This is a genomic window from Haemophilus sp. HMSC61B11 (assembly GCF_001838615.1).
Lineage (GTDB): Bacteria > Pseudomonadota > Gammaproteobacteria > Enterobacterales > Pasteurellaceae > Haemophilus_D > Haemophilus_D parainfluenzae_AD.
Map to the genome: position 1 here is coordinate 1 of NZ_KV837949.1, position 56454 is coordinate 56454.

Sequence of the window (56454 nt, forward strand, 5' to 3'; positions counted from 1 at the left end):
GAACCCGGATGGTTCAGCTAAAGATCCAAATAAAACTGTATCAATCTCTAATACTGGCGTGAATGCAGGTGGTAACAAAGTTAGCAATGTTAAGGCTGGCGATGTAAGTGAAACATCAAAAGATGCAGTAAATGGTAGTCAACTTTATAAGGCTGTAGCGACCACTAATTTAACGCCTAATGCTACAGGAAAAATTGATGTTCCAGTAGAGGGAGCAAAATTAGTGAATGCAACAACTGTCGCGAATGCAATTAATAATTCTGGTTGGAATGTTACTGTGAATAAAGATGGCGGCGAAGCTGAGGGTGAACAAGTTCAAAAAGTAAGCCCAGGTAATACCGTGACTTATATCGCAGGACAAAATATCAAAATTAAGCAAGCTGGTATGAATTTTACCATTTCAACCACAAAAGATTTGAAAGCTGAAAATGTCACCGCGAAAACAGTTAATACCACCACTATCAACCTTGGTGAAGGTGATAATTCAACGCCAATTACAGTAGTAAGTGGTAAAGATGCAGCACCAAATGTAAATGGTGAAACGCCAAATCGCATGAAATTTGGTGGTGAAACTATCGCAACATTAAGCGATGGCTTAAAATTTGGCGCAAATGTAGGCGATGTTTACGGTGCGAAATTAAATAGCCAAATCAATGTGAAAGGCGCAGATAGCAACACAAACTGGAGTGAGTTTGATGGTGGCGATAATGTGATGACAAACATTGATAAGAGCGGTAATGTTCGTGTAGCTATCAAGAAAAACCTTAAAGTGGAGAGCGTAACAGCGAATAAATTCACTGCGGGTGATACGGTGATTGATAGCAATGGCGTCACCATTAAAAATGGTCCAAGTATGACTAAAAATGGTATTGATGCAGGTAATAAACAAATTACCAATGTTGCACCAGGACGTATTGCGGCAGACAGTACTGATGCTGTAAACGGTAGCCAATTACACGAAGTAAAAGCTGACGTGAATAACAAGATCAATCACTTAAATGGTCAAGTGAACAAGTTAGGTAAACGTGTAAATGCAGGTACAGCAAGCGCGTTAGCGGCGTCTCAATTACCACAAGCTTACATTCCAGGTAAGAGCATGGTATCTGTGGCAGCGGGTAATTACCAAGGTCAAAATGCTGTGGCATTAGGTATGTCACGTATTTCAGATAATGGTAAGATCATTATTCGTTTAGCAGGTACGAGCGATACTCAAGGTAAAGTGGGTGTAGCAGTTGGTGCTGGTTACCACTGGTAATTCATCGTAAATAAACAAAAGGCATGGGAAACTATGCCTTTTTTATTGCCAAAAGTGCGGTCGATTTTCGATCTATTTTTCGTATAATAGAAAGAACTTAATTCGGAGAAGAATATGATTATCGGACCTTATATCAATGCATTAGCAATTATTAGTGGGGCAGTCATTGGCTCGATGCTCGGTGGACGCATTCCAGAACGTTTGCGCACCAATCTCACTTTAATCTTTGGCTTGTGTTCTATGGGTATGGGCATTGTGATGGTAGCGAAAACCACTAATATGCCAGCAATGATTTTATCGGTGTTATTAGGGACGATAATTGGAGAATTACTTTTATTAGAGCATGGGATCAATAAGCTCGCCTCATCAGCTAAAGGTCTTCTGGAAAAGATGTTCCCTGATACACCAAGTAGCATGCATAGCCAAGAAGAGTTCTTATCTAAATTTGTTGCGATTGTGATTTTGTTTTCATTTAGTGGAACAGGTATTTTTGGGGCGATGAATGAAGGGATGACAGGTGATTTTGATATCCTTATTGTAAAATCCTTTCTCGATTTCTTCACCGCGATGATCTTTGCTACATCACTCGGTATTTCTGTAGCGAGTATTTTTGTGCCACAAACATTGGTTCAAGTGATTTTAGCTTATTCTGCGGTGTTTATTATTCCTTTCGTGACACCTGAAATGCGGGGTGATTTTGCGGCAGTAGGCGGTATGCTAATGATAGCGGCAGGTTTTCGCATTTGTAATATCCAAATGTTCCATGTGGCGAATATGTTGCCGGCTCTTTTTCTCGCCATGCCGATTTCTCATTTCTGGAGCTCCTTTTTCTAAAAAATAGGCGTGTATCACGCCTATTTCTTTTTCTGACAATGGGGACAATAAAAGCTATTGCGTTGCCCAATAATCATGCTTTCAATTTTAGTGCCACATTTTGGACAAGGTTTGTCTTTGTTTCCATAAACCAACAATTCCTGTGCAAAATAACCAGGACGACCATCGGGTTGTAAGAAATCTTTTAATGTTGTTCCACCTTGTGTAATGGCTTTTGCTAATACGTTTTTAATCGTTTCAACGAGCAAGGCACATTGGTTTCGCGTGAGGTTTTCGGCTAATTTCATGGGGTGTAAACCACATAAAAAGAGTGTTTCATTGGCATAAATATTTCCTACACCCACGACGACAGCATTATCCATTAAAAAGGTTTTAAGTGAGGTCGATTTTTTGCGTGATTTTTTAAAAAGGTATTCGGCATTAAATTCATCTGAAAGTGGTTCAGGACCAAGTTTTAGGAAAAGATGAAAGTCATCTAAGCTTTCAGTCCATAACCACGCACCGAAGCGTCTAGGGTCGTTATAACGCAGTAATTTGCCATTATTCATCACAATATCAAGGTGATCGTGTTTATCAATAGGACTATCGTGTGGCACAATTCGAACAGAGCCGGACATCCCTAAATGACCAATGATGTAACCTTTTTCTGTGTGAATAATTAAATATTTTGCACGACGAGAGGTATCCAAAATTTTGACGTTTTTGAGCGTGGTTAATTCAGGAGAGACAACCCAACGTAATTGTGGTTGGCGAACTACAATTTTTTCAATGGTAAAACCTTTTAAATAGGGGCTTACACCACGTAGGGCTGTTTCGACTTCAGGAAGTTCAGGCATAGATAATCTCGGTAATGAATTTGTGGTATAAAAAAACCCGAACAATGTCGGGCTTTTGTCAAATCAGCAAAATTATTTGATTTTTGCTTCTTTATAGATAACGTGTTTACGCACTACTGGATCAAATTTTTTGATTTCCATTTTTTCAGGCATATTACGTTTGTTTTTATCAGTTGTGTAGAAGTGACCAGTCTCTGCTGTAGAAACTAAACGGATTTTCTCACGAGCGCCTTTAGCTGCCATGTTTTAGCTCCTTAGATTTTTTCGCCACGAGCACGGATTTCAGCTAACACTGCATCAATGCCTTTTTTATCGATAATACGCATACCTTTCGCAGTTAAACGTAAGGTCACGAAACGGTTTTCACTTTCAACCCAGAAACGGTGAGTGTGAAGGTTTGGAAGAAAACGACGACGTGTCGCATTCAACGCGTGTGAGCGGTTGTTACCCACAGCTGGACGCTTGCCTGTTACTTGACAAACTCTAGACATAATAATCTCCAATAATTTAAATATAAGCTCGAGCTTATGGTTCGGATAATGAAGCTTAAAACTAAGCTTGCTTCCTCGTCAGGTCGCAGTATCCGACCCACTTACTATATTAAAGGTCGCAAATTATACTGACTTTATTTTAATTTCTCAAGTCCAAAAGCGATTTTTCCGTCTTTAAATGGAAATGAACGATAAAAAAATCATCAAATTCCCTAACACTATAGCAAATTATGTTCTGCAAAAGAATAACAAGTGCCTTTGCCGACAATAAAATGGTCCAAAATGCGGATATCCATTAACTCAGCAGCTTCAATAATTTTTTGTGTGATCATTTTGTCGGAATAGCTCGGTTCAGCCAGACCAGAAGGGTGGTTGTGAGCCAAAATTAAAGCGGCCGCATTACAGGAAAGGCTTTCTTTAATAATTTCTCGTGGATAAACATTAGTCACATTAATTGTGCCTAAAAATAACCGCTCTTTTTTAATCAAACGATGTTGATTATCTAAAAATAATACCATAAAAATTTCACGTTCTTCGTGGTGAAGTTCTGCTTGAAGATAAAGTTTTACCGTGGATGTGTCGCTAAATACGTGCTCTATCAGCAATTCTTGTTTCAGATAACGCTTTGTCATTTCTGTGGTGGCTTGCAGTTGAATAAACTGCGTAATGCCTAATCCTTTTACTTTACAAAAGGCTTCTTTATCTGCACTTAATAAGGCTCGAAGGGAGCCAAAATGTTGCAGCACGCTATGTGATAATTCCATGACAGGGCAGCCTTTAATCCCTGTACGTAAGAAAATAGCGAGTAATTCGTGATCTTCTAGGGCTTCAACGCCATATTTCAACAGTTTTTCACGAGGCATTAAAGGGGTGTTTGTTTGCATATTAATTAATGAAAAGAAAAAGTGCGGTCAATTTTCATGATGTTTTTAAGCATTGCGAATTGTCTGTTTTATTTTTGGAACGGCGATCACAAAAATAAAATTTTTTATTGGTGAAATTTGAAGTAAAATAGGTAACCTTAAGTTGTTAAGTACTAACACACAAAAAACATATCCATTCTATTAAGTCGTAGCGGAGTAGCAAATGAGCTTGAGCGGAAAGCGTATTGTTGTCGGGATTACAGGGGGCATTGCCGCCTATAAAACCATTGAGTTTATTCGTTTGTTACGCAAATCTAACGCAGAAGTTCGAGTGGCTTTAACGCCTTCCGCCGTTGAATTTGTCACGCCTTTAACGCTGCAAGCCATTTCTGGCAATGCGGTTTCTCAATCTTTACTTGATCCTCAAGCGGAATTAGCTATGGGGCATATTGAGCTCGCAAAATGGGCCGATGCGATAGTGATTGCACCAGCCAGTGCCGATTTTATTGCGCGTTTAACCGTTGGAATGGCAAATGATTTACTTAGCACGATTTGTCTTGCGACAAGTGCGCCTATTTTGCTCGCTCCAGCTATGAATCAACAGATGTACCGCCAGGCAATTACACAACAAAATTTGACCGCTCTTTCTGCGCGAGGCATTCATTTTGTTGGGCCAAATAGTGGCTTTCAGGCTTGCGGTGATGTGGGTGCAGGGAGAATGTCTGAACCCGCTGAAATTTTTGAATCGCTTCAATCACTTTTTGCTGTTCAGCAGGATTTAGCTGATTTAAGTGTCACTATTACTGCAGGTCCAACGCGTGAAGCTATCGATCCTGTTCGTTATATTTCTAACCACAGCTCAGGCAAAATGGGCTTTGCAATTGCCGAGGCCTTTGCTAAACGAGGTGCAAATGTCACCTTAATTGCGGGTCCTGTTAATTTGGCTACGCCGAAAAACGTTCATCGCATTGATGTGACAACCGCTCATGAAATGTGGCGAATCTCCCTTGAAAGTGCGGTCAAAAATCGTATTTTTATTGGCTGTGCCGCGGTGGCAGATTATCGGGTTGCGGAAGTTGCTGATCAAAAAATTAAGAAAACCAATGATAACGATGAGCTTTCTCTTAAATTGGTGAAAAATCCAGACATTATCGCAAGCGTGGCAAATTTAGAAAAAGATCGTCCATTTGTGGTGGGCTTTGCGGCTGAAACACAAAATGTCGCTGAGTATGCGAAGAGCAAACTTCAACGCAAAAATTTAGATATGATTTGTGCCAATGATGTATCGGGTGGACAAGTATTCGGACAAGATCAAAATGCCTTGCAGATTTTTTGGAAAACAGGCGAAAAAACCTTGCCATTAGCCGATAAAAATACATTGGCAGAAGTGTTGGTTGCTGAAATTGTTGAGCATTATCACAAATAAAATAGGTTCAAAATTCGTTGGGTTTTGTGACCGCACTTTTGTATGACTGATTTCTTTTAAAGGATAAATAAGCATGAAAAAAATTGATGTCAAAATTTTAGATAGCCGTATTGGCAACGAATTTCCTTTACCAACCTATGCAACCGAAGGTTCAGCAGGTTTGGATTTACGTGCATTGCTTGAAGAGGGCATTGAAATTCAACCAGGCGAAACTAAACTTATCCCGACTGGCCTTTCAATTTATATTGCCGATCCAAATCTTGCAGCGGTGATTCTGCCTCGCTCTGGTTTAGGTCATAAACACGGTATCGTATTAGGTAACTTAGTGGGCTTAATTGATTCAGATTACCAAGGTCCATTAATGGTATCGGTATGGAATCGTGGTCATGAACCATTCAAAATCGAAGTTGGTGATCGTATTGCACAATTAGTCTTTGTGCCAGTAGTACAAGCTGAATTCAATATTGTCAGCGAATTTACTGAAACTGAGCGTGGTGAAGGCGGTTTTGGTCATTCAGGTAAAAAATAGACTATGGTAGAACAATTATCTCTCGTAGAAGTTGATGAGATTGCGGCGGAAATCAAACCGCCAAAAATCGAAAAACGTACGGTAAAAGAACGCCGCCAACAAGTGTTGACGGTGCTTACCCATATGCTGCATTCTGAACGCGGAATGGAGCGTATGACAACGGCGCGTTTAGCAGAAGAAGTGGGTGTGTCAGAAGCTGCACTTTATCGTTACTTCCCAAGTAAAACCAAAATGTTTGAAGCGTTGATCGATAATATCGAAGCGAATTTATTTAGTCGTATTACCACATCGATTCGCAATGAAACCAATACGATGAATCGTGTACGTGACATTATGCAGATGATCCTCGACTTTGCGCGTAAAAACCCTGGTTTGACGCGTATTTTGACCGGACATGCATTGATGTTTGAAGAGCCGCTTTTACAGGCTCGTGTAGCCCAATTCTTCGATCGTCTTGAAATGCAATTTGTGAATATTTTACAAATGCGAAAATTACGTGAAGGACGCGGTTTTAATGTGGATGAACGTATCATTGCGGGGCACTTGGTAACCCTTTGTGAAGGGCAGTTTATGCGTTATGTCCGCACAAACTTCCGTTTAGGTGCAAATCAAAGTTTTGAACAGCAATGGCGTTTTCTTGAACCGCTTTTTGCTTAATTGACTTTAGTTGATAAATATATGATTATTCCGTGGCAGGAACTTCCAACAGAAACTTTAGAAAATATTGTGGAAAGTGTGGTACTTAGGGAAGGCACCGATTATGGTTCACACGAATTTTCCTTAGAACAAAAAAAACAACACCTACTAAACAAGATTCACAATGGAAGTGCAGTGATTGTTTGGTCAGAATTACATGAATCCATTGATATAAAAGATAAAATGGAATTTCTAAAATGAATCAATAGGAGCTTATATGTCAGAAGATGTAGAATTACTAGAAGAACAAAAGTCGCAAGACGATGATCAGCAGCGTGATCCAGCTCTGGATTGGTTCCTTACACACTGTCATTTACATAAATATCCAGCAAAATCGACCTTAATTCATGCTGGTGAAGATGCCAATATTCTGTATTTCTTAATTAAAGGGACCGTAATGGTTTCATCAAAAGATGATGAAGGCAAAGAGATGATTTTATCTTATTTAGGCGCGGGACAATTTTTTGGTGAAGCAGGTTTATTTGATGAAGGTTCGAAACGTTCTGCTTGGGTGAAAACCAAAACGCCTTGTGAAATTGCGGAAATTTCCTATAAAAAATATCGTCAGTTGATTCAAATTAACCCTGAGATTTTAATGTTCCTTACTGCTCAGTTATCAAAACGTTTGCAAAATACATCGCGACAAGTGACAAACTTGGCCTTTTTGGATGTGGCAGGGCGTATTGCTCAGGCGCTTATGCATTTAGCAAAACAACCTGAAGCGATGACGCATCCTGATGGTATGCAGATTAAGATTACGCGTCAGGAAATCGGTCAAATGGTAGGCTGTTCACGTGAAACCGTAGGGCGAATAATTAAGATGCTGGAAGATCAAAATCTCATTCATGCGCACGGTAAAACCATTGTGGTTTACGGCACTCGATAGCAAAAATAACCGTCTCTAATCAGACGGTTATTTTGTTTTTGTTACATTGATGTGATAGTTGAAATGTCTTTGTTAATTTTTATACGAAAAGCGAAAAAATACTTCTTTTAGTGCAATATCTTAATTGACAAAATTGCGGAAGACTTCTATCATAATACTGCCTTTCAACGTGGTTTGTTTGGAAGTCAGGATTGGTCTCCTGAATATATAAGTGGCTTTTAAAAGATTCTTAATCTTTTAATTTTATATCGCAGACTGGAACCCCAGAGATGCTTTAAATCTATGGTGGGCTAGGTAGAAATCCCGCAGGGATGCGATGCAGTAAGCCACTTGCTGTTAAGACCAATTCTGCTTAGTTCCACCACCCTTCAAAACAATCTTCAATTTTCAAACTTTCATTTAACTCACTTCGAACGAAAAATTCTCAGCTAAAGTGCGGTCATTTTTTGCTTTATTTTTGGCAAAAAAATACCGACCCATTTCGGAGTCGGTATTTCATTTGGTGTGTTATTTCACTTTTTGTTTCATGGCTTCTGCCACAAGTTCAGCTTCAGGGCCGAGAACCACTTGTAAGCCATCGTTACCGATTTTCACGATACCTTTTGCACCAAGAGACTTAAGCTGTTCTTCATTAATTTTGTGTTGATCGACTAAGCTTAAACGTAAGCGAGTGATACAAGCATCAATATTTTTGAAGTTATCAACACCACCTAAAGCATCAATAAATTTGACCGCTCTTTCTTCGCGAGATTGGCTCGCAGCTGGTTGTGCTGCAGTGGTTTCTTCCGTTTCTTCAGTGCGACCTAATGTTTTTAAGTTGAACGCTTTAATTGCGAAACGGAATACTGCATAGTAAATCACGAAGAATACTAAGCCTTGTACGATGAGCATATACCATTCAACGGCTAATGGGTTGCGTGATGAAAGTACCATATCCACGAGACCCGCACTGAAACCGAAGCCGGCGATCCAATGCATTGTTGCCGCGATAAAGACAGAAATACCGGTTAATACCGCGTGGATGAAGTAAAGCACTGGTGCAACAAACATGAAAGAGAATTCTAATGGTTCAGTGATACCAGTGAAGAATGAGGCAAACGCACCTGCAAGCATGATTGATGCCACTTTAGTTCTTTGGCTTGGTTTAGCGCTGAGATAAATCGCTAATGCAGCACCCGGTAAACCGAACATCATGACAGGGAAGAAACCTGCTTGATACATACCGGTTACACCAACCGTTGCAGTGCCTTCAGCAAGTGATTTTGCACCACCTAAGAAGTTTGGAATATCATTGATGCCTGCTACGTCAAACCAGAATACTGAGTTCAATGCATGGTGTAAGCCAACAGGAATGAGTAAACGGTTGAAGAAACCGTAAAGACCAGCACCAACAGCGCCTAAGTCTTTAATGCTTTCACCGAATGATACTAAACCGCCGAAAATATATGGCCAGATGTAAAGCAATACGAAGCTGATGAACATCATGACAAAAGAAACGACGATTGGCACAAGGCGTTTTCCGCTAAAGAAGGAGAGTGCTTTTGGCAATTCCACTTGATAGAAGCGATTATAAAGTTCAGCCGAAATCACCCCGATCAAAATCCCAATAAATTGGTTATTGATTTTTCCGAAGGCCGCTGGCACTTCACTTACATCGATATGTTGTAGCTGAGCAACACTGCCTGGTGAAAGTAGAGTGGTTACCACATAGTAACCCACTAAACCTGAAAGTGCAGCGGAACCATGTTTGTCCTTAGATAAACCGAAAGCAACGCCAACGGCAAAAAGTAGGCCCATGTTATCGATGATAGCACCGCCTGATTTAATTAAAAATGCAGCAAGTTGACTATTCGCCCCCCAGCCATCAGGGTCAAGCCAGTAACCGATACCCATCAGTACAGCAGCTGCTGGTAAGACAGCGACAGGTACCATCAAGGCCTGCCCAATTTTTTGCGCATAACCTAGTACATTCATTTTTTTCTCCTATTTATAAGTAATGAAGTATTACTTCATATTTTAAAGTAAAAAAAAATATTTTGTATAGATGTTGTCACTTTATCTTAAATTTGAGAAGCCGATCACAAATTTTGAAATTAAACTTCAAAAAATATTTTTTTATGGCGTGTGTTTTACTATAATGACGAAAGAGCCAAAAGGACACCAAGTGTTACTGTCTAATATAGGAGTTTATATGTCGAAATTATCACATAATGAAGTCTTAGATAAAATCAAATTTGGTCTGATTGCTTCTTGTCAGCCTGTTGATGACGGCCCGATGGATAAACCAGAAATTGTGGCGGCGATGGCACAGGCTTCTGTTATTGGTGGCGCAGCGGGATTGCGCATTGAGGGCGTAGAAAATCTCAAAGCAACACGCCCTACCGTGAATGTACCGATTATTGGTATTGTGAAACGAGATTTACCTGACAGCCCAGTGCGAATTACCCCATTTTTGCATGATATTGAAGATTTAGCGAAAGCCGGTGCAGATATTATTGCCGTGGATGGGACAAATCGTCCTAGACCGGTAGATATTGAAAGTGCGGTCAAAAAAATCCACGAATTAGGTTGTTTAGCCATGGCGGATTGTTCGAATTTAGAAGAAGGCTTGTACTGTCAAAAACTGGGTTTTGATATTGTGGGCAGTACTATGTCTGGCTACACCGGTGGCACTGTGCCGGAGGAGCCTGATTATCAATTAGTTAAAGATTTGAAAGCAGCAGGTTGTCGTGTCATGGCGGAAGGACGTTATAACACCCCTGAGTTGGCGAAAACTGCCATTGAAATTGGTGCTTATTGCGTGACGGTTGGTTCTGCATTAACGCGTTTAGAGCATATTGTAAGCTGGTTTGCTAAAGCCATTCATTCAGCAAAAAAATAAAGGAAGAAGACATGTCATTAACAGTGGATAGTGGTCAGACATTACAGCGTTGTTTGGCATTAGATATTGGTGGCACAAAAATCGCTTCTGCTATAGTAAAAAATGGTGAGATTCAACAGCGAAAACAGATTTCCACGCCACAAGATGATGCCGCACAAGTGATGCATCAAACCCTTGCTCAGTTGTTAAAAGAATATGAAGGACAGTTTGATTATGTCGCCGTTGCTTCAACAGGCATTATTAACCAAGGCATTCTGACTGCACTTAACCCTAAAAATTTGGGTGGATTAGCTCAATTCCCATTAAAAGACAGTATTGCACAGCATACCGATAAACCGATTGGTTTACTTAATGACGTGCAAGCTGCAGCCTATGCTGAGTATCAATTACAAAACCCTAATGATGTTCAAAACTTTACCTTTATTACAGTTTCAACAGGCGTAGGGGGCGGTTTAATTCTAAATCATCGTTTACTTACTGAGCCAAACGGTATTGCAGGGCATATTGGTCATACTTTGGCTGATCCTAATGGCCCTGTTTGTGGCTGTGGTCGCCGCGGCTGTGTTGAAGCCATTGCATCAGGTCGCGCCATTGAAGCTGCCTCTTCTCAATGGGATGATCCTTGTGATCCAAAAGAAGTCTTTGTGCGTTTCCGTCAAAATGATGAAAAAGCGACCGCACTTGTGACTCGTTCAGCACAAGCCATTGCGAACTTAATTGCAGATTTGAAGATTGGATTAGATATGCAGAAAGTCGTAGTTGGCGGTAGCGTAGGGTTGGCAGAAGGGTATTTACCGTTGGTTCAATCCTTATTAAGTGAGCTTCCTGCTGTTTATCATTGTGAATTAGAAAGTGCTAAATTCGGGCAAGATGCAGGCTTGATTGGTGCTGCATACTGGGTAAAAGATTGCTTATTACAAGCAAAAAATACGGGAGTGGTTTATGGCTAAAAATGGCAATATTTTAAATACCATCAGCTCGTTATATCGCAGTTTAACGAAAACTGAAAAGAAAATTGCGGATGCGATTTTATTGAATCCTGATCTTGCGGTGCAATGTCCTCTAGCTGAAATTGCGGCTCATTTAGAAGTCGGGGAAGCGACCTTTGTGCGTTTTTGCCGCACTCTCGGCTTTAAAGGATTTAGTGATTTTAAATTGGAATTATCCATCGAGCTTGCGACTAAAGATGGCAAAGATAACACCGTATTAGATTCAGATATTACCGATTCTGACAACTCATTGAATATTGCGCATAAGTTGAAATCTGCCATCAATAACGTGATGGATGAAACCATTAATTTATTAGATTTTAAGCAGTTGGAAGAGACTGTAAAAGCTATTCAGCAAGCAAATCGTGTCTTTTTATTTGGTGTGGGTACATCCGGTATTACTGCGGAAGATGCAAAAAATAAACTCATGCGTATCGGTGTGCAAGTGGATGCGACAGGTAACAACCATTTTATGTATATGCAGGCATCTTTATTGACGAAAAAAGATGTGGCAATTGGTTTGAGTCATTCTGGTTATTCTCAAGAAACCACTCATACCATGAAAATCGCCAAAGAAAATGGCGCCAAAACTATTGCAATTACACACAGTTTGCGTTCACCCATTACAGAATATGCCGATCTTGTTTTAGTGAATGGGAATAAACAAGGCAAGCTACAAGGCGACTCTATTGGCACGAAGATTGCCCAATTATTCGTATTAGATTTGATTTACGCTTTATTGGTACAGGCATCACAGGAAAGTGCGGTCAAAATAAAGCAAAAAACATTAAATGTCATTTTAGAACAACGTATCAAATAGGAGAGAAAAATGCGTAATTTAAAAGGTATTTTTAGTGCGTTATTAGTATCATTCAATGAAGATGGATCTATCAATGAAAAAGGCTTACGCGAGATTATTCGCTATAACATTGATAAGATGAAAATTGATGGTTTATATGTAGGCGGCTCAACAGGTGAAAACTTCATGCTTTCTACGGAAGAGAAAAAACAAATTTTCCGTATCGCGAAAGATGAAGCAAAAGACCAAGTCGCGTTAATCGCACAAGTGGGTAGCGTGAACTTACATGAAGCAGTGGAATTAGGTAAATATGCAACCGAATTAGGTTATGACAGCCTTTCTGCGGTAACCCCGTTCTACTATAAATTCAGCTTCCCTGAAATCAAACATTACTACGACACCATTATTGCAGAAACAGGCAATAACATGATCGTGTACTCAATTCCGTTCTTAACTGGCGTGAATATGGGCATTGAGCAATTCGGCGAACTTTATAAAAACCCGAAAGTGCTTGGTGTGAAATTTACCGCTGGGGATTTCTATCTATTAGAACGCTTGAAAAAAGCTTATCCAAATCATCTCATTTGGGCTGGTTTTGATGAAATGATGGTACCTGCAGTATCTTTAGGTGTGGATGGTGCAATTGGTAGTACATTCAACGTTAATGGTGTACGCGCAAGACAAATCTTTGAATTAACCAAACAAGGTAAGTTGGCTGATGCGCTTCAAGTTCAACATGTGACCAATGATCTTATCGAAGGCATTTTAGCGAATGGCTTATATCTCACTATCAAAGAGTTATTGAAACTAGATGGCGTGGATGCAGGTTATTGCCGTGAGCCAATGACAGCGAAAGCAACGCCAGAGCAATTAGCGAAAGCGAAAGAGTTAAAAGCAAAATATTTATAAATTAATGGAAAAGTGACCGCACTTACTTCTTTCCTCTCTCTATCGGAGAGGAAAGAATGTCGGTGTGGTACTGATAAGGAAGGTTATTATGCGTCTCATTCCTCTGAACAATGAACAACAAGTCAGCCGTTGGGCGGCGCGTCATATTGCTGATCGAATTAATCATTTTAAACCTACTGCAGAACGTCCTTTTGTATTAGGTTTACCAACAGGTGGTACGCCACTTAAGACCTATCAAGAATTGATTAAATTAAATCAAGCAGGAGAAGTGAGTTTTAAACATGTGGTGACCTTCAATATGGATGAATATGTGGGCTTGCCAAAAGAACATCCAGAAAGCTATCACAGTTTTATGCATAATAATTTCTTCAACCATATTGATATTCAACCGCAAAATATCAATATTTTAAATGGTAATACCAATGACCATGATGAAGAATGCCGCCGCTATGAAGAAAAAATTAAATCTTACGGTAAAATTCATTTGTTTATGGGTGGTGTAGGTGTTGATGGGCATATTGCCTTCAATGAGCCAGCGTCTTCTTTAAGTTCACGTACCCGTATTAAAACTTTAACGCCAGATACTATTATCGCGAATTCTCGTTTCTTTAATAATGACGTAAATCAAGTACCAAAATATGCCTTAACAATCGGTGTAGGGACATTACTTGATGCAGAAGAAGTGATGATTTTAGCAACGGGTCATAATAAGGCCTTAGCTGTACAAGCAGCCGTAGAGGGCAGTATTAATCACCTTTGGACAGTGAGTGCTTTACAGCTTCATCGTCATTTCGTTTTGGTATGTGATGAGCCAGCATTGCAAGAATTGAAAGTCAAAACAGTGAAATATTTTACTGAATTGGAAGGACGCGCGATTCATAGTGTATTATAAGTGCGGTTAATTTTAATGGGATTTTAGGAAGGTATGATGAAGTATGCATTAATTAACAGCGTAATCTACACGAAAAATGAAGTGTTAAGAGATTATGCAGTGGTTATTGAAGGGGAATATATTCAATCCGTTATTCCACAAAGCGAATTAGAAAGCGGGATTAAAACCATTGATTTAAAAGGTCATAATCTCACAGCCGGTTTTATTGATTTGCAATTAAATGGCTGTGGCGGCGTGATGTTTAACGATCAAACAAGCGTGGAAACATTAGAAATTATGCAAGCCACTAATTTGAAATCAGGCTGTACCAGTTTCTTGCCAACGTTTATTACTGCACCAGATGAAGATATCAAACGCGCAGTAAATATTATGCGCGAGTATTTGAATAAGCATAAAAATCAAGCGCTTGGCTTACACATCGAAGGCCCTTATTTAAGTCTTGAGAAAAAAGGCGTGCATCGCCCGGAATATATCCGTGAAGCGACGCCAGAGATGAAAGATTTCTTATGTGATAATGCGGATGTCATCACCAAGCTTACTATTGCCGCTGAAAACCCAACGGTACAATATATTCCTGATTTTGTGAAAGCAGGCATTATTGTGTCTATTGGTCATTCTAATGCGACTTATGAAGTGGCGAAAGCTGCCTTTCATAAAGGTGCAACCTTTGCGACTCACTTACACAATGCCATGTCGCCGATCAGCTCAGGACGTGCGATGGGCGTAGTTGGCGCAGTGTTAGATTCCGATGTTTACACGGGGATTATTGTAGATGGCGTGCATGTGAATTTTGGTAACGTTCGCTTAGATAAAAAAGCGAAAGGTGACAAACTTTGTATAGTGACAGATTCTCTTGCTGCTGCAGGTGCACCACCTGAATTGGAAACTTTCACTTTTGTAGGAAAACCGATTTATGTGAAAGAAGGTCGTTGCTACGATGCAAATGGCACGATTGCGGGTGCATCAATTACCATGATGGAGTCCATCAAAAATGCTGTGGAATATGTAGAAATTCCATTAGCAGAAGCGATTCGCATGAGTAATCTTTACCCAGCAAGAGCGATTGGCGTAGATGATCGTTTAGGCTCAGTTGAAGCCGGAAAAGTAGCAAACTTGGCGGTATTCACAAAAGATTATGATGTGATTGGTACCGTATTAAACGGCGAATGGAAACCAAACTAAAGTGCGGTCAAAAATAGTATTATTTTAAACGTAATCCGATCCTTAAACAGATCGGATTATTTTTTATGGCTGCAGCTCGGAGATCTTACCGGTATCTACTTGGAACAATTTTCCTTTTTCTACTTGCATTTCTTTGAGTTGCCCTTGAGTGATGGCAGTAACAAAGACCTGAGAACCACTTTGTTGCAAGCGTTCCGCAAGCAGGGCGCGTTTATGCTGATCCAACTCTGAGGCAAAGTCATCAATTAGAAAGATACAATGGCGTTGTTTTTGAATCATTAAATGTTCACCTTGCGCTAAGCGTAGCGCACACATCAATAATTTCAATTGGCCACGAGAGAGTACATCTTCAACCGGTAATCCATTTGCTTTAAAACGGAAATCGGCTTTTTGTGGACCTGAAACCGTATAGCCAATGGCTTTGTCTCGCTCAAAGTTTTGCGCCAGTAATTCGCCATATTCTGTCTCTTTCTCCCAGCCTTGATGAAAACTCACAGTAATCTCTAATTCAGGTAAAAATAACTGGCAGGTTTTTTCAATTTCTGGGCGTAAGGCCTCTGCGTATTCAGCTCGCCAATCACTCACTTGGTGGGCTAATTTAGCTAATTCAATGTCCCATATTTTTATTGCAGAATAAGGCTGATTTTGACTGAGTGCGGCATTTCGTTGTTTTAATAAACGGTTTAAGGCAACCCAAGAGGAATGGAAACTATTATGGTGGTGGAATAAGCCCCAATCTAAAAATGCACGTCGAAAACTAGGTCCGCCATTTAATAGGGTAAGTCCTTCAGGCGTAATTAATTGCATGGGTAAAAGGTGAGCGAGATCAGCAATTTTATTGCCGTCTTCACCGTTTATTTTCGCGATGGTATTACCTTGACGAAGTTTTTGTAAGCCAACAGCCCATTGATGCTGGCTTTCTTGAATTTGGCCAAAAAGCGTGAAATGAGGTTCGTCGTAAGAAATGATGCGATTTGAGACCGCACTTTTGAAAGAGCGACCATGCCCGAGATAAAAAATAGCTTCTAATAAGCTCGTTTTTCCGCTGCCGTTATTGCCGACTAAAAAGTTAAAGCCGTGATCAAATTCAAGATCCACGGCATTTAAATTTCTAAATTTTTCAACAATTAAGCGGGAAATGGCCATTATTTCTAGAGGCGCATTGGCATAATGACGTATTCTGCGCTTGCATCTTGGCTGTTTTCAATTAAGCAGCTTGATGACGCATCTGTGAGGCGGATACGTACTTGTTGGCATTTTAAAGCATTCAATACGTCTAAAATGTAAGTCACATTAAAACCCACTTCCATTTCTTCACCTTGGTAATTTACATCCACGATTTCTTCTGCCACTTCGTGTTCAGGGTTAGATGCGGTAATTTTAAGTTGGTTTTCACTTAAGTTTAAACGCACACTACGTACACGTTCATTTGAAAGAATCGAAGCACGTACAAAAGCTTGTTTTAAGGTTTCCCAGTTTCCTTCTACGATACGCGTTGCATTACGTGGTAAAACACGACGGTAATCAGGGAAGCGACCATCAATGAGTTTTGAGGTAAATACAATGTGGTTTAAGTGGATACGAAGATTATTTGTACCAATTTGCAAACGAGCAAGTTCATCACTGCTTTCTAATAGGCGATTCAGTTCTAATACCCCTTTACGTGGCAGAATAACCGAATGAGTTTGCAGATCTTGATCTAATTCAATCGTACAAACAGCAAGACGGTGACCGTCAGTTGCAACAGTACGTAGTAAATTACCTTCGGTTTCAAATTTCATGCCGTTTAAGAAATAGCGGGCATCCTGATTTGCCATTGAAAATTGGGTTGCTTCAATTAAGCGACGTAAGGTGCTTTGCGGTAAGGCAAAATCCACTTCAGATTGCCAATCCGTTAGATTTGGATATTCTTCAGCGGGCAGAGTAGTGAGATTAAACTTACTGCGACCAGATTCTACAATGGCGCGATCTTCTTCAAAGGTAACGGTAATTTCAAATTCATCTGATAATGTACGGCAAATATCCAAGAATTTTTTAGCCGGAATGGTGAATGCACCATCTGCCGTTGAAGACGAAAGTTGAGTATAGCTAGAAAGCTCAACTTCAAGGTCTGTACCTGTAATCGTTAAACAGTTATCTTCAATTTGTAATAACACGTTATTTAATACAGGAATATTCGGACGATTGCTTAATACGCCACAAACTTGCTGTAAGGGTTTTAGTAGATTTTCTCTTGAAATGCTAAATTGCATCATTGGCTCCTTATGCAGATAATGTGCGAATTAAATTCGCCCAATCTTCTTGAATACTGCTGTCTTTTTCACGGAATTTTGGCACTTCACGGCAGGCATTTAAGACTGTCGTATGGTCGCGTTCAAAGGCACGACCAATTTCCGGTAAGCTTTTATTGGTTAATTCTTTTGCTAACGCCATGGCAACTTGGCGTGGACGAGTGACGGATCTTGCTCTGCTTTTTGATTTTAAGTCAGCCACTTTAATTCGATAGTATTCTGCCACGACTTTCTGAATATTTTCAATGGTTACCAAACGTTCTTGTAAGGCGAGAATATCTTTTAATGTGTCACGCACAAAATCAATATCAATGTGACCCCCTTTGAAGTCTTGCATCGCTTTCACACGGTTTAGTGCACCTTCTAATTCACGAACGTTGGTGCGTAAGCGTTGTGCAATAAAGAATGCCACTTCTTCTGGCAGCTCCATATGATGTTCTTCTGCTTTTTTCAGCAAAATCGCAACACGGGTTTCTAAATCAGGTGGTTCAATCGCCGTGGTTAAACCCCAACCAAAACGAGATTTTAGGCGTTCTTCAATTTTCTCAATTTCTTTTGGATAGCGGTCAGAAGTCAAAATGATTTGACGACCAGTTTCAAATAAGTTATTGAAAATATGGAAAAATTCTTCTTGTGTTTTTTCTTTCTCCGCAAAGAATTGAATATCATCCACTAATAATGCATCAAGAGAACGATAGAATTTTTTGAATTGATCCATTTTATTATCACGCATCGCTTTTACCATGTGCTGCATAAAGTTATTAGCATGGATATAAAGCACGCGGGCATTCGGTTTATTCGCTAAAATGCCATTGCCGATTGCGTGTAATAAGTGGGTTTTACCTAAACCTGTTCCACCATATAAAAAGAATGGGTTTGCCGTTGGTTCACCTGGTGCGAGGGCGAGTTTTTGACCGACAGCACGAGCGAGTTGGTTTGATTTACCTTCAACAAAGTTTTCAAATAAATGCTTACGATTTAGATGTGATTCAAATTTAGTTGTCGCATCAGATTCTTGCTGAAAACTGACCGCACTTTCTTGATGATTAGATGTTTGAGTCTGGGACGGTTCAGCCACTTTTGGAGCGGGTTTTACCCCTTCTTTTACAATAATTTGTAAATTTGGATTTTTAGCAAGGGCTTGGCAAATTTGATGAATTTGGGCCAAGTAGTGATTTTCCACCCAGCTTTTCACAAACATATTTGACGCATATAACACCACTTGATCTTGCGAGATGACATCCGCTTGTAGTGGACGCAACCAAGTGCTGAGATCCATCGGAGAAACTTGATCTTGTAGTTGTGATAAGCAATCTTGCCATAGGGTAGAAAGGCTCACGATAAATTATCCTTATGTTATATGCGTATAAATAAAAGCCAAAAAAGTGCGGTTAAAAATCGAAGAGAATTTTACAATAATTTAGGCAAAAGATCTTCTATTGGTCATCAAAAAAAGACAAAAAGGTTGCTTGAGATTTTGCCCAAAATCCGTATAATCCCCACGATTTTAGAAGAAACGGAAGATTATTTCGGAATTTTCTCTTTTCTTATTTGACGAAAGCCCAATTTATGATTAAAATTGCGGTCTATTTTTTATAACCCTTGTTGTGTTTTGAATATCAAAACAGTAAACCATTTTGATTTAGGTAGATTACAATGAAACGTACATTTCAACCTTCTGTATTAAAACGTAGCCGCACTCACGGTTTCCGTGCTCGTATGGCAACTAAAAACGGCCGTCAAGTTTTAGCTCGTCGTCGTGCTAAAGGTCGTAAAAGTTTATCTGCATAATCACCTCTTTTAGTGATTAAGCTAAACTTCTCTCGGGAGTTACGATTGTTAACTCCCACTCAATTCAAAAATGTCTTCGAACAACCATTTCGAGCAAGCACCCCTGAAATTACCATTCTCGCACGCAAAAATAATCTTGAGCATCCACGCTTAGGTTTAACTGTGGCTAAAAAACATCTTAAACGAGCGCATGATCGTAATCGTATTAAACGTTTAGTTCGTGAAAGTTTTCGTTTATCCCAACATAATTTGCCTTCTTGTGACTTTGTCTTTGTGGCGAAACGTGGTATTGGTCAGCTTGATAATCAAACGTTTTTACAAACTTTGGATAAATTATGGGCACGTCACATTCGTTTGGCACAAAAATCCTCATCGCTTTAATTAAGTTTTATCAAGTAGCGATTAGCCCTTTAATCGGGCCGCGTTGTCGTTTTGTACCAACCTGTTCTTGTTATGGTATTGAGGCGTTAAAAACACATGGATTATTAAAAGGTAGTTGGCTTACGCTAAAACGTGTATTAAAATGTCACCCCTTAAGCGCCGGTGGATTCGATCCTGTTCCGCCGAAAAAGATTAATAATAACGATGAGAAAAAATAATGGACTCAAGACGTAGCCTATTAGTGCTTGCACTACTCTTTATTTCTTTCCTTGTTTATCAGCAATGGCAACTTGATAAAAATCCACCTGTTCAACAACAGACTACGGAACAAACAACAGCCGCCTCTTCTGATGTCCCGGCAAGTTCTTCTTCATCTGCTGAAGTAGTAGCAGATTCACAAACAAAAGGTCAAATTATCACATTAGAAAATGATGTATTCCGTTTGAAAGTGGATACATTAGGTGGTGATGTAATCAGTTCTGAATTATTAAAATATGATGTAGAATTAGGTTCAAAAGAACCTTTTGTCTTGTTAAAAGATACAAACGATCATGTTTACATTGCTCAAAGCGGCTTAATCGGTAAAAACGGGATCGATACAAAAGCAGGTCGCGCGCAATATCAAGTGACTGGTGATAATTTCAAATTAGCAGAAGGTCAAAATGAACTTTCTGTGCCATTAACATTTGAAAAAGATGGTGTCACTTATCGTAAAATCTTTGTGCTAAAACGCGATAGCTACGATGTAGGGGTTAACTTTGAAATTGTGAACCAAAGTGGTAGCGCAATTGAAGTTGAACCTTATGGCCAATTAAAACATACATTAGTTGAAAGCAGCGGTAACGTGGCAATGCCTACTTATACCGGTGGTGCGTATTCTTCTTCTGAAACAAATTACAAAAAATACAGCTTCAGCGATATGAAAGACAAAAATCTTTCTATCGATACCAAAGCAGGTTGGGTTGCTGTTTTACAACACTATTTCGTATCAGCTTGGATCCCAAATCAAGATGTAAATAACCAACTTTATAGTATTACAGACAGCAAAAATAACGTTGCGTCTATTGGTTATCGTGGTCCAGTGGTATCTATTCCCGCGGGTGCAACAGAAACAATTACCAGCTCATTATGGACGGGGCCAAAATTACAAAACAAAATGGCTGAAGTGGCTAACCACTTAGACTTAACCGTTGATTACGGTTGGGCATGGTTTATTGCGAAACCATTATTCTGGTTATTAACCTTTATTCAAAGTATTGTATCTAACTGGGGTGTGGCAATTATTTGTGTAACCTTAGTAGTGAAAGCGATTTTATATCCGCTCACAAAAGCACAATACACTTCTATGGCGAAAATGCGTATGTTGCAACCGAAAATGCAAGAAATGCGCGAACGTTTTGGTGATGATCGCCAACGTATGAGCCAAGAAATGATGAAACTTTACAAGGAAGAAAAAGTAAATCCACTTGGCGGTTGCTTACCATTAATCCTCCAAATGCCAATTTTCATTGCATTATATTGGACGTTTATGGAAGCCGTTGAACTTCGTCATGCGCCATTCTTTGGCTGGATTCAAGATTTATCGGCACAAGACCCTTACTACATTCTCCCAATCTTAATGGGCGGATCAATGTTCTTGTTGCAAAAAATGTCACCGACACCAGTTGCAGATCCAATGCAACAAAAAGTGATGAATTTCATGCCGTTGATCTTCATGTTCTTCTTCCTCTGGTTCCCGGCAGGTCTAGTACTTTACTGGTTAGTGTCTAACTTAATCACTATCGTACAACAACAAATGATCTACCGTGGTTTAGAGAAAAAAGGGTTACATACCCGTAAAAAATAACAGATAGAAGGCATCGAAAGATGCCTTTTTTCTATCATTGATTGATATATGATCACATGGGCGTATTAATGCGCCCTCTCATTTTTTAATCGCAGATAAAAGTGCGGTCAATTTTTAGTGAGTTTTTATGAAAGAAACAATCGTCGCACAAGCGACTGCGCCAGGACGTGGCGGTATTGGTATTTTGCGTGTATCAGGCCCGAAAGCCCTTGAAGTGGCACAAGCTGTACTAGGTAAATGCCCTAAACCAAGAATGGCAGACTATTTACCTTTTAAAGATGCCGATGGCACAGTATTAGATCAAGGCATTGCGCTTTATTTTAAATCACCAAATTCCTTTACTGGTGAAGATGTATTGGAATTACAAGGTCATGGCGGCCAAGTAGTATTAGATTTGTTGCTAAAACGAATCTTACAACTTGATGGTGTTCGTCTTGCGCGTCCAGGTGAATTTTCAGAACAGGCTTTTTTAAACGATAAATTAGATTTAGCTCAAGCAGAAGCTATTGCAGATTTGATTGATGCCACTTCGGAGCAAGCCGCTCGTTCGGCATTAAAATCATTACAAGGTGAATTTTCTAATAAAGTGAATCAGTTGGTGGATTCCGTCATTTATCTTCGTACTTATGTGGAAGCGTCGATTGATTTCCCCGATGAAGAAATTGACTTCTTGGCAGACGGTAAAATTGAAGCAAAATTACGAGAAATTATTAATCAACTTGATTTAGTCCGTAGCGAAGCGAAACAAGGCTCGATTTTACGTGAAGGGATGAAAGTGGTGATTGCGGGTCGTCCAAATGCGGGTAAATCCAGCTTACTGAATGCTTTAGCGGGCAGAGAAGCGGCTATTGTGACAGATATTGCGGGAACGACGCGCGATGTATTGCGTGAGCATATTCATATTGATGGCATGCCTTTACATATTATTGATACTGCAGGACTTCGTGAAGCGACAGACGAAGTTGAACGTATCGGCATCTCGCGTGCGTGGACTGAAATTGAGCAAGCCGATCGTATAATTTTGATGTTGGACAGCAGCGATCCTGATAGCCAACATATTGAAAAAGTGCGGTCAGAATTTTTATCAAAATTGCCAAATAATATGCCGGTGACCATTGTCCGCAATAAAGTAGATTTAAGCGGCGAGACAGTTGGACTAAAAGAAGAAAATGGAACAACGACCGTTTGTTTATCGGCTCAAACGCATCAAGGCGTAGATTTATTACGTGAGCATTTAAAACAGGCGATGGGTTTCCAAACAGGGATGGAAGGTGGCTTCTTAGCACGTCGTCGTCATCTTGATGCTTTAGAAAAAGCGGCCGAACATTTACAAATTGGATTAGTTCAATTAACCGAGTTTCATGCTGGTGAATTGTTAGCGGAAGAACTTCGTTTAGTACAAGCTAACCTCAGTGAAATTACGGGGCAATTTACCTCGGATGATTTACTCGGGAATATTTTCAGTTCTTTCTGTATTGGAAAATAGGTTTTAGGTTATGACTTTTCATATGTTGTGGGTCATTGCGCTTGGTCTTTCGATGGATGCGTTTGCAGTATCCATTTCCAAAGGTTTGGCAATGCGCGCTTTTCGGTGGAAACAAGCGCTTGCCATTGCATGCTGTTTTGGACTATTTCAAGGCATTATGCCGGCAATCGGCTATGTTGTCGGGCTACAATTTAGTCAGATGATTCAAAATTGGGACCATTGGATTGCCTTTGCTTTACTTGTGCTTATTGGTGTGAATATGATTCGTGAAGGGGTGAGTTCAGATGATGAACCTGCGCTCTCATTGATGCGTTAGCCGTTGGTGTCTCTTTTGCTTTTCTTTCCGTAGACATTGTGTTGGCTGTATTTATCATTGGTTTAATCACCTTTGTCATCTCTTTTATTGGTGTAAAGAGCGGTCATTTTTTAGGGAAAAAATTCAAAAGCAAAGCAGAGATTTTTGGCGGTTTAGTGTTATTAGTCATAGCTGTGAAAATCCTACACGAACATGGTGTTTTTTAAGTGCGAATTTTCGCCTTTTAGATTATAATCTTACGAACTTTGTCTTTTTTAAAAGGGTAATAATTGAATGTTAATTGAAAAAATGCATGGCGTCGCCCATAGCTTTATCGGGAAAGCGATCTTTGCTTTACTTCCAGTTTCATTTTTAATCGGTGGGATGTCAGGCTATTTGTATGGTGGCAACGAGAGTTTTGCTGCAAAAGTAAATGGCGAAACTATCTCTCAACAAGATTTTTTAAATCGTTACAACCAAGAGTTTGAAGCGCGAGCACAACAAGAAGGCGAAAATTTCTTAGCGAAAACTGACTCAGCGGAATTTGTGACCGCACTTCGTCAAAATTTAATTCAACGTTTAGTGGATCAAGAATTAATCCGTCAATATGCGAAAGAATTAAAATTAGGTGTAAGTGACGACATGATCAAACGTGCGATTGTAAGCGATCCTAACTTACAATCTAACGGTAAATTTGATAACGCACGCTATCAACAATTATTGACTCAAAATGGTTTAACATCAGATACTTATGCGGCTATTTTACGTAATGCATTAACACTTGAACAAATGCAAAACGGTTTGGCTGACAGTGAATTTGTTGTGCCAGCTCAAGTAAAAGATAACGCACAAGTCTTTTTCCAAAAACGTATCGCTCGTCTTGCGACACTTCCATTAGCCGATGAAATTGCAAAACAAAAAGTAACGGACGAAGAAATTAAAGCGTATTACGATGCGAATGCGAAGTCACTTGTTCAACCTGAACAAGCGAAAGTGCAATATATTAGTGTTTCAGCAAATGCATTAGGTAAATTACAACCAGTAACTGATACACAAATTGCGCAATATTATCAAGAAAATAAAGCGCAATTCATTAGCCAAAAATTAGCACATATTCAATTATCAACGGAGAAAGAAGCGGATGCTGTTTATCAAGAACTGCAAAAAGGCGCTGATTTTGCTGAGTTAGCAAAAACAAAATCTCTAGATAAACTTTCTGGTGCTCAAGGCGGTGAACTAGGTTGGGTAAAAGACAACGAATTACCGAAAAACTTTGAAGATGCAGCATTATTATTAAATGTAGGCCAATACAGCACACCGGTTAATGTGGATGGGGCTTACCATATTATTTTAGTGCAAGATCGTAAAGAACGTACTTTAGAAGATGTGAAAGAACAAATCGCGGATACTGTGCGTAAAAACTTAGCAGAAAGCCGCTTCCAAGCGGTAGAAAAAGCGGTTCGTGAAAAAGCAGCAGAAAGCAGCGATTCTTTAGCTGCGGTAGCTGAAGCGGTAAGTGTGAAAGTAGAAGAAACGGATTACTTTGGTAAAAATAATGTCCCTGCGGCATTAAATTTCCCAAATGTGACTTCTGCTATTTTTGAATCTGATATTGCAAACGGTGGTGCAAATTCTGAGCCATTAACTGTAGGTGAAAATGAATTTGTAGTGGTACGTGTCGTGGATCACAAAGATGAAGGTTTACAAAGCCTTGATAAAGCAAAATCAACGATTGAGCAATTCTTAAAACGTGAAAAAGCCGATAAAGTATTGACTGAAAAAGCAGAGCAAGCGGTTAAAGCACTATCTACTGATTCTACAAAATTACCAGCAGGCATTAGTTTTAGTGAACCACAAACCTTTACGCTAATGGATAATAAAGATCCAATGCTTTATGAAGGTGTGTTTGCTATTGCTAAACCACAAGATGGTAAAGCGGCGTATCAAGTTGCTTGGAACAGCAAAGGTGATGTGGTTGTGGTTGCCCTTGAACGTGTAGAAGAACCTACTTTAAGTGAGCAAGAATTAGCGAAATTTAGCACGCAACTTGTTCGTGCACGTCAAGGTGAATTGCAAGGACAGTTAATGCAAGCATTGCGTGAAAAAGCACAAATCGAGATTAATACCAGCTTTATTAATCAAGATGATTCAGAAGAAGGTGCGGCTCACTAAGCCGATTGAAATGTCATTCATCATCAATTTCTGATGGAAAATAAAAGCAAAGTGCGGTAAATTTTGACCGCACTTTTTTATATAAAACAAGGAGAAGACTATGGCTCAAGAAACCATTTTCAGCAAAATTATTCGCAAAGAAATCCCTGCCAATATTGTTTATCAAGATGAATTAGTGACCGCATTCCGAGATATTTCACCGCAAGCGAAAATCCATATTTTGATTATCCCAAATAAAGTCATTCCAACGGTTAATGATGTGACAGAACAAGATGAAGTCACCTTAGGTCGCTTATTTACGGTCGCGGCTAAAATCGCTAAAGAAGAAGGTATTGCCGAAGACGGTTATCGTTTAATCGTGAACTGTAATAAACACGGTGGACAAGAAGTATTCCATATCCATATGCATCTTGTTGGTGGTGAACCTTTAGGTAGAATGTTGGCGAAATAATGAAAAAGATCCTCATTACAGCAACGGTATTATTTTTAACTGCTTGTTCATCTACACCAAATATTGTGGGAACCAATAAGCCAATTTTAAATATGGCGGCAAATTTAGCACCGGCTTTAGATGTCGATTTGTCGGATAATACCGCGGCTTTAAAAAATAAAACTACGCAACAGCTCAATGTGCTTTACCATCTTTATTGGTATAACACACAAGGTGTAACGCAAGTTTGGCCAAATCAGCAAGAAAGCCAATCAGGCAATATTTTATTGCAACCGCAAGAAAAGAAAGTGTTTGAACTACCAAAACCAAGCACAGAAAGCACCAATTATCGTCTTTATTTACAATAGTTTATGTCCACATTATTAATTGACCTTGAAGGTCATGAACTCAAACAAGAAGAAGTTGAATTACTGGAACATCCTTTAGTTGCCGGTTTGATTTTATTTACCCGCAATTTTTATGATCGTCAGCAAGTTCAAGCGCTAATCAAATCCATTCGTCAACGAGTGAAAAAGCCTTTATTGATCACGGTCGATCAGGAAGGTGGTCGCGTGCAACGTTTCCGTGAAGGTTTCACTCAGCTCCCTGCGATGCAGGCTTTTGCGGTATTAGTTGAGGATTCAACTCAGCAACAGCAAATAGCAAAAGAAGCGGGCTGGCAAATGGCGGCTGAAATGGTGGCGCTAGATATCGATTTGAGTTTTGCCCCGGTGTTGGATTTGGGGCATGAATGTCGTGCGATTGGCGATCGCAGCTTTGGCTGTGATGTAAAAAGTGCGGTCAATTTGGCGGCTGCTTTTATTGATGGTATGCACCAAGCAGGCATGGCAACAACAGGAAAACATTTCCCAGGACATGGTCATGTTTTAGCTGATTCTCATCTTGAAACGCCTTATGATGAGCGAGCAAAAGACGTGATTTTTAATCATGATATTTTGCCATTCCAGCAATTAATTCAACAGAGTAAGCTCGATGCGATTATGCCGGCTCATGTGATTTATGCACAATGTGATAGTCAACCAGCAAGTGGTTCGAGTTATTGGTTAAAAGAAATTTTGCGTAAACAGCTGGGCTTCCAGGGGGCAATTTTCTCTGATGATTTAGGCATGAAGGGAGCTGGTTTTATGGGCGATTTTGTGGCTCGCAGTGAAAAAGCCTTGAATGCTGGTTGTGACTTATTATTGCTTTGTAATGAACGTGAAGGTGTCATTCAAGTGCTTGATAATCTGAAGTTAGAGGAAACCACAGAGCATTTTGCAGCCCGCGAAGCTCGCTTGAAATCGCTCTTTAAACAAAAATCCTTTGATTGGTCAGCTCTCACCAAAACTTCACGTTGGATTGAAAATCATCAAAAACTGACCGCACTTCAACAAGAGTGGCTTGCTTCTAAATGATTGATTGCCACCATTATCAAAAGGGCGATTGCCGTTCTTGTCAATGGCTTGAAATGCCTTATGAACAGCAACTCGCCAAGAAAGAAGAGCATCTTAAGCAACAACTTGCCAAATTAGATTGTAATAATTTAATTTGCCATCCGCCATTTTTTTCCTCCGAGTCTGCCTTTCGTAATAAAGCGAAGATGGTTGTAAGTGGCGCGGTGGAACGTCCCATTCTAGGTATTTTACAAGACCCGAATGATCCTCAAAGTGCGGTAGATTTATGTGATTGTCCGCTTTATCCACAACGTTTTGCAGAGCTATTCCCGATTCTAAAAGATTTTATTGGGCGTGCTGGTTTAGTCCCTTATAACGTGGCTAAACAAAAAGGTGAGCTCAAATATATTCTGCTTACAGAAAGCCAACATACAAAAAAATTGATGTTGCGTTTTGTATTACGTTCAGAAACTAAATTGCCGTTAATTCAACGTGAATTTGAAGGCTTATTGGAAAAATTGCCACAACTTGAAGTGGTGAGTGTGAATATCCAACCTCAACACGCCGCAATCTTAGAAGGTGAGAAAGAAATCTTTTTAACGGATCAGCACATCTTATCAGAAAGCTTTAACGGTATTCCGCTCTTTATTCGCCCTCAAGGTTTCTTCCAAACGAATCCACTTATCGCACAAGGGTTATATGCAACGGCACAAGATTGGGTGCAAGATTTGCCCATTACTAAACTTTGGGATCTCTTTTGTGGCGTTGGAGGTTTTGGACTTCATTGCGCTAAAGCTTTACAGGATAAACATCAACAAGAAGTAGAATTGACAGGGATTGAAATTTCACCATCCGCTATTCAAGCGGCGACTCAATCCGCTCAAGTGTTAGGGCTAAATAACGTTAAATTTCAATCATTGGATGCGGCTCATTTTGCTTTAGCACAAGATGAAAATAAACCTGATTTGGTGATCGTCAACCCACCTCGTCGAGGCATCGGAAAGGAACTCGCTGAATTTCTCAATGAAATGCAACCGCACTTTATTCTTTATTCCAGCTGTAACGCGATTTCCATGGGAAAAGATTTGCAGCATCTAACCAATTATAAACTTACTCAAATTCAATTATTTGATATGTTCCCGCATACAGCACATTATGAGACGCTAGCATTATTGTCCAAACTTAATGTCGATGAACATATAAGTGTTTAAATAGAGCTTGATTAACTTGATTTGACAAGTGCTGAGAGCAAGGCTACTTATGAGCAAATTAAAGAGTATGTACTGGGGAAATTTGAATTTAAGGTTTCTACATTGTATATAGCACAAATCAAAAAGAAATGTGGAATTGTACTGAGGGAGCATTATAATAAATCGCAAAAAGAGAAACAGGTTATTCCACAATGTATACCTGAAAAAGAAGAAGCTATCATGGATGCGTTAAGACATTTCAAAATGATTTAAGCGCAAGGTCGCTTTGGTTTTCTTGGTAATCCTTCCATATCCTAATGGGTATAAGAAAAGCCCTGAAGGTTTCCCTCCAAGGCTTATATTATATTTCTTGCTGATTATATAGTACCACAGACTATAGATAGACACTCTAGGACATATATCTGATCTAGCATTTTGTAAATTAACACTACTTGATTGTTGTTAGCAGTTTTAACTCATATTCAACGATTAAATTTATTTTCCATAGAATTGGCAAACTTTACCAAGGCTAACATAACAGGAACCTCAACCAGAACACCTACTACAGTTGTTAGCGTAGCTCCTGATACTAGCCCAAATAGAGATATAGAAACTGCAACAGACAGCTCAAAAAAGTTAGATGCACCAATCATGCCACATGGCGCTGCAATTGAATATGGTAGCTTTGCTAAATATGCCATGAAAAATGTTATTGCAAATATAAACAAAGTTTGAATTATCAAAGGAATTGCAATAAGGATAATATCTAGTGGCTGATCCAATATCTTCTGTCCTTGAAATGAAAATATTATAATTAACGTCAACAATAATCCCATCATAGTGTATTTATCAAATGCAGGGATAAAAGTTTTATTTAGGTAGTCTTCCCCTTTATTTTTAATGATTATACTTCTAGTTACCATGCTTAAAATAAGAGGAACAACAATAAATAATACAATGGACAATAAAAGTGTTCCCCATGGAATATTTATATCTCCAACCTTTAATAAGAAGCTCACAATTGGTATATATGCAATCAAAATAATTAAGTCGTTACTAGCTACCTGTACTAAGGTATAACCACTATCACCTCTTGTTAACTTGCTCCATACAAATACCATTGCGGTACATGGTGCAGCTCCGAGTAAAACCGCCCCAGCTAAATATTCTGATGCCAATTCCTTATTAATAAATCCTTTATAAATAATAAAGAAAAATAAGGAAGCGATTAAATACATAGTGAGTGGCTTAATGATCCAATTTACAAACCATGTAATAAATAGACCTTTAGGATTTTTTCCTATGTCTTTTATACTCTTAAAATCAATTTTCAACATCATTGGATAAATCATTATCCAAAGTAAAATTGTTGTTGGTATAGACACATTGTAGAACTCAAATTTTCCTAACCAATCTGGAATAGCAGGAAAATATTTCCCAATAAATATGCCTATTACCATACAAATTAACACCCAAAAAGTCAGGTTTTTCTCAAAAAAACCAATTCCATTTATTTTCTTCATTCCTAAATATCCTCAACTTTCTCAATTAATTTATGAACCTTACTTTCAATCGCTTTAATGGTTTTTAAACTCTTCATCATTTTTTCCCCTATATCTGATAAAGTTTGTCACCACAAAGGTCTTCTTTTGTCCATTCAATGACGGCTAGTTTTCCTGAAGTATGATCTAATATCTTGTTAATCCACTTAACTTCTTCATTTACTTTAGCAGATAACATCTTGTTACTAGGATTTGCTTTATACAAGGATGAATTAACAATCCACCAATTTGTATGAATTGATGCCCTTGTTAGATCTTCTTCTAATCGATATGCCTCATAAAATGGGGTAGCCTCCGCCAAGCTAACGATTAATACTTCTGTTTCCTCTCCCCTTAATCTAGGTAACAAGTTTTTTACAGATTCAGGTACCTGTCCTTGTGTTCTTTGAACTTCTTGATGATAACTTAAAGTTGAGTCTAATAATAACAAGGTATGACCCGTAGGAGCAGTATCAATCACCACTATTTCATCGTCTGCTTTTTCCACGAGCTCTGCAAAAGCTCTAAATACAGCTATTTCCTGTGTACATGGTGATCTTAAATCTTCCTCAATGTAAGCTACATCATCCTCACTCATTGTTTTTCTTGCATTTCCAAGTACTTCATCTTGATATTTTTTTAATTCTTCTTTTTCATCAATATGACTCATAGATATTCCACTTGAACTATCTATCATAAATTTGATATGGTCAGCGGGATCTGTTGTAGCCAGGTGTACCTTTTTACCAAGTTTGCTTAGTTTGAGGGCAACAGAAGATGCAATAGTAGTCTTTCCTACACCGCCCTTGCCCATAGTAAAGATTACTTTTCTATTATTTTTTACAAGATCACTAACAACATCATCTAAATTAAAGAGTTTGCCTTTTACTTCCACTTTTTGTTCATTTATTTGATCCTTCTTAAGGAGATTTCTTATAGAGTCAATTCCAGTAATGTTGTATGATCTCAAGGCAATTGTATAGGTATCAAACTCAGTTAACATCTCTGGCATATTTTCAAGGGCTAACTTTTGTTTGTTAAATATATTTTCAGATAAGTCATCATCATAATTTTCTAAGACACCATTAATCACTAATATTTGATTTTTTATTCCAATCTCAGATAGCTCCTTTGATGCTCTGGCTACCTCATTAAGTGGTGTTTTATCAGACCTTGTAACTAATACTAGGGTTGTTAAACTCTTATCTGATAAATTTTCAACTGCCTTTTTATAGGTTTCTTTTTTAGTATCTAATCCTGATAACTGTCCTAAACAGGATGCGCCATGCGTACTTTCACTGATAAAATCAGTCCAAGCAGAAGGAAGTTGTAACATTCTAAGGGTATGACCTGTAGGTGCTGTATCAAATATAATATGGTTATAGTCTGTATTGAGCTTAGAATTTGTAATGAAATTAGAAAACTCATTAAAGGCAGCAATCTCTACTGTACAAGATCCAGATAGCTGTTCTTCCATGTTCTCAATAACAGAATCAGGCAATTTGCCTCTAAAAGGTCCAACTACACTTTCTTTATAGTTATGTGCCGCTTCCAATGGATCTAGATTGATTACTTCTAAATTATCTACGCCTTTGATTGGTTTTGCTTTACCGTCTAATTCTGTTTCAAAAACATCTTGAAGATTTGAAGCAGGGTCTGTACTAATAAGTAGTACTTTCTTTCCTTCATCTGCTAAAGCCACTGCTGTTGCACAAGCTGTAGATGTTTTACCAACCCCTCCCTTGCCTGTGAAAAATAGATATTTAGTTAATTTAATATCTGGAAGATTAAATTTCTTCATAATAAATCCCCCCTTAGCAACAAGAGTTATTATTTCCACAGCACCCTTGATTTGGTTCTTCATCTTCACTACAGCAAGAATCATTACCTGAAGAACAACAGCCATTTTGGTTACTACTTTCAAGATAATCTTTAGAGATTTGTAAAAGTTCCATTATTTCTTCATTCTTTGGATATCTGCCTTCTATGACTATATCGTCGTCCACAAGGATTAATGGCAGCCTATCGATTCCATTTTTATCCAAAGCATCTTTTACCTTGTTATTATTGACAAATGCCATTGGCTCACTTGATAAATTGTATCTTTCAATAGTGATACCATTTTTCTTCAAGTTGTTAATTACTGTTGAAATACGTACGAGTTCAGGATCGACATTAACTCCGCAAACACCGGTATCACAACACATAGCTGGTTCATAAATTGACATTCTTTTCATTTTTTACCCCTTTCTTCAATTTTTTGAATTAAACATTATTAATATATCAATTTTTTTTGATGTGAAGAGTATTTTTTTAGTTACCCTTAAGGGTAACTAATTTCTTGCTGTAGATGATAAAAACATCTGTATTATTTTTTGTCTTCCTTGTTCAGATATAGTGTAGTAAACCCACTTGCCTTCTTCTCTTGCTGTAACAATTCCTGACTCTATCAATATTTTCATATGGTATGACAAGCCTGATTGCGTTAAATCTAGTTTTTCTAGTAAAACACAGGCACATTCTTCCCCATTTTTTAATAAATCTAATATCTCTAGGCGAATTGCCACTGAAAAGGCTTTAAATATCTTTGCAGTTTTTACTAAATCTCTGTTCATAAAAGTCTTCATATCAAATTATTTTGATGTGTTGTTTGTATCACTAATTGTTCTTCTTGACAAGTCTTATTTCGTTAGATATCAAAAATGCTTCTGGATAATCTTGTCATCTAATATTATTGTAATTAATGTTAGTTTCTTTTATGTATATACTTGTGTCATGGAACATATAAGTTTATAGAATGACGTTACAAGCATCATCTATCCTTTTTATCAGACATCAAAACCATCTGTTCGTCAGTATCTTTGACTTAAATATTCCTCCCAAAATGTGTCCAAAATATTGACAGAATTCCAATTTGGACAATGATGAGCAAGTTGAAGCAGTGACATTGCTGGAACTCAATTCCTAATAAAAAAGCTAACATCTCTGTTAGCTTTTTTTATTTAGAAATTTAACCGCACTTTTATTTTGCTATAAATCAGTGCGAGCAAGAAGAACGCTGCTTGTAGCAAAATAATACATGCGCCCGTGGACGCATCAAAATGATAGCTAAGTAGCACGCCTAGTAGACTTGCAGTTACAGCACTGATGATCGCGATAACAAGCATCTTGTCGAAGCGATTCGTCAGGGTTAGTGCGGTGATGCCAGGCGCAATTAGCATCGCTACAACCAAAATAACCCCAACGACTTGCATCGTACTCACAATGGTGAGCGCGAGTAATGTGAGCAAGCCATAGTGCAGTAATTTCGGCGAGAGCCCCGCAACGCGAGCATGGCTAGGATCAAAGCAATAAAGCAGAAAATCACGACGCTTTAAGCCAAGCAAAATAAAAATGATCAAGGCAATGATTGCTGTTTGAATCAGCTCTTCTCGGCTCACGCCTAATACATTACCGAATAAGATATGTGTGAGATGTTGTGAGGTTTGGATTTTGGTGAAAAGTACCAACCCAATGGCAAACATGCCAGAAAATACAATCCCCATCGCAGTATCTTCTTTGATACGGCTGTTTTCTTTTAAATAACCTACGCCTAATGCACAGGCAATACCTGAGACAAATGCACCAATCACTAATGGAATGCCGGCTAAAAAAGCTAAGACAATGCCAGGTAGGACAGCATGAGAAATGGCATCGCCCATTAATGACCAACCTTTCAAAACCAAATAGCAGGAGAGTAGTGCACAAATCACGGCAACCACTAATGCCGTGAGTAACGCATTTTGCATAAAGGCAAATTGAAATGGCTCAACGAAAATAGCGAATATTTCACTCATGGGCCACCGCCTTACGTCGTTTTTGACTGATTAATCCGTATTTAGGCGAGAATAGAAAAGCCAATAAAAATAACAAGGTTTGCAATGTCACGATGACACCACCAGTTGCGCCATCTAGATAATAGCTTAAATAGACACCGACGAAACTAGTGATTGCACCTAATGCTACGGCAATTTTGATAAGAGTTTTGAACTTGTCAGTAAGTAAATAGGCGGTTGCGCCAGGTGTGATTACCATCGCAATCACTAAAATCGCCCCAACAGTTTGCAATGCGGCAACAACACAAGCACTCAAGAGAGTAAAAAAGAGAACTTTGTAAAACAGTGGCGAAAGTCCAACTGTTATTGCTTGCGTTTCATCAAAGAAAATCAGTAACAGATCCTTCCAAAAAATCAGTAATAAAACTAAGCAGATCAGCATAATAATTGCGACTTGATAAATATCTTCATCAGCAATACCAAGGATATTACCGAGAATGATGTTTTGCACATTTATTGAAGTTGGATTCAGAGAAATAATCAACAATCCCAAGGCAAAGAATGTGCTGAAAATAAAGCCGATAACAGCATCTTCTTTGAGTTTAGAAATGGATTTGATCCATAAAATGGAAAGTGCGGCCAAAATGCCGGCAAAAAAAGCACCTAAAGCATAGGGGAGTGAAAAGGCATAAGCTATCGCCACACCTGGAACCACGGAATGAGAAAGCGCATCACCAATTAATGACCAACCTTTCAACATTAAATAGGCAGAAAGAAAGGCACAAATGCCACCGACTGCGGTACTTATCCACATGGCTTTTTGCATATATTCATAGGAGAAAGGTTCCAGTAAATATTCAAGCATAGCTTATTCCTTGTCAGACGGAGGCAGACGACAAGATTTTACAGCCGTTGCTGGCGGATCATTTTTGGTTTCACCATAGAAGACAACGGGACGTTCATCATCCGTAAGCACGGTTACCGCACGTTTATCTTCATCATTATGCAGATCTTCACCTAATAATTTGATGTGTCGTAATACACCACCAAAGACTTTTTCCAAATTATGCTGATTAAATGTATCTTCTGTTTTGCCGGCAGCAATCACAGTACGGTTAATCATCACTACTTGGTCACAGAAATCTGGTACAGAGCCTAAGTTATGAGTAGAAACTAAAATTAAATGGCCTTCAGTACGTAATTGGCGAAGGAGTTCCACAATAGCATTTTCAGTTTTAACATCTACACCCGTAAAAGGCTCATCGAGTAAGATAATCTTACTTTGTTGTGCTAATGCTCGAGCCAAAAATACGCGTTTTTTCTGTCCACCAGAAAGCTCGCCGATTTGTCGTTCAGCTAAATGCTCGATGTTTACTCGTTGCATCGCTTCAAGTACTTTTTGTTTGTCTTCAGCCTTTGGAATACGTAGGAAATTCATGTAGCCGTAGCGTCCCATCATGACAACATCATAAACAGAGACAGGAAATTGCCAATCAACTTCTTCCGCTTGCGGCACATAGGCAATCAAATTTTGTTTCAACGCCCGATTAATTGGCAAACCACAAATCGTTATGTTGCCTTGTTGTGGTTTGATTAATCCCATGATGCTTTTAAATAACGTTGATTTTCCGCTTCCATTTACGCCGACAAGGGCACAGATGGTTCCCCCCTGTAATTCGAAAGAAACATCATAAATTGCAGTATGCCCGTTGTTGTAACGCACGGTTACATCATTAACGGAAATAGAAGCGGAAAGTGTGGTCATTATTTTTCAAATCCTTTCACAATGGTAGATACAGTGACATTGAGCAAATCGATATAAGTCGGTACAGGGCCATCAGCAGCAGAAAGGGAATCGACATAAAGCACGCCACCGTATTTGGCGCCGCTTTCTTTCGCTACCTGTTGAGCAGGTTTGGCTGACACGGTACTTTCACTAAATACCACTGGAATGTGATTTTTTTTCACTAAATCGATAAGCTTACGAACTTGTTGAGGCGTACCTTGTTGTTCAGCGTTAATTGGCCATAAATAGCCTTCTTTGAGATCGTAATCTTTCGCTAAATAACTAAAGGCGCCTTCACTGGTGACTAACCAACGTTGGTCTGAAGGAATTTGTGAGAGTTTTTCACGTAAAGGTTTATCGAGTTGTTTGATTTTTTCTGCATACGCTGCTGCATTTTTTTGATAAGTATCAGCATTTTGCGGATCGTATTTAACGAATGCATTTTTAATATTTTCGACATAAATCAATGCATTAGATGGTGACATCCAAGCGTGTGGGTTAGGGGCATCTTTATAAGGGCCTTCATAAATAGATAGTGGCGTGATTCCTTCGGTTACCACAACGGCTGGCTTGTCTTTGATATTTTGGAAGAAGCGCTCAAACCAACGCTCTAAATTTAATCCGTTCCATAAAATTAAATCAGCTGATTGGGCTTTTACGATATCTTTAGGGGTCGGTTCATACTCATGAATTTCTGCCCCTGGTTTGGTAATGGATTCTACCGTCGCGGCATCGCCCGCAACATTTTGAGCGATATCTTGAATAACTGTAAACGTGGTCACAACTTTAAATTTCGCTTCGGCTTGTAAAGCAGCCAAACCTAGAGCGATAACAGATAGGCTTTTAAATAAATGCTTCATGAGATCTCCTTAAAAATAATGATTGATTAGCATTCTACAGAATAATACCATTTTTTATAAAGTTTTCAAATGAAAATAATTATCAAATCCATAGGCAATTAAAATTAAAAAGCGGAAAATTTTGTGAAAAATTGACCGCTCTTTTTTGAAATGATTAACCACCAACTTGTTGGATCAGGCGCTCCATACCCGCTTCATCATAGCCTTCTTCATATTGGGCTTCATCAACGGTAAAGTTTTGCATGCTACGTCCAGCAGTACAACCATATTGTTCCAGTTTTCCTTTCGTAAAGTTGCTACGAAATGCAGATGAATGGTTATTTAAACTAATCACGCCGATAGTCGAGTGATTACATGGATTTTTGTTTACGAAGACTAAATTATAGCCAGATTCGCGGATATAGCCGGTTTTATTAACTGCCGCATCGAAAACTTCTTCACGCACTAATTTATTGGTATTTTTGACGAAAACACTACGTCCTCCTGCTTGAATGAAGGCACTCGGCATATTAGAAAGGTTTTTGATTTGCGCTTTATTGAGCGAGTATTTAGCAAGCTTAACTAAATCCATTGCACTTGAAATGTTGCTGTCAGATAAACCTGAACTATCTGAAAAGCGAGTGGATCGCATGCCTAATTCTCGAGCTTTTTCATTCATTTTTTGGATGAATTGTAAGCGGCTCATGCCTGCAGAACGAGAAAGTGCATGAGCAGCATAGTTATCAGAATGAACGAGCATTGCTTTTAACAATTCATTACAAGAAATCGGCGTATATTTAGGTAATTTTGTATGAGTGCCTTTGATGTAATCGTAATCATCGTCAGTAATCGATGCAGTACAGTTTGCATTTCGATTATTTTCAAGAAACACATTCGCCGTCATTAATTTGGTGACAGAGGCGATGGGTTGCACATGATTGGGTGAGCTACTTTCTAACACTCTATCATGAGTGAAATCATACACAATATAAGATTGTGCCGTTGCGACTGCAGGCACTAAACACAATACAGAAAGAACTTTTTTTAACATATCTTCAATATAGCTAACTCAGAGAATAAAACGAAGTGCACATTCTATCAGTTTTTGTAGGGCTTTGGGATGTGTGAAAGAGAAAAAATTTGAAGTTTTTTAACTGCACTTTTTTCTTTCATTTTTTTGATTTTTGCGATGCTGATCGCAAAGAAGTGCGGTCAAAATTTTTGTTGTTTTTCAAATCTGCTAGCTTATCTGTCGGTAAATCTGTAAAATCTCGGCTCATTTTTAATATGCGAATTTTTTGTTGCTCAATTCTGAGTAACATCATCGCCGTAATGTGTAATAACGAGGCTTTATGTTAGAACAACCCCTTTCATCCGAAACGAATACCAAAAAGATTAATTTAATGGATTTAACGCGTCAGCAGATGCGTGAGTTTTTTGCAGAATTAGGCGAGAAACCATTTCGTGCGGATCAATTAGTGAAATGGATTTATCATTTTGGCGAAGATAACTTCGACAATATGACCAATATTAATAAAAAATTACGAGAAAAATTAAAAGCGGTAGCTGAAATTAAAGCGCCAGAAGTCGCGGTTGAGCAACGCTCTGCGGATGGTACGATTAAATGGGCGATGCAGGTAGGTGAACAGCAAGTTGAAACGGTCTATATTCCTGAAGCAGATCGCGCGACACTTTGCGTCTCTTCTCAAGTAGGCTGTGCGTTAGCTTGTACCTTCTGTTCAACAGCACAGCAAGGCTTTAACCGTAATTTAACGGTGTCTGAAATTATTGGGCAGGTTTGGCGTGCATCAAAAATTATCGGTAATTTTGGTGTAACAGGTATACGTCCGATTACCAACGTGGTGATGATGGGTATGGGTGAACCATTGTTAAATGTAGCCAATGTTGTACCCGCGATGGAAATTATGCTAGATGATTTTGCTTATGGGTTATCTAAACGACGCGTGACTTTATCCACTTCAGGTGTCGTGCCTGCGCTCGATATGTTGCGCGATAAGATTGATGTGGCATTAGCGATTTCACTTCACGCACCGAACGATGAATTGCGTGATGAAATTATGCCGATCAATAAAAAATATAACATTAAAATGTTGATGGATTCGGTGCACAGATACTTAGAAGTATCGAATGCTAACCATGGCAAAGTAACAATTGAATATGTGTTATTAGATCACGTGAATGATGGTACAGAGCATGCGCATCAATTAGCCCAAGTGTTGAAAAATACCCCGTGTAAAATCAATTTAATCCCATGGAACCCGTTCCCAGAAGCGCCTTATGGTAAAAGCTCAAATAGCCGTGTCGATCGTTTCCAAAAAACATTAATGGAATACGGTTTTACAGTGATTGTACGCAAAACCCGAGGTGATGATATTGATGCTGCTTGTGGTCAGCTGGCGGGGGATGTAATTGACCGAACCAAACGTACAGCAATGAAGCGTAAGTTTGGTGAAGGTATTGACGTAAAAGCTGTTAACTAAGCTAAATATCGCAATACTTGTAAAGGAAAAATGGCCTGGATAAGAGTGATAAGATAGAGGAGTGATAAGATGAAATTAATCCCAATTAACATTCTAAGTGCGGTCATTTTTCCTTTTGTTTTTTCTGCCTGTGTCTTGCAGTCTTCTGCTGACTTTAATAAACAACAAGCAGCTAAAGCGCGCGTTGAATTGGCATTAGGTTATCTTCAACAAAATGATTTTGTTCAAGCAAAACTTAATTTAGATAAAGCCATTGAACATGATGAACGCTATTATCTTGTGCACTCAGCACTTGCGCATTTTTATCAATTACAAGGCGATACAGAAAAAGCGCAGCAAGCTTATTTGCAAGCGATTAAATTAGACGATAAGCAAGGTGATGTGTATAACAACTTTGGTGCATTTCTCTGTGGGCAAGGTGAGTTTGAACAAGCTTATTCACAATTTAATGCTGCACTTGCTGCACCCAATTATTATCATCAAGCCGATACTTACGAAAACATAGCACTTTGTGCTTTTGCTGGAAAACAAACCGATGTTTATCAACAGGCATTGGATAAATTGCGTCAAGTTGATCCTTCTAGAGCGGAAAAACTCCGCTCACTCAAATAATCATTGCCAAAAGCCCCTTTCGACTTTAGAATTTAGCATTTAGTTTTTTATTGCTATTTTTTTATTTTATACCTATGAATACAACTGTTGAACAATCCGAAACAACTAAAATCTCCTTTGGGGATAAACTTCGCCAAACTCGAGAAGCATTGAATCTTTCTCTAGAAGATGCTGCAAAGGCGATTTCTTTGCGCCCAAGTATTTTGGAAAAATTAGAAAATAATGAATTTGTCCAAAAAAATGTGCCATCAACTTTTATGAAAGGGTATGTACGTAGTTATACAAAATTTTTACGTATTCCTGAGAGCGAATGGGCGCATTTGACCTTTGGTGAAGCATACAAAAATGATTTAGGTAAAAATGCACGTGCGACGCGTTCAGTTAACCAATACTCTTCTCATAGTCGCTGGGTCGGTACACTCACAACCATTATTTTACTTGCGGCTGTTGGGATGACAGGCTTATGGTGGTGGCAGAATTATCAAAAATCCAACGAAGAACGTGATAATTTAGTTCAAACCTATGTTGAAAAAGAAAAGACAGCAGAGGTGCCAGTTACGCATTCAAATGAAATTCCAGTCGCGATAAATAGTCAGCCTGCGACGTCAAATAATGGAACAGCGCCTGTAGCGGAAGCAAAAAATAATGCTGTTGAACCTGTTGTTTTAAATACTCAAGAAAATCAAGCTCAATCAGTAAAAGCAGAAGTTTCAACTGTAGTAACTTCAGCACCTACCGTTGAACAAGCTAAAACACCGGTTGTGGAACAAACGTTACCTAACACAGAACCCACAGCAGAGCCAACCGTGCCCGATGCGCAAAGTGCGGTTGAAAATCCGGCTATTTCTGAAACACCAACAACAGCGAAAGGCGATCTCGTTATTGAGATCACAAAAAATTCAAGCTGGATTAGTGTGAAAGACCAAAACCGTAAAGTTTTAGCACAAAAAGAATATAAACAAGGCGAAGTGTTAACCTTTAATGGTAATGACTATGCATTGATTATCGGTGCACCAGGTAACGTTCGTATTACTTATAAAGGCGAAGCGTATCCACTTACCGTTGATGGCCGTGTGGCTAAATTTAAATTACCAAAACCTTAACGAAAATTTACGAAAGAATGTCAGCAGTAAAACCTACTATCAAGCGTCGTGAATCGACAAAAATTTATGTGGGCAATGTACCAATCGGTGGCGATGCACCGATTGCTGTACAATCCATGACAAATACTCGTACAACGGATGTTGAAGCGACCGTTGCACAGATTAAATCCTTGGAACGTGTTGGTGCAGATATCGTGCGCGTTTCTGTTCCCACCATGGATGCCGCCGAAGCGTTTAAAATCATTAAACAGCAAGTGAATGTGCCATTGGTGGCGGATATTCATTTCGACTATCGTATTGCGTTAAAAGTGGCTGAATATGGGGTGGATTGCTTACGTATTAATCCAGGCAATATTGGTCGTGAAGATCGTATTCGAGCAGTGGTGGATTGCGCACGCGATAAAAATATCCCGATCCGTATTGGTGTCAATGCTGGCTCATTAGAAAAAGATATTCAAGAGAAATTTGGTGAGCCAACACCAGAAGCCTTATTAGAATCAGCGTTACGCCATGTTGAGATCTTAGATCGTTTGAACTTCGATCAATTTAAAGTGAGTGTAAAAGCATCTGATGTCTTCCTTGCGGTGGAAGCTTACCGTTTACTGGCAAAAGCCATTAAACAGCCGTTGCATTTAGGCATTACGGAAGCAGGTGGCGCACGTGCAGGTGCGGTAAAATCTGCGATTGGTTTAGGTATGCTGTTGGCAGAAGGTGTTGGTGATACCTTACGTGTCTCTTTAGCCGCCGATCCTGTGGAAGAAATCAAAGTTGGTTTTGATATTTTGAAATCGTTACGTATTCGTTCTCGCGGGATTAACTTTATTGCTTGTCCAACGTGCTCTCGTCAAGAGTTTGATGTGATTGGTACCGTTAATGCGTTAGAACAACGTTTAGAAGATATTATTACCCCAATGGATGTGTCTATTATTGGTTGCGTGGTAAATGGCCCGGGTGAAGCATTAGTGTCTGATCTTGGCGTGACCGGTGGTAATAAGAAAAGTGGTTATTATTTAGATGGCGAGCGTCAAAAAGAACGTTTTGATAATGACGCGATTATTGACCAATTAGAAGCTAAAATTCGTGCCAAAGTTGCACAACAAGATCCAAAAAATCGAATTATTTAAGGAAAACTCGTGGCAAAAAATATTCAAGCAATTCGTGGGATGAATGACTGTTCCCCAACTGAATCTCCACTTTGGCAATGGATTGAAGGACAGGTTCGCCAAATTTTAAGCAGCTACGGCTATTCAGAAGTGCGTATGCCAATCGTGGAAAGTACGCCATTATTTGCTCGTGCAATCGGTGAAGTCACAGATGTTGTCTCAAAAGAAATGTACACTTTCTGGGATAATGATGAGCAATTAACACTTCGCCCAGAAGGCACAGCTGGATGTGTACGTGCTGCGATTGAACACGGTTGGATTTACAACAATGAACAACGTTTATGGTACATGGGACCAATGTTCCGCCATGAGCGTCCACAAAAAGGTCGTTACCGTCAATTCCATCAAGCAGGTGTGGAAGTATTTGGTATTACAACCCCTGAAATTGATGCGGAGCTAATTATTTTAACGGCTCGTTTGTGGAAAGCATTAGGTATTGATCAACATGTTTCTCTTCAATTAAATTCGATTGGTTCATTAGAAGCACGTGCAAACTATCGTTCTGCATTAGTGGCTTTCTTAGAAAATTACCAAGATTTAATGAGTGAAGAAGAGAAAGAACGTCTTGTAAAAAATCCATTACGTATTTTGGATACTAAAAATCAAGCATTACAAGATGTATTGGATGGCGCACCAAAATTATTGGATTATTTAGACGATGAAAGTCGCGAGCATTTTGCGCAGTTATGCGGTCTATTAGATGCGGTTGGGATTCAATATGAAATTAATCCAAAATTGGTTCGTGGTTTAGACTATTATAATAAAACCGTATTTGAATGGGTGACTTCTGCGTTAGGTGCGCAAGGTACCGTATGCGGTGGTGGACGCTATGACGGCTTAGTTGAGCAACTTGGTGGTCACGCAACCAGCGGTGTTGGTTTCGCAATGGGCTTAGAGCGTTTAGTGCTACTTGTTCAAGAAGTGAATAAATCAATTCCAGTAAAAAGTGCGGTAGATATTTACGTTGTTTATCAAGGTGAAGGTACAACATTAGCCGCATTCCAACTCGCTGAAAAACTTCGCTCAGAATTACCGCACTTAAGCACCATGTTGCATTGCAGCGGTGGTAACTTTAAAAAACAATTTAAACGCGCAGATAAGTCTGGTGCGACTCTCGCTCTTGTACTTGGCGAAAGTGAAGTGCAAAATAATCAAGTTGTGGTAAAACACTTACTTGGCGAAGCAGAGCAGCAAACCATTGATGTGGCTAATTTAATTGAACACGTGAAAGCCCAATTTTAATTTTAGAAGGATAAGAAAATGGCATATACCATTGAAGAAGAACAAGAACTGAATCAGTTAAAAGAGTGGTGGAAAGACAATGGCAAAGCCATTATTGCCGCTTTTATTCTTGGCATAGGCGGGATGTTGGGTTGGCGTTATTGGCAGTCTTATCAAGCTAATCAAATCATGCAAGCATCTGCTGAATATGATGCGTTAGTTTATACCACAAATAAAGATGCCGCGGCACAACAAGCTAAAGTGGCTGAATTTGTGAAAGCTCATGATAAAACCAGCTATGCGGTATTTAGCTTATTAGATGAAGCAAAAGGTTTCGTTGCAAAACAAGATTACGCCTCTGCTGAAAACAGTTTGAAACAAGCGATTGCTCAATCACAAGATGATATCTTAATGTCTCTTGCTGCGCTTCGTTTGTCTGCCGTGCAATTCCAACAAGGTCAATTTGATGCCGCATTAGCAAGTCTAAATCAAGTGAAAAGCCAAGGCTTTAATGCGCGTAAAGATCTTTTAGCAGGTGATATTCAGGTCGCAAAAGGCGATGTGAATGGTGCCAAAGCAAGTTTTGAAAATGCACAGAAAAACGGTAACCCGTTAGAGAAACAAATGGCGCAGATGAAATTAAATAATCTGTAATATTTTAATTAGCCCGAATGTTCGGGCTTTTTTATTGGATTTTTGATCTTATGATTCAGAAACCTATTGTGCCGCCACCCGTCATTTTTATTGGCTGTGCACTTATGATGGCATATTTGCCTAATCCTTATCCTTTCGAAATCAATGTATTAGCAGTTTATTTGCTTGTATCGGTTTCTTCCGCCATCGCTTTTTTTAGTCTTTGGCAATTCTATAAAAGTAAAGCGAATATCAATCCAATTCACTTAGAAAAAAGTGATGTGTTTGTAGCAAATGGTATTTATCGTTTTAGCCGTAACCCCATGTATTTAAGCTTAGCGGGTTGGTTAGTGGCATGGGCGGTTTATTTGCAAAGTGCGGTCAGTTTTCTCGGTGTTTTTCTGTTTATTTATTTCATCACGCAATGGCAAATTAAACCTGAAGAATACTGGTTAGAGAAAAAGTTTGGTGAGTCTTATTTAGAGTACAAGAAAAAAGTCAGACGTTGGATTTAACCAATAAAAAAATCGCCTAATAAAGGCGATTTTTTACATTTTGAGAAACGATTATTTAGCTGCACAGCAGTCTGCGACTTTTTTCGCAAAACGATCTGCAACGAAATCCCAGTTTACAACATTCCAGAATTCTTTGATGTAGTCTGGACGACGGTTTTGGAATTTCAAGTAGTAAGCGTGTTCCCAAACGTCTAAACCTAAAAGAGGGAAACCTTCACAACCTGCGATTTCTTTACCCATTAATGGTGAATCTTGGTTTGCGGTAGAAACAATAGATAATTTACCTTGGTTTATGACTAACCATGCCCAACCAGAACCGAAACGAGTTGCCGCTGCTTTTTCAAATTCAGCTTTGAAATTTTCTACAGAACCGAAATCACGTTCGATAGCGGCTTTTAAATCGCCTTGCAAGGTGGTACCTTTTTTCAATGATTTCCAGAATAAGCTGTGGTTTGCGTGACCACCAGCGTTGTTACGTAATGCAGTACGTTTTTCAACTGGGATTTTATCTAATTGGCTGATTAATTGACCTGCACACATTTCAGAAAATTCAGCAGGTAAAGTTTCTAACACTGCGTTTGCATTATTTACATAGGCTTGGTGGTGTTTAGAGTGATGAATTTCCATTGTTTGTGCGTCAAAATGAGGTTCTAACGCATCATAAGCATAACCTAATTCAGGTAGAGTATAAGACATAATATGTTCCTTTTTAAAATGAAGTTAAGGTAATGTTTTTTTGATAAAACAACATCAAAAAGTAACTAAATAGTAGCAGAAAATTTGATTTAGATCATCAAATCTTTTAATTATTTGATTATCCGATGAAAAAGCTAGGAAAATTTAGTTTGTTTTAAATCAATAAACATGCCAATCTACTTCTAAATAGTTATACTCTGAAGGTCTTAAAATCTCGTCAAAATTTCCCCTTGTGGTAGAATACCCGCTGATTTTTCATAAGATTTTATTTTTAAGGCTGAGACTATGTTTCCTGCTCATCAACTTCAATTAGAACAATTAGCGTGCCAACGTGGCGATCGCGTGTTGTTCACTGATCTTTCACTGCAATTTCAAAGCGGTGATTTCGTGCAAATTGAAGGGCACAATGGTATCGGTAAAACAAGTTTATTGCGGATTTTAGCTGGCCTTGCACAACCTGTAGAAGGTAAAGTGCGGTGGAATTTAGAAGAGATTACAAAACAGCGCGAAGAATACTATCATCAGCTGCTTTATCTCGGCCATCATTCCGGCGTGAAACCTGAATTAACCGCATGGGAAAATTTAAAATTTTATCAGCAGATTAGTCAAAGCCAACAAGGCACCGATATTTTATGGGATGTATTGGAAACAGTAGGTTTGCTTGGACGTGAAGATTTGCCTGCAGCTCAACTTTCAGCGGGTCAGCAAAAGCGCATTGCCTTGGCGAGATTATGGATCTCGGAAGCGCCACTTTGGATTTTGGATGAACCTTTTACAGCAATAGACAAAAAAGGGGTTGAAGTTTTGACCGCACTTTTTGAAAATCATGCTAAAAAAGGTGGAATGGTGATTTTAACGAGCCATCAAGAAGTGCCAAGTACGCTATTGAAAAAAATCAACCTTGCTGATTATAAATATAACTCTTAGATTTTTATGATATTTTTACAGATTATAAAGCGTGAGCTGAAGATTGCGACCCGTAAGCAAGCAGAAATTTTAAACCCGCTTTGGTTTTTTTTAATCGTCATCACGTTATTTCCATTAGTCATTGGACCGGATCCTAAGTTACTTTCTCGCATCGCACCAGGAATCGCTTGGGTGGCGGCATTGCTTTCTGCGTTGCTGTCTTTTGAACGCTTATTCCGAGATGACTTTATTGATGGCTCTTTAGAACAATTGATGCTCACGGCTCAGCCTTTAGCACTAACGACTCTTGCAAAAGTTGTTGCACACTGGTTGTTAACAGGTTTGCCGTTGATTCTGCTTTCTCCTATTGCCGCTTTATTGCTTTCGTTAGAAGTGAATATTTGGTGGGCATTGGTGCTTACACTCTTAGTGGGCACGCCGATTTTAAGCTGCATTGGTGCAATTGGCGTAGCATTGACGGTGGGCTTGCGTAAAGGTGGCGTATTGCTGAGTTTGCTTGTGGTACCATTATTCATTCCAGTTTTAATTTTTGCCTCAGCAATTTTAGATGCCGCTGCGTTAAATCTCCCTTATGGTGGACAGCTTGCTATTTTAGGTGCAATTTTGGCTGGCGCGATAACCTTATCGCCTTTTGCTATTGCCGCGGCACTACGAATTAGTTTAGATAATTAATCATCATGACGGTGAAAGTGCGGTCAGATTTTTAACTGTTTTTTATTTTTTGAATTAAGGATCTTTTATGTGGAAGTGGTTACATCCTTACGCAAAACATGAAACCCAATATCATTTATGTGGCAAATTAAGTCCATTTTTTGGTGTGATTGCGGTTCTATTATTGGCTGTTGGCATCGTTTGGGGCTTAGCTTATGCTCCGGCAGATTATCAGCAAGGCAATAGTTTCCGAATTATGTATGTGCATGTGCCGGCAGCGATTTGGTCAATGGGTGTCTATGGTTCGATGGCTGTTGCTGCCATTATTGCGTTAGTTTGGCAAATTAAAGCCGCTCATCTTTCAATGATAGCCATGGCGCCGATTGGTGCAATGTTTACCTTTATTGCTTTGGTAACGGGTGCAATTTGGGGTAAACCAATGTGGGGAACTTGGTGGGTATGGGATGCGCGTTTAACCGCAGAACTCATTCTTTTCTTCTTATATATCGGTGTATTAGCCCTTTATTCTGCATTTTCTGATCGTGCGGTGGGCGCAAAATCAGCGGGAATCTTGTGTATTGTTGGCGTAGTGAATTTACCAATTATTCACTTTTCCGTAGAGTGGTGGAATACCTTACATCAAGGTGCAAGTATCACGAAGTTTGAAAAACCGTCTATTGCAACGCCAATGTTAATTCCACTGATTTTATGTATTTTGGGATTTTTGTTTTTATCCATTTGGTTTACGCTCGTGCGTTACCGCGTTGAATTGCTAAAAGAAGACAGCAAACGCCCATGGGTAAAAGAGTTAGCAAGTAAGCTGAAATAGTTTTTTATTTTAGGGAGCGGAAAATGTTTTTCCAAAGTTGGAGTGATTTTATCAATATGGGAGGCTACGGTTTTTATGTGTGGCTTTCCTATGGCATTAGCCTTGTGGCAATGATTATTTTGGCGATACAAAGCGTCAAGGGGCGTAAAGCCGTATTAAAAGAAGTGTTACGCGAGCAACAACGTGAGGCACGTTTAAACCAAGCAAATAAAGGAAATACCCTATGAATCCAAGACGTAAATCAAGACTTTCGATCATCATCTTTGTGATTTTAGGTATTTCGATTGCGACAGGTTTGGTGCTTTATGCGCTTCGCCAAAATATTGATTTATTTTATACCCCTTCGGAAGTCGTAGAAGGGAAAGACGGAAATCCTGACCAAAAACCTGAAGTTGGGCAACGTATTCGTGTTGGTGGTATGGTAGTCGAAGGCTCCGTTAGTCGAGACCCGAAAAGTCTCAAAGTTCGCTTTGATGTAAATGATATTGGTCCATCAATTACAGTAGAGTACGAAGGTATTCTGCCGGATCTTTTCCGTGAGGGACAAGGTATTGTTGCGCAAGGTGTGTTAAAAGAGCCAACCTTATTGGAAGCAACAGAAGTGCTTGCTAAGCATGATGAAAATTATGTGCCACCAGAGTTGGGTGAGAAAATGCAGAAAGTGCATAAACCAATGGGGGCAGAATTAAAAGGCGAGAGTGAAGCCGATCGTCGTTATAAAGAAACCCAGCAAAAATCGCAAGAAGGTCGCTAATGATTGCTGAATTAGGAAATTATGCGCTTGCTTTAAGTCTTGCCGTCTCATTCTTTTTAGCGATTTTCCCATTATGGGGCGCAGAAAAAGATCACCCTCAATTAATGTCATTGGCTCGTCCAATGACTTATGGTTTATTTTTCAGTTTAACCATTGCTTTTGCAGCATTGTTCTACCTTTTTGCCGTCAATGATTTTAGTGTGCAATATGTGGTGAATAACTCTAACAGTAGCTTACCGATTTATTATCGTTTATCTGCCGTTTGGGGTTCACATGAGGGCTCATTATTACTTTGGATTTGGTTATTAACCCTTTGGGGGGCTGCAGTAGCCTTATTTAGCAAACACTTGCCACAAGAAGCAGTAGCTCGTGTATTAGGTATTATGGGGATTATTAGCATCGGCTTTTTACTCTTCGTATTATTTACCTCGAATCCATTTACCCGTACATTTCCTGATTTCCCAGTAGATGGCAGAGAACTCAACCCAATGTTGCAAGATGTGGGCTTGATTTTCCATCCTCCATTGCTTTATATGGGATATGTTGGTTTTTCTGTGGCTTTTGCCTTTGCGATTGCATCACTAATGACAGGAAAATTAGACTCCGCTTGGGCAAGATGGTCTCGCCCTTGGACGATGGCGGCTTGGGTCTTTTTAACACTCGGGATTGTGCTTGGTTCTTGGTGGGCGTATTATGAACTCGGTTGGGGCGGCTGGTGGTTCTGGGATCCAGTAGAAAACTCTTCTTTAATGCCTTGGCTTGCAGGAACCGCATTAATCCACTCTTTAGCGGTTACTGAAAAACGTGGCTCTTTCAAAGCTTGGACTGTGCTTTTAGCAATCCTTGCTTTCTCACTTTGCTTACTGGGTACGTTCTTAGTTCGTTCTGGTATCTTAGTGTCAGTACACGCCTTTGCTTCAGATCCTACACGTGGTTTGTATATTCTTGCTTATTTGGTTGTAGTGATAGGTGGCTCGTTAACCTTGTATGCTTATAAAGGGAACCAAATTCGTTCACGTGATAATGCGGAACGTTATTCTCGTGAAACCTTATTATTATTAAATAACATCCTATTAATGACCGCACTTTGTGTGGTGTTCTTAGGAACGTTATTGCCGTTAGTTCACAAACAATTAGGTTTGGGATCTATTTCGATCGGTGCGCCATTCTTTGATCAAATGTTCTTGATTATTATGACTCCATTTGCTTTATTACTAGGTATTGGGCCGTTAGTAAAATGGCGTCGCGATCAGTTCTCTGAAATTCGTACACCGGTTGTTGTGAGTGTCATTGTGATGGCGATTGCAGGTTTTGTGTTACCGTATTTCCTCCAAAATAAACTCACCGTCAGTGCTGTGCTTGGCACCATGATGTCCGTCATTATTGTGTTACTGAGTCTCTACGAAATGAAACAACGGGCAACACACCGCGAATCTTTCTTTAAAGGTATAACCAAACTTTCTCGTTCCCATTGGGGGATGATTTTGGCTCACCTTGGTGTAGCGATGACTGTTTGGGGAATTGCCTTTAGTCAAAACTTTAGTGTAGAACGTGATGTGCGAATGGCTGTGGGTGATACGGTACAGATTGCTAACTATGACTTCAAATTTGCAGGCGTGAGTGATGCAAATGGTCCTAACTATATGGGCGGTAAAGGACAAATCGACATTTCAAAAGCAGGTAAACCGGAAGCAACATTATTTGCTGAAAAACGTTTTTATACCGTCAGTAAAATGCCAATGACGGAAGCAGCAATTAATTGGGGCTTTACTCGTGATCTTTATGTCGCTTTAGGTGAAAAAATAGATGATAACTCATGGGCACTACGTCTTTACTATAAACCATTTATCCGTTGGATTTGGATTGGCGGATTGTTTATGGCATTAGGTGGCTTGCTCTGTATGTTTGACCGTCGTTATCGTTTTAGTCGGTTAGTTAAACAGTCTTAATTGTAATAAGGGGCGTATGCCCCTAGAAATAGATGTGAAATTGATAGTGTTATGAATAAAAAACTACTTATCCCACTTATTATTTTTCTTGCCGTGGCTGCAGCTTTTTTAGTTCAGTTAGGACGTAATGCGCAAGGAGATGATCCAAAAGCGTTAGAATCTGCGCTTGTGGGAAAACCTGTGCCACAGAAAACATTAACGGATTTATTGGAAAATAAAACCTACGGTAATGAAATTTTCCAACAAGGCAAACCGATTCTCTTGAATGTGTGGGCAACTTGGTGTCCAACTTGTTATGCCGAGCATCAATACTTGAATCAATTGGCTAAACAAGGTGTAACAATCATTGGTATCGACTATAAAGATGAATCACCAAAAGCTGTAAAATGGCTAAAAGATTTAGGCAATCCTTATAGTCTTGTGCTTAAAGATGAAAAAGGTTCTTTTGCATTAGATTTGGGTGTTTATGGCGCACCGGAAACATTTATCGTTGATGGTAAAGGTGTGATTCATTATCGCTTAGCGGGTGATGTGAATGAACGCGTTTGGAATGAGACCTTAAAACCGATTTATGACAAACTCGCGGAGAAACCATAATGAAAAAATCATGGCTTTTTTTAACCGCACTTTTGGTGAGTATTTCGGCGACAGCTTCCATTGATGCATTGAATTTTGCTTCACCAGAGCAAGAAAAGGACTATCATCAATTAACACAAGAATTACGTTGTCCACAATGTCAAAATAACAATATTGCCGATTCGAATGCAACCATTGCAGTAGATATGCGTGGCAAAGTGTTTGAGTTGTTACAAGAAGGCAAAAAACGAAGTGAAGTTGTCGATTATATGATTCAACGTTATGGCAATTTTGTGACTTATGATCCACCAATGACGACGTCAACAATCATATTATGGATTGCCCCAATTTTGTTAGTGTTGATTGGCATTTTATTTGTATTTAAACGTAAATCGAAAAGCCCAAGTGCGGTCAATTCTGACGCGATTTTAGATGACGAAGAGAATGCGCGTTTATCGGCTTTACTCAAAGAAAAGGATAAATAATGAATTTTGCATTAAGTATTATTGTGCTCACTTTAGTGGTGGCATTGATTTGTTTTTATCCCTTGTTGCGTTCTGTTAAAGCAAAAGAAGATAAAAAGCGTGATGAGTTAAATAAAGCCCTGTATTTTTCTCGCTTAAAAGAGATAGAGCAAGATAATCAGCAAGGCTTAGTAGAGAACGTTGAACAACTTAAACAAGAGCTACAAAAAACATTATTGGAAGATATTCCTCAACAAGAAACACAAACGATCGATAAAAATGCCAAAAATTACGGTAAGTTGTGGTTTGTTTCTGGTTTATTAGGTTTGGCCATTATTGCCGGCGGGGCTTATTTCCCTTTGGGATCTTGGAAAGCCGAAGATATGATGGAAAAAACATTGGCAAAATTACCTTATTTCTTTGAACGAATCAAAGAAGAAGACACAAATCCAATGACGGATGCAGAAATGCAGCAATTTTCGACCGCACTTCGTTTGGATTTACAAAAAACACCAAAGGATGCTAAAAAATGGTGGTTGTTAGGTCAGGTAGGGATGAATTTAGGTAATGGAAAATTAGCCTTTGATAGTTACCAACAAGCGAATAAGCTTGAGCCGGATAATTTAGATTATAAGCTTTCTTATGCGCGTATGTTAATGTCTTCTGAAGATCAAACGGATAAACTGAAAGGTAATCAGCTTTTACGTGAGATTATTCGTCAAGATCATTCTAATCCTGAAGCATTAAGTTTACTTGCTTTCAGTTATTTTGAAGGTGAAGATTATAAAATGGCGGCCGTCACCTGGGCAATGATGCTACGTTTATTGGAACCAGATGATCCTCGCGTGCCAATGCTTGAAAAGAGTATTCGTGCTGCACGTGATGCCCTTGCTTTACAGGAAGAAGAAAAAGCAAAAAGCGTCACACCGGAGAAATAATGAAACCTCAATTATTAGGTTTTCACCATATTGCGATTATTGCTTCGAACTATGCACGTTCGAAGCATTTTTATATGGAGATTTTAGGGGCAAAACAGCTAAATGAAACTTATCGGGCAGAACGAGATAGTTATAAATTAGATTTAAGTTTTCCTGATGGGAGTCAAATCGAGTTATTTTCATTTCCAAATCCGCCTCAAAGAGTAACAAATCCTGAAGCTTGTGGTTTACGGCATTTAGCATTCAAAGTAGAAAGTATTGATGAATATGTCGCTTATCTTTTAGAAAAAGGCGTCTCTTGTGAGTCAATTCGGGTTGATGAATTAACCGGAATGAAGTACACTTTCTTCCGAGGCCCGGATTATTTACCAATTGAATTATACGAAAACAATTATTAACTTAGGGAATCGCATTAGTATTATGAGTCATATTAAGAAAAAAATTGGGATTTACTCATTTTGTATTTTGGCATCATCAGCTGTTTTAGCCGAAGGTAGTAGTGTTGTATATGCAACGAAAATGAAGACACCTGAAAATAATGTTTCAGTTAATGTTTCTGAAAGTAATATTTCTGAAACCGTGAAATATATTGATGGGAAAGGACAGCGAAGTTTAGATCCGAAATCTGAAAAAGATATGGAAGAACTGGCTAATAGTGTTGAATTTGAGGTCTATAAATTTAATGAAGCTGCGGCATCAAAAACAACGTTTCTTTCACCTGCGGGGATTTGTAGCGGTTTTAAAAGTGATGATGGCGTAGATGTTACTAATACCAGTAATTATTACATCAAACCTAATGATGCCAGTGAGTATTATGGTAGTGTGTTAGGGGCAACGATTTATAAAAAAGGTGAGACAAAACATTCACAGTATGTGCCTGTTTATGCAATCCGAAATGCGAATGTAGCGAAATACATTGAGCAAAATGAAGATCCATACATTAGAAAAAAAGCAAATGCGCGGATTAAAGAAGGCAGAGAAACACTCAATAAAGTAGTTTGTGATAAAAGGTAGTATTATGAAAAAATTAATTTCTATTGCAGCACTATCTGTTTTAACAGCTTGTACAGCTCCTCAAGAGGCATCAACTATTGGAAATGGGGTCGCAGCGTATGATATGAATACCGTGCAGGATTACAATGCTCGAGTAACAAGTGGTAATACTGTCACTGCTCGAGAAAAAGCGAAAGTTGCACAAAGAGATAGCGTTCCAAATGAAATGAATGCGAGTGATCATCGCTCTAAACATACAGGTTATTCTCGCATTCCTGTAGCAATAATGCCGAGTGTCGGTGTTGGTTATTGCCATCACTGCTGGTAATTAAATGACTAAAAAATTAACCGCACTTTAAAAGTGCGGTTATTTTTTTATCTGTTTATAAACCTAAAATAGATTTCACGAAAGGAATGGTCAGATTTCGTTTAGCTTGCAATGAGGCTTTATCGAGTTGAACTAACGCCTCTTTTAATGTTGCCATATCACGATCTAGACGAGTAAATATAAAATTGGCAGTATCATCTGAAAGTATGATACCCCGTTGATGGGCATTCTGCTTCAATACTGCAAATTTTTGTTCATCGCTGAGTGGAATCAGTTGATAACTTTCTCCCCATTTTAAGCGAGAAGCAAGATCCGGTAATTTAACGGGTAGGGAAGTTGGAGATTGATCTGCACTGACAACTAATAAGGTTTTACCATTAGTCTTAATGCGATTAAAAAGATCAAATAAGGCAATTTCCCATTCTGAATTTCCAATAATTGTTTGCAAATCGTCTAAGCAAACCAGTTCTTGCTGTTCTAAATTCTCAAAAACCGCCGTGGAAAAATATTGTGATTTGCTCAACGGGACATAAATGGCGCTCCGTTGTTGCTGAATATATTCATTACAGAGTGCACGTAACAGATGGGTTTTCCCAACGCTTTGGCTGCCCCAAAGGTAGAAGAATTGTTGTTGTAAATCAGTCATGTTTTGACGTAAAGAATTAAGCAATAATGCATTATTATCGCTATAAAAATTCTCAAGCGTTTCATCATCAATTTGATGAATAGGTAAAGAAAGTTGCTGATTCACGGATTAACGAGTTGATTTAAAATAAAAAAAGAAAGGGCTAAACTTTCATTTAACCCTTTTATTTGGGAAGTTTTATTCTACTTCATTTTTTGCTTTTGGCAAAATCAAGTTCAGTACAATGGCAACGATGGCACAAAGGCTAATCCCTTTTAGGGAAACAACATCGCCGACGTTGACAAACATATTACCAATCCCGAACGTCATAACTACAGAAATAATGCAAAGGTTACGAGGTTCGGTTACATCTACTTTGCCTTTAATTAAGGTACTCATCCCAACAACGGCAATCGAACCGAATACCAACATCATAATGCCCCCCATTACGATAGTTGGAATAGTCGAGAGGAATGCACCTACTTTACCACAGAAGGAAATTGCAATTGCCCATACCGCTGCCCAAGTCATAATATTAGGGTTGAAGTTACGAGTGAGCATGACTGCACCGGTTACTTCGGCATAAGTGGTATTTGGTGGACCACCTACTAATGAAGCTGCAGCCGTTGCGACACCATCGCCTAATAAGGTGCGATGTAAGCCTGGTTTTTTAAGGAAATCTTTACCTGTTACAGAACTGATTGCCATAATACCACCAACGTGTTCAACGGCTGGTGCGATAGCAATGGGTAGCATATAAAGAATGGCTTCTAAATTAAATTCTGGTTTGGTTAATTGAGGTAATTCAAACCATTTTGCGTCTAGAACAGGTTGGAAATTAATTAACTCTAGGAATAAACAAACCACATAGCCAGCAACAATACCAAACATAATTGGAATCAGTTTCATCATGCCTTTGGCAAATACCGCAACAGAAAGGGTGGTGACCAAGGTAATCATCGAAACTAATACCGAATGCTCATAGCTATATGCACTGTTTTTACCTAATGCCATATCAACAGCAACTGGTGCAAGCCCCATACCAATAATGATAATTACGGGACCCACAACAACAGGCGGGAAGATTCGTTCGAGTGCAGCACTGCCGCGCAATTTCACTAAGGTTGATAGTGCGAAATAGACGAAGCCTGCACAAGCAAGTCCACCCATTGTGGTTGGAATGCCCCAAGTTTGTACACCATATTGAATAGGTGCAATAAAGGCAAAAGAGGAGGCTAAGAAAATAGGTACTTGTTTACCGGTACAAAGTTGGAAAAGTAGCGTACCAATACCCGCGGTTAGAAGGGCTGTATTAGAATTTAATCCGGTGATTAAGGGAACTAATACTAAGGCGCCAAAGGCCACAAATAACATCTGTAAACCGACAAACGCTTGTTTGCCCATGCTTTGCACCTCAACAGGTGCGGTTGTCGTTTGATTACTCATTTAGTTTCAACTCTCGGTTTGAATTAACTGAAAGTGCGGTCGGTTTTTATGCTTTTTTAGCTTTTGTGTTTTCACGCACGGAAAAAAGACGGCTATAAATGCCGTCTTATTAAAAGGGAATTATTTCGTCCCAAAAATCTTATCGCCAGCATCCCCCAAGCCTGGAATGATGTAGCCTTGTTCATTTAAGTGATCATCAATAGATGCACAATAAAGCTCGATATCCGGATGTGCTTTTTCTAATGCTTTAATACCTTCTGGCGCTGCCACTAACACTAATACTTTGATATGTTGGCAACCTTTTGCTTTTAACAGATCAATTGTAGAGATCATTGAACCACCTGTTGCGAGCATTGGATCCACAACGATAGCTAAACGTTCTTCTAAGTCACTGGCTAGTTTTTGGAAATAAGGGACGGGTTCAAGGGTTTCTTCATTACGATAAATCCCTACTACACTGATACGAGCGCTTGGAACATGCTCTAACACGCCATCCATCATACCAAGCCCCGCACGTAAAATTGGCACAACAGTGACTTTTTTACCTTTGATACGTTCAATTTCAACTGGGCCATTCCAACCTTCAATAATCACTTTTTCTGTTTCAAGGTCGGCAGTGGCTTCATAGGTGAGTAAGCTACCTACTTCAGTGGCGAGTTCACGGAATTTTTTGGTATCAATATCAGCTTCGCGCATCACGCCTAATTTATGTTTAACAAGCGGATGTTTAACTTCAACAAGTTTCATTCTTTTCTCCCTTTTAAAAAACAAATCGGAGAATTCTATATCAGAAATATTGAATTTC

General features: G+C 39.1%; 64 protein-coding genes and 1 pseudogene. 44 read left to right on the plus strand and 21 right to left on the minus strand.

Features of this window, described 5'->3' with window-relative positions:
- Both HMPREF3263_RS00455 and HMPREF3263_RS00460 read left to right on the plus strand, forming a co-directional pair.
- On the plus strand, positions 1-1255 hold a 1255-nt coding region (locus HMPREF3263_RS00455; protein WP_141762780.1), incomplete at its 5' end, for a YadA family autotransporter adhesin.
- A 114-nt stretch (positions 1256-1369) separates the two neighbouring features.
- Complete coding sequence (locus HMPREF3263_RS00460; RefSeq protein ID WP_005698371.1) at positions 1370-2089, plus strand: DUF554 domain-containing protein; 720 nt, start codon at positions 1370-1372, stop codon at positions 2087-2089.
- Positions 2090-2109: 20 nt separating this feature from the next.
- Here HMPREF3263_RS00460 and mutM read toward each other — a convergent pair whose 3' ends face one another.
- From mutM to radC, 4 genes are all read right to left on the minus strand, one after another.
- Complete coding sequence (gene mutM, locus HMPREF3263_RS00465; protein WP_005698454.1) at positions 2110-2925, minus strand: DNA-formamidopyrimidine glycosylase; 816 nt, start codon at positions 2923-2925, stop codon at positions 2110-2112.
- Between the two features lie 72 nt (positions 2926-2997).
- Entirely contained in the window at positions 2998-3168 is a 171-nt protein-coding gene (gene rpmG, locus HMPREF3263_RS00470) for a 50S ribosomal protein L33 (RefSeq protein ID WP_005613503.1), read from the minus strand.
- Between the two features lie 11 nt (positions 3169-3179).
- A complete protein-coding gene (rpmB, locus tag HMPREF3263_RS00475; RefSeq protein ID WP_005599762.1) occupies positions 3180-3416 on the minus strand; it encodes a 50S ribosomal protein L28 in 237 nt (78 codons plus the stop codon).
- Between the two features lie 218 nt (positions 3417-3634).
- Positions 3635-4300 (minus strand): RadC family protein, encoded by a 666-nt coding sequence (gene radC / locus HMPREF3263_RS00480; RefSeq protein ID WP_005695550.1) that lies wholly within the window; start codon positions 4298-4300, stop codon positions 3635-3637.
- Positions 4301-4502: 202 nt separating this feature from the next.
- Between radC and coaBC the strand changes: the two genes are divergently transcribed.
- The 5 genes from coaBC (at position 4503) to crp (ending at position 7816) form a co-directional block, all read left to right on the plus strand.
- The gene (gene coaBC / locus HMPREF3263_RS00485; protein ID WP_005698400.1) at positions 4503-5705 is read left to right on the plus strand and encodes a bifunctional phosphopantothenoylcysteine decarboxylase/phosphopantothenate--cysteine ligase CoaBC; all 1203 of its coding nucleotides are present in this window, start codon (positions 4503-4505) and stop codon (positions 5703-5705) included.
- Positions 5706-5778: 73 nt separating this feature from the next.
- Positions 5779-6234 carry a dUTP diphosphatase gene (dut, locus tag HMPREF3263_RS00490; RefSeq protein ID WP_005698440.1) on the plus strand — a complete coding sequence of 152 codons (456 nt, stop codon included), beginning with the start codon at positions 5779-5781 and terminating at the stop codon, positions 6232-6234.
- 3 nt (positions 6235-6237) lie between these two features.
- Entirely contained in the window at positions 6238-6891 is a 654-nt protein-coding gene (slmA, locus tag HMPREF3263_RS00495; protein ID WP_005698358.1) for a nucleoid occlusion factor SlmA, read from the plus strand.
- 21 nt (positions 6892-6912) lie between these two features.
- The gene (locus tag HMPREF3263_RS00500; RefSeq protein WP_005695554.1) at positions 6913-7131 is read left to right on the plus strand and encodes a YheU family protein; all 219 of its coding nucleotides are present in this window, start codon (positions 6913-6915) and stop codon (positions 7129-7131) included.
- Positions 7132-7147: 16 nt separating this feature from the next.
- A complete protein-coding gene (gene crp, locus HMPREF3263_RS00505; protein ID WP_005698403.1) occupies positions 7148-7816 on the plus strand; it encodes a cAMP-activated global transcriptional regulator CRP in 669 nt (222 codons plus the stop codon).
- 507 nt (positions 7817-8323) lie between these two features.
- On the opposite strand, the gene nagE is transcribed toward crp, so the two are convergent.
- Complete coding sequence (gene nagE / locus HMPREF3263_RS00510; protein WP_049367084.1) at positions 8324-9790, minus strand: N-acetylglucosamine-specific PTS transporter subunit IIBC; 1467 nt, start codon at positions 9788-9790, stop codon at positions 8324-8326.
- Positions 9791-10007: 217 nt separating this feature from the next.
- Between nagE and HMPREF3263_RS00515 the strand changes: the two genes are divergently transcribed.
- The 6 genes from HMPREF3263_RS00515 (at position 10008) to nagA (ending at position 15468) form a co-directional block, all read left to right on the plus strand.
- Complete coding sequence (locus HMPREF3263_RS00515) at positions 10008-10697, plus strand: N-acetylmannosamine-6-phosphate 2-epimerase (protein ID WP_005698367.1); 690 nt, start codon at positions 10008-10010, stop codon at positions 10695-10697.
- 11 nt (positions 10698-10708) lie between these two features.
- A complete protein-coding gene (locus HMPREF3263_RS00520; protein WP_005695558.1) occupies positions 10709-11647 on the plus strand; it encodes an N-acetylmannosamine kinase in 939 nt (312 codons plus the stop codon).
- Positions 11640-12506 (plus strand): MurR/RpiR family transcriptional regulator, encoded by an 867-nt coding sequence (locus HMPREF3263_RS00525; RefSeq protein WP_005695559.1) that lies wholly within the window; start codon positions 11640-11642, stop codon positions 12504-12506. Before HMPREF3263_RS00520 ends, HMPREF3263_RS00525 begins: the two co-directional genes overlap by 8 nt.
- A gap of 9 nt (positions 12507-12515) precedes the next feature.
- Entirely contained in the window at positions 12516-13394 is an 879-nt protein-coding gene (gene nanA / locus HMPREF3263_RS00530) for an N-acetylneuraminate lyase (RefSeq protein WP_005695560.1), read from the plus strand.
- Positions 13395-13482: 88 nt separating this feature from the next.
- Complete coding sequence (gene nagB, locus HMPREF3263_RS00535) at positions 13483-14286, plus strand: glucosamine-6-phosphate deaminase (RefSeq protein WP_014064021.1); 804 nt, start codon at positions 13483-13485, stop codon at positions 14284-14286.
- A gap of 36 nt (positions 14287-14322) precedes the next feature.
- Positions 14323-15468: an N-acetylglucosamine-6-phosphate deacetylase gene (gene nagA, locus HMPREF3263_RS00540; protein ID WP_049363071.1), complete on the plus strand. Its 1146-nt coding sequence runs from the start codon at positions 14323-14325 to the stop codon at positions 15466-15468.
- Between the two features lie 63 nt (positions 15469-15531).
- Here the strand turns inward: nagA and recF are convergent, their stop codons facing one another.
- The 3 genes from recF to dnaA are packed head-to-tail and all read right to left on the minus strand — an operon-like array spanning position 15532 to position 19098.
- Positions 15532-16614, minus strand: coding sequence for a DNA replication/repair protein RecF (gene recF, locus HMPREF3263_RS00545; RefSeq protein WP_070852793.1), 1083 nt, complete (start codon positions 16612-16614; stop codon positions 15532-15534).
- 5 nt (positions 16615-16619) lie between these two features.
- Positions 16620-17720 (minus strand): DNA polymerase III subunit beta, encoded by a 1101-nt coding sequence (gene dnaN / locus HMPREF3263_RS00550; protein ID WP_070852794.1) that lies wholly within the window; start codon positions 17718-17720, stop codon positions 16620-16622.
- A 10-nt stretch (positions 17721-17730) separates the two neighbouring features.
- Positions 17731-19098, minus strand: a complete 1368-nt coding sequence (gene dnaA, locus HMPREF3263_RS00555; protein ID WP_005698434.1) for a chromosomal replication initiator protein DnaA — start codon at positions 19096-19098, stop codon at positions 17731-17733.
- A 317-nt stretch (positions 19099-19415) separates the two neighbouring features.
- On the opposite strand from dnaA, the gene rpmH reads away from it, so the two are divergent.
- The 12 genes and pseudogenes from rpmH to HMPREF3263_RS00620 all read left to right on the plus strand — a co-directional run bounded on the left by rpmH (position 19416) and on the right by HMPREF3263_RS00620 (position 29017).
- Positions 19416-19550, plus strand: coding sequence for a 50S ribosomal protein L34 (rpmH, locus tag HMPREF3263_RS00565; RefSeq protein WP_005539760.1), 135 nt, complete (start codon positions 19416-19418; stop codon positions 19548-19550).
- A gap of 12 nt (positions 19551-19562) precedes the next feature.
- Complete coding sequence (rnpA, locus tag HMPREF3263_RS00570) at positions 19563-19931, plus strand: ribonuclease P protein component (protein ID WP_014064016.1); 369 nt, start codon at positions 19563-19565, stop codon at positions 19929-19931.
- Positions 19886-20149, plus strand: coding sequence for a membrane protein insertion efficiency factor YidD (gene yidD / locus HMPREF3263_RS00575; protein ID WP_005695569.1), 264 nt, complete (start codon positions 19886-19888; stop codon positions 20147-20149). The genes rnpA and yidD overlap by 46 nt, the downstream gene beginning before the upstream one ends.
- Positions 20149-21777 carry a membrane protein insertase YidC gene (gene yidC / locus HMPREF3263_RS00580; protein ID WP_005698414.1) on the plus strand — a complete coding sequence of 543 codons (1629 nt, stop codon included), beginning with the start codon at positions 20149-20151 and terminating at the stop codon, positions 21775-21777. The genes yidD and yidC overlap by 1 nt, the downstream gene beginning before the upstream one ends.
- Before the next feature lie 127 nt (positions 21778-21904).
- Entirely contained in the window at positions 21905-23263 is a 1359-nt protein-coding gene (gene mnmE, locus HMPREF3263_RS00585) for a tRNA uridine-5-carboxymethylaminomethyl(34) synthesis GTPase MnmE (RefSeq protein WP_049371893.1), read from the plus strand.
- 10 nt (positions 23264-23273) lie between these two features.
- Positions 23274-23785, plus strand: a pseudogene (locus tag HMPREF3263_RS00590) (manganese efflux pump MntP family protein).
- 67 nt (positions 23786-23852) lie between these two features.
- Positions 23853-25730 (plus strand): peptidylprolyl isomerase, encoded by a 1878-nt coding sequence (gene ppiD / locus HMPREF3263_RS00595; protein ID WP_070852795.1) that lies wholly within the window; start codon positions 23853-23855, stop codon positions 25728-25730.
- Positions 25731-25830: 100 nt separating this feature from the next.
- On the plus strand, positions 25831-26181 hold the full coding sequence (gene hinT / locus HMPREF3263_RS00600) for a purine nucleoside phosphoramidase (protein ID WP_005698444.1): 351 nt from the start codon (positions 25831-25833) through the stop codon (positions 26179-26181).
- Positions 26181-26528: a DUF1425 domain-containing protein gene (locus HMPREF3263_RS00605; protein ID WP_005695576.1), complete on the plus strand. Its 348-nt coding sequence runs from the start codon at positions 26181-26183 to the stop codon at positions 26526-26528. Before hinT ends, HMPREF3263_RS00605 begins: the two co-directional genes overlap by 1 nt.
- Before the next feature lie 3 nt (positions 26529-26531).
- Positions 26532-27575 carry a beta-N-acetylhexosaminidase gene (gene nagZ / locus HMPREF3263_RS00610; protein ID WP_070852796.1) on the plus strand — a complete coding sequence of 348 codons (1044 nt, stop codon included), beginning with the start codon at positions 26532-26534 and terminating at the stop codon, positions 27573-27575.
- Complete coding sequence (gene rlmC, locus HMPREF3263_RS00615) at positions 27572-28765, plus strand: 23S rRNA (uracil(747)-C(5))-methyltransferase RlmC (RefSeq protein ID WP_070852797.1); 1194 nt, start codon at positions 27572-27574, stop codon at positions 28763-28765. Before nagZ ends, rlmC begins: the two co-directional genes overlap by 4 nt.
- A gap of 21 nt (positions 28766-28786) precedes the next feature.
- On the plus strand, positions 28787-29017 hold the full coding sequence (locus tag HMPREF3263_RS00620; RefSeq protein WP_032804083.1) for a hypothetical protein: 231 nt from the start codon (positions 28787-28789) through the stop codon (positions 29015-29017).
- A 209-nt stretch (positions 29018-29226) separates the two neighbouring features.
- On the opposite strand, the gene arsB is transcribed toward HMPREF3263_RS00620, so the two are convergent.
- The 9 genes from arsB to HMPREF3263_RS00665 form a co-directional block, all read right to left on the minus strand.
- A complete protein-coding gene (gene arsB, locus HMPREF3263_RS00625) occupies positions 29227-30267 on the minus strand; it encodes an ACR3 family arsenite efflux transporter (RefSeq protein ID WP_005698429.1) in 1041 nt (346 codons plus the stop codon).
- 88 nt (positions 30268-30355) lie between these two features.
- Complete coding sequence (gene arsA, locus HMPREF3263_RS00630; protein WP_032804094.1) at positions 30356-32086, minus strand: arsenical pump-driving ATPase; 1731 nt, start codon at positions 32084-32086, stop codon at positions 30356-30358.
- A 13-nt stretch (positions 32087-32099) separates the two neighbouring features.
- Positions 32100-32522, minus strand: coding sequence for an arsenite efflux transporter metallochaperone ArsD (gene arsD / locus HMPREF3263_RS00635; RefSeq protein ID WP_032804084.1), 423 nt, complete (start codon positions 32520-32522; stop codon positions 32100-32102).
- 96 nt (positions 32523-32618) lie between these two features.
- Positions 32619-32900, minus strand: coding sequence for an ArsR/SmtB family transcription factor (locus HMPREF3263_RS00640; protein WP_005662456.1), 282 nt, complete (start codon positions 32898-32900; stop codon positions 32619-32621).
- Positions 32901-33287: 387 nt separating this feature from the next.
- Positions 33288-34121: a metal ABC transporter permease gene (locus HMPREF3263_RS00645; protein WP_005698456.1), complete on the minus strand. Its 834-nt coding sequence runs from the start codon at positions 34119-34121 to the stop codon at positions 33288-33290.
- Complete coding sequence (locus tag HMPREF3263_RS00650) at positions 34114-34965, minus strand: metal ABC transporter permease (protein ID WP_070852798.1); 852 nt, start codon at positions 34963-34965, stop codon at positions 34114-34116. The genes HMPREF3263_RS00645 and HMPREF3263_RS00650 overlap by 8 nt, the downstream gene beginning before the upstream one ends.
- Before the next feature lie 3 nt (positions 34966-34968).
- A complete protein-coding gene (locus tag HMPREF3263_RS00655; RefSeq protein ID WP_070852799.1) occupies positions 34969-35865 on the minus strand; it encodes a manganese/iron ABC transporter ATP-binding protein in 897 nt (298 codons plus the stop codon).
- Positions 35865-36746 (minus strand): metal ABC transporter substrate-binding protein, encoded by an 882-nt coding sequence (locus HMPREF3263_RS00660; RefSeq protein ID WP_070852800.1) that lies wholly within the window; start codon positions 36744-36746, stop codon positions 35865-35867. Before HMPREF3263_RS00660 ends, HMPREF3263_RS00655 begins: the two co-directional genes overlap by 1 nt.
- Before the next feature lie 154 nt (positions 36747-36900).
- On the minus strand, positions 36901-37776 hold the full coding sequence (locus HMPREF3263_RS00665; RefSeq protein WP_005698420.1) for a D-alanyl-D-alanine carboxypeptidase family protein: 876 nt from the start codon (positions 37774-37776) through the stop codon (positions 36901-36903).
- A gap of 301 nt (positions 37777-38077) precedes the next feature.
- Between HMPREF3263_RS00665 and HMPREF3263_RS00670 the strand changes: the two genes are divergently transcribed.
- From HMPREF3263_RS00670 to HMPREF3263_RS00700, 7 genes are all read left to right on the plus strand, one after another.
- Positions 38078-39226, plus strand: coding sequence for a dual-specificity RNA methyltransferase RlmN (locus HMPREF3263_RS00670; protein WP_070852801.1), 1149 nt, complete (start codon positions 38078-38080; stop codon positions 39224-39226).
- Positions 39227-39295: 69 nt separating this feature from the next.
- The gene (gene pilW, locus HMPREF3263_RS00675) at positions 39296-39838 is read left to right on the plus strand and encodes a type IV pilus biogenesis/stability protein PilW (protein WP_070852802.1); all 543 of its coding nucleotides are present in this window, start codon (positions 39296-39298) and stop codon (positions 39836-39838) included.
- Positions 39839-39912: 74 nt separating this feature from the next.
- Positions 39913-40941, plus strand: a complete 1029-nt coding sequence (locus HMPREF3263_RS00680) for a RodZ domain-containing protein (protein ID WP_070852803.1) — start codon at positions 39913-39915, stop codon at positions 40939-40941.
- Between the two features lie 17 nt (positions 40942-40958).
- On the plus strand, positions 40959-42065 hold the full coding sequence (gene ispG, locus HMPREF3263_RS00685; RefSeq protein ID WP_070852804.1) for a flavodoxin-dependent (E)-4-hydroxy-3-methylbut-2-enyl-diphosphate synthase: 1107 nt from the start codon (positions 40959-40961) through the stop codon (positions 42063-42065).
- A 9-nt stretch (positions 42066-42074) separates the two neighbouring features.
- Positions 42075-43346 (plus strand): histidine--tRNA ligase, encoded by a 1272-nt coding sequence (hisS, locus tag HMPREF3263_RS00690; RefSeq protein ID WP_070852805.1) that lies wholly within the window; start codon positions 42075-42077, stop codon positions 43344-43346.
- An 18-nt stretch (positions 43347-43364) separates the two neighbouring features.
- Complete coding sequence (locus HMPREF3263_RS00695; RefSeq protein ID WP_070852806.1) at positions 43365-43979, plus strand: YfgM family protein; 615 nt, start codon at positions 43365-43367, stop codon at positions 43977-43979.
- Between the two features lie 50 nt (positions 43980-44029).
- Complete coding sequence (locus tag HMPREF3263_RS00700; RefSeq protein ID WP_070852825.1) at positions 44030-44473, plus strand: methyltransferase family protein; 444 nt, start codon at positions 44030-44032, stop codon at positions 44471-44473.
- Positions 44474-44524: 51 nt separating this feature from the next.
- Here HMPREF3263_RS00700 and sodA read toward each other — a convergent pair whose 3' ends face one another.
- Positions 44525-45169 carry a superoxide dismutase [Mn] gene (sodA, locus tag HMPREF3263_RS00705; RefSeq protein ID WP_065242995.1) on the minus strand — a complete coding sequence of 215 codons (645 nt, stop codon included), beginning with the start codon at positions 45167-45169 and terminating at the stop codon, positions 44525-44527.
- Between the two features lie 285 nt (positions 45170-45454).
- Here sodA and ccmA point away from each other — a divergent pair, with 285 nt between their 5' ends.
- The 12 genes from ccmA (at position 45455) to HMPREF3263_RS00765 (ending at position 53578) form a co-directional block, all read left to right on the plus strand.
- Positions 45455-46096 carry a cytochrome c biogenesis heme-transporting ATPase CcmA gene (gene ccmA / locus HMPREF3263_RS00710; RefSeq protein WP_070852807.1) on the plus strand — a complete coding sequence of 214 codons (642 nt, stop codon included), beginning with the start codon at positions 45455-45457 and terminating at the stop codon, positions 46094-46096.
- A 6-nt stretch (positions 46097-46102) separates the two neighbouring features.
- Positions 46103-46768 carry a heme exporter protein CcmB gene (ccmB, locus tag HMPREF3263_RS00715; protein WP_070852808.1) on the plus strand — a complete coding sequence of 222 codons (666 nt, stop codon included), beginning with the start codon at positions 46103-46105 and terminating at the stop codon, positions 46766-46768.
- Between the two features lie 67 nt (positions 46769-46835).
- Positions 46836-47576, plus strand: coding sequence for a heme ABC transporter permease (locus HMPREF3263_RS00720; RefSeq protein ID WP_049367059.1), 741 nt, complete (start codon positions 46836-46838; stop codon positions 47574-47576).
- Positions 47577-47599: 23 nt separating this feature from the next.
- The gene (gene ccmD / locus HMPREF3263_RS00725) at positions 47600-47803 is read left to right on the plus strand and encodes a heme exporter protein CcmD (RefSeq protein WP_005699972.1); all 204 of its coding nucleotides are present in this window, start codon (positions 47600-47602) and stop codon (positions 47801-47803) included.
- Positions 47800-48330, plus strand: a complete 531-nt coding sequence (gene ccmE / locus HMPREF3263_RS00730; RefSeq protein ID WP_005695599.1) for a cytochrome c maturation protein CcmE — start codon at positions 47800-47802, stop codon at positions 48328-48330. Before ccmD ends, ccmE begins: the two co-directional genes overlap by 4 nt.
- Entirely contained in the window at positions 48330-50279 is a 1950-nt protein-coding gene (locus HMPREF3263_RS00735) for a heme lyase CcmF/NrfE family subunit (RefSeq protein ID WP_070852809.1), read from the plus strand. The genes ccmE and HMPREF3263_RS00735 overlap by 1 nt, the downstream gene beginning before the upstream one ends.
- A gap of 51 nt (positions 50280-50330) precedes the next feature.
- Entirely contained in the window at positions 50331-50876 is a 546-nt protein-coding gene (locus HMPREF3263_RS00740) for a DsbE family thiol:disulfide interchange protein (protein ID WP_005695602.1), read from the plus strand.
- On the plus strand, positions 50876-51340 hold the full coding sequence (locus HMPREF3263_RS00745) for a cytochrome c-type biogenesis protein (protein WP_070852810.1): 465 nt from the start codon (positions 50876-50878) through the stop codon (positions 51338-51340). Before HMPREF3263_RS00740 ends, HMPREF3263_RS00745 begins: the two co-directional genes overlap by 1 nt.
- Entirely contained in the window at positions 51340-52257 is a 918-nt protein-coding gene (ccmI, locus tag HMPREF3263_RS00750; RefSeq protein ID WP_065242990.1) for a c-type cytochrome biogenesis protein CcmI, read from the plus strand. Before HMPREF3263_RS00745 ends, ccmI begins: the two co-directional genes overlap by 1 nt.
- Positions 52257-52655, plus strand: coding sequence for an SMU1112c/YaeR family gloxylase I-like metalloprotein (locus HMPREF3263_RS00755; RefSeq protein WP_070852811.1), 399 nt, complete (start codon positions 52257-52259; stop codon positions 52653-52655). Before ccmI ends, HMPREF3263_RS00755 begins: the two co-directional genes overlap by 1 nt.
- Before the next feature lie 22 nt (positions 52656-52677).
- Complete coding sequence (locus tag HMPREF3263_RS00760; RefSeq protein ID WP_065242989.1) at positions 52678-53271, plus strand: DUF8095 domain-containing protein; 594 nt, start codon at positions 52678-52680, stop codon at positions 53269-53271.
- A complete protein-coding gene (locus HMPREF3263_RS00765) occupies positions 53258-53578 on the plus strand; it encodes a hypothetical protein (RefSeq protein WP_256337350.1) in 321 nt (106 codons plus the stop codon). The genes HMPREF3263_RS00760 and HMPREF3263_RS00765 overlap by 14 nt, the downstream gene beginning before the upstream one ends.
- A 55-nt stretch (positions 53579-53633) precedes the next feature.
- Here the strand turns inward: HMPREF3263_RS00765 and hda are convergent, their stop codons facing one another.
- From hda to upp, 3 genes are all read right to left on the minus strand, one after another.
- Complete coding sequence (hda, locus tag HMPREF3263_RS00770) at positions 53634-54329, minus strand: DnaA regulatory inactivator Hda (RefSeq protein WP_005695608.1); 696 nt, start codon at positions 54327-54329, stop codon at positions 53634-53636.
- Between the two features lie 72 nt (positions 54330-54401).
- A complete protein-coding gene (locus HMPREF3263_RS00775) occupies positions 54402-55649 on the minus strand; it encodes a nucleobase:cation symporter-2 family protein (RefSeq protein WP_070852813.1) in 1248 nt (415 codons plus the stop codon).
- A gap of 120 nt (positions 55650-55769) precedes the next feature.
- Complete coding sequence (gene upp / locus HMPREF3263_RS00780) at positions 55770-56396, minus strand: uracil phosphoribosyltransferase (protein WP_005695610.1); 627 nt, start codon at positions 56394-56396, stop codon at positions 55770-55772.
- Positions 56397-56454: the final 58 nt, after the last annotated feature.

Bases quoted from the DNA above. Each gene is read 5' to 3' on its own strand.
- HMPREF3263_RS00460 (WP_005698371.1), top strand. From the start codon at position 1,370: ATGATTATCGGACCTTATATCAATGCATTAGCAATTATTAGTGGGGCA.
- mutM (WP_005698454.1), bottom strand. From the start codon at position 2,925: ATGCCTGAACTTCCTGAAGTCGAAACAGCCCTACGTGGTGTAAGCCCC.
- rpmG (WP_005613503.1), bottom strand. From the start codon at position 3,168: ATGGCAGCTAAAGGCGCTCGTGAGAAAATCCGTTTAGTTTCTACAGCA.
- rpmB (WP_005599762.1), bottom strand. From the start codon at position 3,416: ATGTCTAGAGTTTGTCAAGTAACAGGCAAGCGTCCAGCTGTGGGTAAC.
- radC (WP_005695550.1), bottom strand. From the start codon at position 4,300: ATGCAAACAAACACCCCTTTAATGCCTCGTGAAAAACTGTTGAAATAT.
- coaBC (WP_005698400.1), top strand. From the start codon at position 4,503: ATGAGCTTGAGCGGAAAGCGTATTGTTGTCGGGATTACAGGGGGCATT.
- dut (WP_005698440.1), top strand. From the start codon at position 5,779: ATGAAAAAAATTGATGTCAAAATTTTAGATAGCCGTATTGGCAACGAA.
- slmA (WP_005698358.1), top strand. From the start codon at position 6,238: ATGGTAGAACAATTATCTCTCGTAGAAGTTGATGAGATTGCGGCGGAA.
- HMPREF3263_RS00500 (WP_005695554.1), top strand. From the start codon at position 6,913: ATGATTATTCCGTGGCAGGAACTTCCAACAGAAACTTTAGAAAATATT.
- crp (WP_005698403.1), top strand. From the start codon at position 7,148: ATGTCAGAAGATGTAGAATTACTAGAAGAACAAAAGTCGCAAGACGAT.
- nagE (WP_049367084.1), bottom strand. From the start codon at position 9,790: ATGAATGTACTAGGTTATGCGCAAAAAATTGGGCAGGCCTTGATGGTA.
- HMPREF3263_RS00515 (WP_005698367.1), top strand. From the start codon at position 10,008: ATGTCGAAATTATCACATAATGAAGTCTTAGATAAAATCAAATTTGGT.
- HMPREF3263_RS00520 (WP_005695558.1), top strand. From the start codon at position 10,709: ATGTCATTAACAGTGGATAGTGGTCAGACATTACAGCGTTGTTTGGCA.
- HMPREF3263_RS00525 (WP_005695559.1), top strand. From the start codon at position 11,640: ATGGCTAAAAATGGCAATATTTTAAATACCATCAGCTCGTTATATCGC.
- nanA (WP_005695560.1), top strand. From the start codon at position 12,516: ATGCGTAATTTAAAAGGTATTTTTAGTGCGTTATTAGTATCATTCAAT.
- nagB (WP_014064021.1), top strand. From the start codon at position 13,483: ATGCGTCTCATTCCTCTGAACAATGAACAACAAGTCAGCCGTTGGGCG.
- nagA (WP_049363071.1), top strand. From the start codon at position 14,323: ATGAAGTATGCATTAATTAACAGCGTAATCTACACGAAAAATGAAGTG.
- recF (WP_070852793.1), bottom strand. From the start codon at position 16,614: ATGGCCATTTCCCGCTTAATTGTTGAAAAATTTAGAAATTTAAATGCC.
- dnaN (WP_070852794.1), bottom strand. From the start codon at position 17,720: ATGCAATTTAGCATTTCAAGAGAAAATCTACTAAAACCCTTACAGCAA.
- rpmH (WP_005539760.1), top strand. From the start codon at position 19,416: ATGAAACGTACATTTCAACCTTCTGTATTAAAACGTAGCCGCACTCAC.
- yidD (WP_005695569.1), top strand. From the start codon at position 19,886: ATGGGCACGTCACATTCGTTTGGCACAAAAATCCTCATCGCTTTAATT.
- yidC (WP_005698414.1), top strand. From the start codon at position 20,149: ATGGACTCAAGACGTAGCCTATTAGTGCTTGCACTACTCTTTATTTCT.
- mnmE (WP_049371893.1), top strand. From the start codon at position 21,905: ATGAAAGAAACAATCGTCGCACAAGCGACTGCGCCAGGACGTGGCGGT.
- ppiD (WP_070852795.1), top strand. From the start codon at position 23,853: ATGTTAATTGAAAAAATGCATGGCGTCGCCCATAGCTTTATCGGGAAA.
- hinT (WP_005698444.1), top strand. From the start codon at position 25,831: ATGGCTCAAGAAACCATTTTCAGCAAAATTATTCGCAAAGAAATCCCT.
- HMPREF3263_RS00605 (WP_005695576.1), top strand. From the start codon at position 26,181: ATGAAAAAGATCCTCATTACAGCAACGGTATTATTTTTAACTGCTTGT.
- nagZ (WP_070852796.1), top strand. From the start codon at position 26,532: ATGTCCACATTATTAATTGACCTTGAAGGTCATGAACTCAAACAAGAA.
- rlmC (WP_070852797.1), top strand. From the start codon at position 27,572: ATGATTGATTGCCACCATTATCAAAAGGGCGATTGCCGTTCTTGTCAA.
- arsB (WP_005698429.1), bottom strand. From the start codon at position 30,267: ATGAAGAAAATAAATGGAATTGGTTTTTTTGAGAAAAACCTGACTTTT.
- arsA (WP_032804094.1), bottom strand. From the start codon at position 32,086: ATGAAGAAATTTAATCTTCCAGATATTAAATTAACTAAATATCTATTT.
- arsD (WP_032804084.1), bottom strand. From the start codon at position 32,522: ATGAAAAGAATGTCAATTTATGAACCAGCTATGTGTTGTGATACCGGT.
- HMPREF3263_RS00640 (WP_005662456.1), bottom strand. From the start codon at position 32,900: ATGAACAGAGATTTAGTAAAAACTGCAAAGATATTTAAAGCCTTTTCA.
- HMPREF3263_RS00645 (WP_005698456.1), bottom strand. From the start codon at position 34,121: ATGAGTGAAATATTCGCTATTTTCGTTGAGCCATTTCAATTTGCCTTT.
- HMPREF3263_RS00650 (WP_070852798.1), bottom strand. From the start codon at position 34,965: ATGCTTGAATATTTACTGGAACCTTTCTCCTATGAATATATGCAAAAA.
- HMPREF3263_RS00655 (WP_070852799.1), bottom strand. From the start codon at position 35,865: ATGACCACACTTTCCGCTTCTATTTCCGTTAATGATGTAACCGTGCGT.
- HMPREF3263_RS00660 (WP_070852800.1), bottom strand. From the start codon at position 36,746: ATGAAGCATTTATTTAAAAGCCTATCTGTTATCGCTCTAGGTTTGGCT.
- HMPREF3263_RS00665 (WP_005698420.1), bottom strand. From the start codon at position 37,776: ATGTTAAAAAAAGTTCTTTCTGTATTGTGTTTAGTGCCTGCAGTCGCA.
- HMPREF3263_RS00670 (WP_070852801.1), top strand. From the start codon at position 38,078: ATGTTAGAACAACCCCTTTCATCCGAAACGAATACCAAAAAGATTAAT.
- pilW (WP_070852802.1), top strand. From the start codon at position 39,296: ATGAAATTAATCCCAATTAACATTCTAAGTGCGGTCATTTTTCCTTTT.
- HMPREF3263_RS00680 (WP_070852803.1), top strand. From the start codon at position 39,913: ATGAATACAACTGTTGAACAATCCGAAACAACTAAAATCTCCTTTGGG.
- ispG (WP_070852804.1), top strand. From the start codon at position 40,959: ATGTCAGCAGTAAAACCTACTATCAAGCGTCGTGAATCGACAAAAATT.
- HMPREF3263_RS00695 (WP_070852806.1), top strand. From the start codon at position 43,365: ATGGCATATACCATTGAAGAAGAACAAGAACTGAATCAGTTAAAAGAG.
- HMPREF3263_RS00700 (WP_070852825.1), top strand. From the start codon at position 44,030: ATGATTCAGAAACCTATTGTGCCGCCACCCGTCATTTTTATTGGCTGT.
- sodA (WP_065242995.1), bottom strand. From the start codon at position 45,169: ATGTCTTATACTCTACCTGAATTAGGTTATGCTTATGATGCGTTAGAA.
- ccmA (WP_070852807.1), top strand. From the start codon at position 45,455: ATGTTTCCTGCTCATCAACTTCAATTAGAACAATTAGCGTGCCAACGT.
- ccmB (WP_070852808.1), top strand. From the start codon at position 46,103: ATGATATTTTTACAGATTATAAAGCGTGAGCTGAAGATTGCGACCCGT.
- HMPREF3263_RS00720 (WP_049367059.1), top strand. From the start codon at position 46,836: ATGTGGAAGTGGTTACATCCTTACGCAAAACATGAAACCCAATATCAT.
- ccmD (WP_005699972.1), top strand. From the start codon at position 47,600: ATGTTTTTCCAAAGTTGGAGTGATTTTATCAATATGGGAGGCTACGGT.
- ccmE (WP_005695599.1), top strand. From the start codon at position 47,800: ATGAATCCAAGACGTAAATCAAGACTTTCGATCATCATCTTTGTGATT.
- HMPREF3263_RS00735 (WP_070852809.1), top strand. From the start codon at position 48,330: ATGATTGCTGAATTAGGAAATTATGCGCTTGCTTTAAGTCTTGCCGTC.
- HMPREF3263_RS00740 (WP_005695602.1), top strand. From the start codon at position 50,331: ATGAATAAAAAACTACTTATCCCACTTATTATTTTTCTTGCCGTGGCT.
- HMPREF3263_RS00745 (WP_070852810.1), top strand. From the start codon at position 50,876: ATGAAAAAATCATGGCTTTTTTTAACCGCACTTTTGGTGAGTATTTCG.
- ccmI (WP_065242990.1), top strand. From the start codon at position 51,340: ATGAATTTTGCATTAAGTATTATTGTGCTCACTTTAGTGGTGGCATTG.
- HMPREF3263_RS00755 (WP_070852811.1), top strand. From the start codon at position 52,257: ATGAAACCTCAATTATTAGGTTTTCACCATATTGCGATTATTGCTTCG.
- HMPREF3263_RS00760 (WP_065242989.1), top strand. From the start codon at position 52,678: ATGAGTCATATTAAGAAAAAAATTGGGATTTACTCATTTTGTATTTTG.
- HMPREF3263_RS00775 (WP_070852813.1), bottom strand. From the start codon at position 55,649: ATGAGTAATCAAACGACAACCGCACCTGTTGAGGTGCAAAGCATGGGC.
- upp (WP_005695610.1), bottom strand. From the start codon at position 56,396: ATGAAACTTGTTGAAGTTAAACATCCGCTTGTTAAACATAAATTAGGC.